This is a genomic window from Photobacterium marinum (genome assembly GCF_000331515.1).
Lineage (GTDB): Bacteria > Pseudomonadota > Gammaproteobacteria > Enterobacterales > Vibrionaceae > Photobacterium > Photobacterium marinum.
Window position 1 is genome coordinate 1 of sequence record NZ_AMZO01000033.1, and the last position, 57671, is coordinate 57671.

Below are 57671 nucleotides of genomic sequence, written 5' to 3' on the forward strand. Positions count from 1 at the left end.
TACCAACGTTAACGTGCGGTTTCGTACGTTCAAATTTTTCTTTAGACACGATCGTGTTCCTTCCTAGTTAAGATACGCCCCCTACTAGGTCGGGGGCGCGTCCGAAGCCTGTATTCTATGCGTCAACGAAGCTTGACGCAATAATCAAATTAAGTGCGCTCAGCAATAATTCGATCGGCAACATTCTTAGGAACTTCAGCATATTCGCTGAACTCCATCGAATAAGATGCGCGACCTTGAGTTGCTGAACGTAGATCTGTTGCGTAACCGAACATTTCAGACAGTGGTACCTTAGCACGAACGATCTTAAGACCAGCTGGTCCTTCGTCCATACCTTCGATCATGCCGCGGCGACGGTTAAGGTCACCAACAACATCACCCATCCAGTCTTCTGGCGTGGTTACTTCAACTTTCATCATTGGCTCAAGAATAATTGGGTCTGCTTCTAGCGCCCCCTTCTTGAATGCCATTGAACCTGCGATCTTAAATGCCATCTCGTTAGAGTCGACGTCATGGTAAGAACCGTCAAACAGCGTTGCTTTGACATCCAGAACCGGATAACCGGCCAGAACACCATTGTTCATCTGCTCTTCGATACCTTTGGCTACCGCACCGATATATTCTTTCGGTACTACACCACCTACGATTTCGTCAACGAATACAAAACCTTCGTCCTGCTCCGCCGGCTCAATCTTAAGCCATACGTGACCATACTGACCGCGGCCACCAGACTGACGTACGAACTTACCTTCAACTTCCGTTTTACCACGAATGGTTTCACGGTATGCAACCTGAGGTTTACCCACGTTACAGTCAACGCTGAATTCACGCTTCATACGGTCTACGATGATGTCCAGGTGAAGCTCACCCATACCAGAAATCAGCGTCTGGCCGGTTTCATCATCTGTTTCCACGCGGAATGACGGGTCTTCTGCAGCCAGTTTACCTAGCGCAATGCCCATTTTTTCCTGGTCAGCTTTCGAGCGAGGCTCAACAGCGATCTGGATTACTGGCTCAGGGAATTCCATACGTTCCAGAATCACTCGATGGTCTTGATCACACAGGGTATCACCTGTGGTCACATTCTTAAGACCGATTGCCGCTGCGATATCACCCGCACGAACTTCCTTAACTTCTTCACGCTTGTTCGAGTGCATCTGTACGATACGACCGAAACGCTCGCGTTTTTCTTTTACTGAGTTGTAGACGGTATCACCGGAATTTACAACACCAGAGTAAACACGCATGAAGGTCAGGCTACCAACGAATGGGTCGGTCGCGATCTTGAACGCAAGCGCTGAGAATGGTTCTTCATCGCTTGAGTGACGCTCAATCTCGTTACCTTTTTCATCTTCACCACGAATAGATTTAACTTCCGTTGGTGAAGGCAGGAATTCAATAACTGCATCAAGTACAGCCTGAACACCTTTGTTCTTAAATGCTGAACCACAAGTTGCCAGCACGATCTCATTTGCCAGCGTACGCTGACGAAGACCGGCTTTAATCTCTGCTTCAGACAAGTCACCTTCTTCAAGGTACTTATCCATTAGCTCTTCAGAAGCTTCAGCAGCAGATTCAACCAGGTTCTGACGCCATTCCTCAGCAAGTTCAACCATTTCAGCCGGAATGTCTTCATGGGTAAATGTCATACCCTGATCATCTTCACTCCAGTTGATAGCCTTCATCTTGATAAGGTCAACAACGCCTTTGAATTCATCTTCAGCACCAATATTCAGCTGAATAGGCACTGGGTTCGCGCCAAGACGGTTCTTGATTTGATCAATTACGCGCAGGAAGTCAGCTCCGGCACGGTCCATCTTGTTCACGAATACCATACGAGGTACTTCGTATTTATCAGCCTGACGCCACACAGTCTCAGACTGAGGCTCAACACCAGAAGAACCACAGAAAACAACAACTGCGCCATCAAGAACACGCAGAGAACGTTCTACTTCGATAGTGAAGTCTACGTGCCCAGGGGTGTCAATGATGTTGATGCGGTGCTCTGGAAACTGTGCTTCCATACCACGCCAGAATGTCGTAGTTGCAGCAGAAGTGATGGTGATACCACGTTCCTGCTCCTGCTCCATCCAGTCCATGGTAGCAGCGCCGTCGTGAACCTCACCGATTTTGTGAGACAGGCCTGTATAAAACAGAATACGCTCGGTAGTCGTTGTTTTACCGGCGTCAACGTGAGCACAGATACCGATGTTACGGTAGCGCTCGATAGGCGTTTTACGAGCCACGGCTGTATCCTCTTACTAAGGTTAACCTTAGAGTATGGTTTAGGCGCGACAGGCCTAGCCTGTCGCGCCCAGACGGTATTACCAGCGGTAATGTGCGAACGCTTTGTTCGCGTCTGCCATACGGTGAACGTCTTCACGTTTCTTAACAGCAGAACCTTTGTTGTCAGCCGCGTCTAGCATTTCTGCAGCAAGACGCTGAGCCATAGATTTTTCACCACGCTTACGCGCAGCTTCAACCAACCAACGCATAGCTAGTGCGTTACGACGTACTGGACGTACTTCTACAGGCACCTGGTAAGTTGAACCACCCACACGGCGAGATTTAACCTCTACCGCTGGACGAACGTTTTCAAGAGCTTTTTCAAAGATAGCTAGGTGTTCTTCACCAGAACGCTCAGCCATTGCATCTAGTGCAGTGTAAACGATTTTTTCTGCAGTAGATTTCTTACCGTCAACCATTAGGATGTTAACGAATTTTGCCAGCAATTCAGATTTGAACTTTGGATCTGGAAGGATCTTACGCTGACCGATTACGCGACGACGTGGCATGGATATTCTCCGTTGTCTTCTTCAGGTTATCCAAAACTTTTCAGTTTCTTCAAAATTTAAATAATTTAGTGTTTGGCCTTACTTAACGGAAATCCATTAAGACTTAGGACGCTTCACACCGTACTTAGAACGACCTTGTTTACGGTCATTAACGCCTGCACAGTCAAGTGCACCACGAACAGTGTGGTAACGAACACCTGGAAGGTCTTTAACACGACCACCACGGATTAGAACAACTGAGTGCTCCTGAAGGTTGTGACCTTCACCGCCGATGTATGAAGTTACTTCGAAACCGTTAGTTAGACGAACACGGCACACTTTACGTAGTGCTGAGTTAGGTTTCTTAGGAGTAGTAGTGTATACACGAGTACATACACCACGCTTCTGTGGGCACGCTTCTAGTGCAGGCACGTTGCTTTTTACAACTTGCTTAGCACGTGGCTTGCGTACCAGCTGGTTAATAGTTGCCATTAAATAGCTCCTGAAATATTACTTTCGTAAATGTGAAAAATCCGCCTCCCAACAACAGGAGGACGCGAAATTTTAGGCATCGCACTTATGGGTGTCAAGATCTATACAACGATCAATGAGATGATCATTTCTTAAACAATAAGAAAATGTCGCACTATCCTCAGGGATGAAGCAGATTTCAGGCCCATTTCATCTGAGTTTCGTGCTTAACGGTGAGCGAGGCAAAGCCATTAAAATCAACAACTTCCAATGAGTTATCGGTTTTTCCGGCGATGCCTCTTGCAGCCAGATCAGCCTCAAGTAAATAAATTTTTACACCCGATTGTTTTAGTGTTTCAGCCCAGGCATTTTTTTCAATACCGGCAATGACAGCATCCTGAATCAACAAGATTTCGTCACCCTGGCCTATATAGCGTAGACAACGCTGCAGGGCTTGGGTCTGAAATGGTGAGGTAGTGATAGTATGAAGCATAACCTTCGACCTCAATAACTTAGAATGCGCTGGCACTGGTGCAAGCGGGCAGAAATAGCCTCAGGATCCAGTACTTCGGTATCAATCAACAGTTCACTGGCATCAATACCCCGTTCGCTGAGTGACTGGCTGCAGACATAGATATTCTCGACATCATACAAATCCAGCATCTTGAAGGTAGCAATGTAATCACGGCACAGAATCTGTTCCGGCTGCTGAGATTTCAGTAACTGGCATACACCGTCACCAATGAAAAACACACTGATATCTTCGCTGTAAGCCGATGTCGCCAGTACGGCATCCAGCCCTTCACGGCCGCAGCTTGAACCGTGCGGCGCGTTGTTAAAAACAAAACCTAGCGATTTCATTGAAAATTCTCTTGGAAGGGATTTTAAAACTGAATCACGCGATCGGCGGTCAGCATGGCTTCAGCCAGACCACCTAAACCGGCTTGCTCAAACCCTGCAGCCAGGTTATCTCCCGGCAAGGCATTCTGCTCGGCTTCCTGCTTGCTGACAATGCCACGACGCAGAGCCGCAGCCACACAGGTCTGCAGCTCAACCTCATTTTCTGTCGCCAACTGCTGCCAGGCCGCAACCAGATCAAACTCATCAGATGCAGGCGCAGCCAATGCCGAACCATTATAAACACCGTCCTGGTAGAAAAAGACCCGCGACAGTTTGTGGCCCTGACCAATCACGGCCTGAGCAAACTGATAGGCCTGCCGGGCTGCTTGTGTACCATATGCTGGCCCGTCAACGACCAGCACATAATTCAGGCTCATTTATCGCAATCCTCAGTTTTACGCTGACGGATGTAGAGATAAACGGTGTGCTTGGAAATATTCAGGCGATCCGCAACACGGTTGATGGCATCTTTGATATCGAAAATACCTTTGTCATACAGTTCCATCACGATCTGGCGGTTCTTGGCATTGTTCGATACGTTCTTGTCGGCGTTAATCTCTTCGATGGTACGCTCAACGGTCTGATCCACCAGCTCATCAACATCACTGGCAAAGTTAACGCTTGATGCTGCCTGCTTGGCTTCATCAGTTGGCATGAAAGACTGCAGGATCTGTGCAAACGGGGCATCCAGATTAATATTGATACACAGCAGGCCGATGATACGGTCTTCACTGTTGCGAATAGCAATAGTGATCGACTTCATCAGCGCCCCACCCTTGGCGCGGGTGAAGTATGCACGAGAAAAGTTACGCTCAGAACCTTCAATATCCCGAAGCATACGCAGTGCCAGATCAGTGATCGGGGAACCGACTTTACGGCCGGTGTTTTCACCGTTGGCAATTTTGATTGCTGAAGTATTCAGGTCTGCCAGTGAGTGCAATACGATTTCACAAAACGGGCCGATCAGCGCAGCCAGGCCGTCAACAACCGCTTCGTAAGAACGCAGGATAACGTAATCATGCTCGCTGAATGCACGCGGCTCGATTATGTCACTTTCAACCATCACCTCAGAACTATAGTTATCTGTAGATACCACTTTCACATCTTCCTTGCTAAAGCCATTTTATTTAGTTTCACCGCTTCTCTCACCAAACTGATACCTGTACAGCAAAGGGAACGCGCGAAAATAAATAGAACGGGTAAAATTTCAAATCTTTCTAGCAAGTTTATCAGATTATTGATAGCTCCCTAAAATTTTATATGAACTTGGTCTATATCCAACGTTAGCCCAGATCAAACAAATATAAAAAAACCCGGCCAAAGCCGGGTTTCATCTGCATTCAGTAAAGTTTAAGGCCAAATATCGGCGCTAATCCTGTGACTTACTGGGTTTTCTGTGTTTCTGCCTGTTTTTCTGGTTTTACGATGTCCAGAAGTTCAACTTCAAATACCAAAGTAGAGTTAGCAGGAATGCTTGGGTTCGCCTGTGAACCGTATGCCAGCTCAGGTGGAATAACAAACTTGAACTTAGAACCAACAGGCATTAGCTGTACACCTTCAGTCCAGCCAGGGATAACCTGGTTAAGCGGGAAAGTCGCAGGCTGGTTGCGCTTGTATGAGCTGTCAAACTCAGTACCGTCAGTCAGCGTACCTTTGTAGTGAACGCGAACAGTATCGGTTGCAGCAGGCTTGTCACCTTCGCCCTGAGTTTCAACCTGGTATAGCAAGCCAGATTCTGTTTTCACCACACCGTCTTGTTTCTCAAATTTAGCACGGTACTCTTCACCGGCCTTAATGTTCTTTTCGGCTTCTTCCTGAGCTTTCTTCTGTACGATCTCAGAAACACGCTTGTCCAGTTCCTGCAGGGTCTGCTGAGTTTCTTCCGGAGTCAGGCGGCTTTGATCAGCAAATACGTCACGTACACCAGCCAGAACATGTTCACGGTCCAGGTTCAGGCCCAACTCTTTCTGCTGATCCAGGTTAGCTGCCAGGTACTGTGCCAACGATGCACCAATCGCGTAAGCGGCTTTTTCATCTTCTGAGGCAAATGCTGCAGGTGCAGCTTCAGTTGCCACCTGCTCTACTTTTGCAGGCTCTGCTGGTTTTGTATCAGCTGCTTTTTCATCTTGGCAGCCTACCGCTAGCAGGATTGTCGCAGCCAAAACAGACATCTTCAGAACAGGTTTCATGTATTTCTCCATCATTCGCTGAGGGAATGCCTCATTTTTTATAATCGGCTTTTCACTTTTTGAATCAAAAGCTCTAGTGTGAAAAGCACTCGATATCAATATACTAATACCAACTGTATTAAAAAACTGCCAAATACTCACTGTTATTCAGTTATTTAATACCATTGACGCTCTATTTCCGTGTATTTAGCAGAACAAATCGGAACAGACCTTAATGCACAAAAAAATACAATGGCTTAGCATTATTTTGGCACTGTTTACCCTAACAGGCTGTTTTTTTTCGGGTTCAGAAGTCAAACGCTGGGAGCTTGCCCCGGAAGGCGCTACCAGTTTCAGCCTGAGCCGAGATGGCCGCTTTGCCCTGCTATACTCGACACAACAAGGTATCGTGCTCTGGGACTTACAGCAAAACAAAAGGTTAGCTGATTTCGGTTCTCAAGATCCATATCACAATACCGTTATCGCCAGCAAAATTTCTGACAACAACCGCTATGCCATTACAGCAACAGCGCAGAATTTCGCTGTCTGGGATCTGGCCTGGGGCCAGTCTGAGGGATTATGGTCTATCTCTGACGGTATTATCCGTGATGTCGATATCGCCAGTAACGGTCAGCATGTCCTGCTGGCACTGTCTAACGGTAAGGCCCTGTATGTCGACTTGGGCAGCGGAAGACGACTGGAGTTCCTTGCTCACCGAGAAAAAGTTAATTCTGTCGCCCTGTCGGCCAATGGCCAGTTTGCCCTCTCCGGCGGCAACGACCATTTTGCCTACCTGTGGGATACCCGCAATGGCCAGATCCTTTACCAGTTCGAACATACCACCCGGATCAGCCGGGTTGCCCTCCAGCGCAACGGAAAGCTGGCCCTGACCGCCGACGGTGGCAACGATGTTTTTATCTGGGATTTGCAAAGCGGAGAGAAGCTAGCGTCACTGGCCGTGCGCCTGCGCCAGCAAAACCTTTCCACCGCCCGCTTCTCCAATGACGGCAAAACCGTTGTCACCGGTACACCGTCGCGACGGCTCGAACTGTGGGACTCGGCAAGTGGCGATAATCTCGGACGCTGGGAAGTTGCAGCCAAACAAGATTCTCGACCACCGGCTGCAGTGGTGTATGATGTCGCCATCAGCCCGGACGGCCATGTCATCTCCGGTAGCTCTGCCGGTATAGCTCAGGCCTGGACGACCGATTAACACGGGACACTTTCACCTTATGACCGAAATTGAAAAACTACAGGCTCAAATTGACGAGCTAGAAATGAAACAGGCCTTTCAGGATCAGACCATTGAAGAACTGAACCAGGCCCTGACTGCGCAGCAGTTCCTGATCGACAAATTACAGACGCAGATGAAATTCATGGTTGGTAAGGTCAAGGGGATGGAACCATCAAACCTGGCCAGCGAGTCTGAAGAAACACCGCCACCGCATTATTAATGTGAGTATCAAGGCTTGAGTGTTCGAGTAGCAAGAAACAAAAACGGGAAGCCTGAGCTTCCCGTTTTTTATACTTCACTATTAATTAGTGAGAGCAGCCGCAACCGCCGTGGCCTTCGCCACCACAGCAACCGCCTTCTTCTTCATGGCCGTGCTCGTGGTCATCACAACCGCCGCCACCGCAGCAACCGCCAGCACGGTGGATATGACCGTGAGCGATTTCTTCTTCTGTTGCTTCACGCAGAGCAACAACTTCTGCGCTGAAAGTCAGTGACTGGCCAGCCAGCATGTGGTTGCCGTCAACAACAACGTGGTCGCCATCAACTTCAGTTACTTCTACAGGGATTGGGCCCTGATCTGTATCAGCAAGGAAACGCATACCAACAGTGATTTCGTCAACGCCCTGGAATACATCTGCAGGAACACGCTGAACCATTTCTTCACGGTGCTCGCCGTATGCTTCTTCAGGAGCAACAGTCACTTCGAATTTGTCGCCAGCTTCACGACCTTCTAGTGCTTTCTCCAGGCCAACAATCAGGTTGTTGTGACCGTGAAGGTAGTCAAGAGGTGCGTCAGCTGTTGACTGGTCAACAACCACGCCTTCTTCAGTTTTTACCTGGTAGGCAAGGCTTACTACGATGTCTTTAGCGACTTTCATGTTTACTCCGATATTGAGACAGTACCGTTTTAGCGAAGGTGCGGAACCATTCGCTCTCCCGGTACCCTTGTTAATATTTCTGCATGATAACGGATAATGGTCGTCTGATGCCAATATCCGCTCGTTATTCTGGCTTGAAGATGCCAATCACCTGTTCTTTGGTTGGCGGCGAAAGCTGTTCGCTTTCATCCACCGACTTCGGCACCCGACGGTCGGTGTAATCACAGACCACACACTCAACCCTTTCGATCTCATTTTCCTGCCACCAGCGCAATGTATCCTGTTCACTGCACTGCGGACACACCGCTCCGGCAATAAAGCGTTTTTTTGCCATCTGGTTCATCCTTTTTCAGTTCGGAGGTTACTCATTACAACCTTCCCGCGGTTAATCCCACCCATTGTGCCGCTCACGCTCACCACGCATTTCGCGATCAAAAATCTCTTCCAGTTCCTTCCGAGCTTCCTTGGCTCTGGAGGCAAGGTGAACATCTTCAATATGCTGCGGCAACAGATCCCGCAAAGCCGTGGTATCGAGCTTGCGAAAATGGGCTTCGGCCCGTTTGGCTTTGTACGGGTGCATGCCCAGAGATATAAGGGTTTTACGACCTAAATCAAGCGCAGAAGAAAATGTTTCCCGGGAAAAGTGCTCGACATCACGACTCAGTAGCTGGTGAGCCTCAACCCGGCTGCGGGCCCGGGCCAGAATTTTCAGCTTAGGAAAGTACTGCTGACACAGGGCGACCACCTCCATCACCTCATCCGGCTCATCGGTACAGATAATAATGGCCTCGGCTTTGTCGGCACCGGCAGCCCGCAACATATCGAGTTGGGTTGCATCACCGTAATAAACTTTATAGCCGAACTTTCGCAGGAACTGGATCTGGCTCGGGTCACGCTCCAGGACCGTCACCCGGATTTTATTGGCGAACAGCAAGCGCCCAACCACCTGGCCGAAACGGCCGAAGCCGGCAATGATCACCCGCGGTTCGCGATCGACTACATCACTTTCCAGCTCAGGCTGATCGGCCCGGAAAGTGCGGGCATACCATTTTTCCTGTAGCCGGATAATCAGCGGAGTCGTCATCATCGAAAGACTGACCACCACCAGCAGAAAAGCAGACAGTTCCCCGCCCAGCAAACCTTCGCTCATTGCGGCAGTGAACAGCACAAAAGCGAACTCTCCGCCCTGACTTAAGATCGCCGCCATCTGGCTGCGGGATTTAGAGCGGATACCAAACGCACGAGCCAGGCCATAAAGCAGCAACCCTTTGATAGCCACCAGCCCTGTTACTGCCAACAAAATCTGCAGCGGATATTCCAACAGCAAACCAAGGTTGACCGCCATCCCCACCGCGATGAAAAACAGCCCGAGCAATAAACCTTTAAACGGCTCAATCGCAATTTCCAATTCATGACGGTATTCACTTTCTGCCAGCAAGACCCCAGCGAGGAAAGTCCCCAAAGCCATCGACAAGCCCAGCGACTGCATCCCTAACGCAATGCCGATAACCAGCAGCAGCGCGGCAACATTGAACAGTTCTCTTACGCCACTTAGCACCACCCAACGAAATAAAGGGCGCAACAGGAAGTGCCCGCCAACCAGTAAAGCGACAATCCCGCCAATCATCCAGGCAAAGTCGATCCAGCTCCCCCCGCCGCCACCGGCCAGCACTGGCAAGATAGCCAGCATCGGAATCACCGCTATATCCTGAAACAGCAATACAGCAAAGCCGGATTGGCCCGTTTCACTGCCATCCAGCCCCTGCTCTTCTATTACCCGCAAAGCAATCGCCGTCGACGACAGCGCCAACCCCATTCCGACCACCAGCGCATCGCGCCAGGTAATGTCCGGCATAAAACCACGGCAAGCCATCACTATGGCGGCAATAACCAGACTGGACAACAGGACCTGACTGCCACCCAACCCGAGTATCGGCCTGCGCATCTGCCATAGCTTCTTCGGATTCAATTCAAGGCCGATCAAAAACAGCAGCAACACCACACCGAATTCTGAAAAGTGGAGAATCGCGTCTACATCAGATATCAGGCGCAGCCCCCACGGACCAATCACAATACCGGCAAGCAGATACCCGAGTACGGAGCCCAGCCCCAGACGCTGAGCCAGCGGTACCGCCACCACGGCGGCGGCCAGAAAAACCACACTGACAGAAAGGACATCACTGGCCATAGGCGTTCTCCTTTCCTTCGCTGTCATCTTCTTGCGCCTTTTGTTCATGAACAAAAGGCGTCTGTAACCACTGATGGTATGCCTTCGCATGTGCTGAAAGCTCACCAGCCGGAATGCGTCGTGCCCAATGCAGCACCAGCGGCTCCAGCCACTCCATCTGACACAGGGCCGCCGACAACTCAAACGGTTTAAGGATCTCGGCAAGGCTACAACGGTTATAACCATCCGGGGTATAGGCTTCTGCCGCTCCGCCAGTGGTGATCACCGAACGCCAGTACTTGCCCTTGGTTGCCATCCCTTCACCATGAGCAAAACCTTTGCTGAGCACTTCATCAATCCACTCTTTAAGCAGCGCCGGGCAAGAATACATATATAAAGGATGTTGGAAGACAATGATGTCATGCTGGCAAACCAGCTCACGCTCATAGTTAACATCAATAAAAAAATCAGGATAGGCGGCATACAAATCATGCACGGTGACATTGTCCAGCGCTTCAATCCCTTTCAGCATTTCACAATTTGCCACCGAGGATTCAGGGTCCGGGTGGGCATAAATCAGCAAAACTCTTGGCTGTCCTTTTTTGGTCATAGTGTTCCTTACTGCATCCCTCAGGCTCTCCATACAGGACAGCTTTATCATCACTCCAGTGCACATAATACATAATTGTGATGACAGCAGATCCTTCTTCGCAAAATTCACAGTCACTATGATTAAATCTAGCTGGTGAATAACGAGCGGGTTAGCAGTCAGGGGCTGTTTGTTATAGACTGCCGCTCAATTTCATATCAGTTTTACTATGCGGAGCGGGGCTGCCCCGACACTGTCGATGATTACCTTTTCGGACATTCAACTCTTACGCGGCGGTAAAGTTCTTCTTAACAACGCCACAGCAACCATCCATCCCGGAGACAAAGTCGGTCTGGTCGGCAAGAACGGCTGCGGTAAATCCACCCTGTTCGCCATGCTAAAAGGCGAGCTGAGCGTCGATGCCGGTAACTGCCAGCTGCCGGCAAACTGGGAGCTGGCCTGGGTAGCTCAGGAAACACCAGCACTGGAGCGCAGCGCCATTGAATACGTTATCGACGGTGACCGCGAATACCGCCAGCTGGAACGCGATCTGGCTGCTGCAGAAGAAGCTAATAACGGCAACAAAGTTGCTGAACTTCACGGCAAGCTGGAAACTATCGGCGGCTACAGCATCCGTGCCCGCGCTGCGGAACTGCTGGACGGCCTTGGCTTTTCCCAGGAGCAGATGCAATGGAACCTGACCCAGTTCTCCGGTGGCTGGCGAATGCGCCTGAACCTGGCTCAAGCACTGCTGTGCCGTTCCGATCTGCTACTACTCGACGAACCGACCAACCACTTGGATCTGGATGCCGTCATGTGGCTGGAAAAATGGCTGCAGAACTACCGCGGCACCCTGGTGCTGATTTCCCACGACCGTGACTTCCTGGACCCGGTCGTAAACCGCATCATCCATATTGAAAACCAGACGATGAACAGCTACACAGGTAACTATTCATCGTTTGAAACCCAGCGCGCTGAAAAGCTGGTATTGCAACAAGCTATGTACCAGAAACAGCAGAAGCAGATGACACACATGCAGTCATACATCGACCGCTTCCGCTACAAGGCCAGCAAAGCCCGTCAGGCCCAGAGCCGGATTAAAGCGCTGGAGAAAATGGAAAAAGTGCTGCCGGCCCAGTTCGATAACCCGTTCAGCTTTGAGTTCCGCGAGCCAAGCGCCCTGCCAAACCCTATCCTGATGATGGATCAGGTGGAAGCCGGTTACGGTGATAACCTGATCCTAGAAAAAATCCGCCTGAATCTGGTACCGGGCAGCCGTATCGGCCTGCTGGGCCGCAACGGTGCCGGTAAATCGACTCTTATCAAACTCCTGTCCGGTGAGCTGCCAGCCAAAGCCGGCGATCTGACCTACTCACAAGGTGTAAAGATCGGCTACTTTGCCCAGCACCAGCTGGAAACCCTGTACATGGATGACACCCCGGTACAGCACATGGCCCGCATTGCTCCGCAGGCAACCGAACAGCAGCTGCGTGATTACCTCGGCAGCTTCGGTTTCAACGGCGACAAGGCCCTGGAAAAAGTCGGCCCGTTCTCCGGCGGGGAAAAAGCCCGTCTGGTTCTGGCACTTATCGTCTGGCAGCGCCCGAACCTGTTGCTGCTCGATGAACCGACCAACCACCTGGATCTGGACATGCGTCAAGCCCTAACACTAGCCCTGCAGTCTTACGACGGTGCCATGGTGATTGTCAGTCACGACCGTTACCTGCTGCGTGCTACCACTGATGACCTTTACCTGGTTCACGACCGCCAAGTAGAACCGTTCAACGGCGATCTGAATGACTACCACAAGTGGCTGACGGAACAGCAACGCAATGAACGCCGGGAGCAACAGGCCGAAAAACCGGACACAGGCAAAGACAACAGCGCGGCATCCCGCAAAGAGCAAAAACGTCTGGAAGCGGAGTTCCGTAAGAAAACCGCCCCAATCCGCAAGCAAATCGACAAACTGGACAAGCAGATGGAAAAACTCGGTACCGAAATTACCGATGCCGAAACCCAACTGTCAGATCCGGCGATTTACGAAGCTGAAAATAAAGTCCGCCTGAACGATCAACTCAAGCGCCAGGGCGATGCCAAAGCAGCACTCGAAGAGATTGAAATGGAGTGGATGGAACTGCAGGAAGAGCTTGAAGCAATGGAAACTGAATTCAATGCCTGATGGCATAGTTTTGACTCCGGAAGATTTCTGGCAATTCAGCCTGGGCCATTACGCCCAGGCTGGTGTCGAACCAGCCTGTCTGAGCCTGCAAAATGACTTCGGGGGCAACGTCAATCTTGCCCTCTTACTGCACTGGCTAGACTGTCAGCAATTATCGCTGAGCAATCAACTTATCCAGAACTTGATCGACACAGCCAGCCACAGTGACAGCCTGCTCCGCCAATATCGAACCATGCGCAAAAACCTCAAACCCCAGCTCGACCACGACGGCTACCAGCAACTACTCCGGTTTGAACTGACACTGGAAAAACAGCAACAAAGCGAACTCATAACAAAACTCAACACCAGCACTTCACCGTTCCTGCCATCAACTCACACACCGAACAGTTGCAACCTTGAGCGCTACTGCCACCAGGTCGGGGCCGATATACTGCTGCTCCCGCTTCAGGCCAACACCCCCTGAACATAAAACACAAAGTACTCTTTCCCCTCTCCCCCTAAACCGCTAACCGCCCCTTTACGTAATTACGCAATAAAGATGCTTAATTGGTATCATTGCCAAACAGGAAGAAAATAGACCAAACTGTTTCGGCAACGGTTATCTGTTCCAAAAACCGGCTTTTTCAGGCAAGACATAACTGAAGGACATCCCGACCATGACACCTTTCGAGCCCGCCAGCGGACTACGTAATGCCCACCTACAAACCCTGCTGCCGCGGTTTATTCGCCGCAATCCTTTGTTTACTCCGATAGAGCAACGGCTGGAAACACCGGATGGCGACTTCCTTGATTTGGCATGGACGGCCCCCATCGATAGCTATCCGGCCGACCGTCCTGTCCTGGTGTTATTTCATGGTCTGGAGGGCAGCTTCCGCAGTCCTTACGCCAACGGCCTGCTTCATGCTGCCAGCCAGCAAGGTTGGCTTGGTGTAATGATGCACTTTCGGGGCTGCAGCGGCGAAATCAACCGCCTTGCACGCGGCTATCACTCCGGTGAAACCACAGATGCGACCTTCTTCCTCAACTGGCTGCGAAAACAACTGCCAGATAACCCGTTCTGGGCAGTTGGTGTCTCGCTCGGCGGCAATATGCTGGTCAACTACCTGGCAGAGCATCAGTCTCAGTCTGAAGTCCAGGCTGCTCAGGTGATTTCGCCACCGCTTAGTCTGTCTTCCTGCTCAGAAAGGATCCAGCAGGGGTTTTCCCGGGTTTATCAGCAATATCTGCTGAACTCCATGAAGAAGAACCTCAGCAAAAAAATCGCTGTGCTACCCGAAGCGATGCCGCTGGAAGCGGGTCAGGTGGAACACATACGTACCCTGTGGCAGTTCGATGAGCTGGTGACAGCGCCGCTACATGGTTTTAAAGATGCCGACGACTACTACCGACGCTGCAGTGGGATCAGCAAATTGCAACGGATCACCACACCACTGCGTATCATCCATGCCGCTGACGACCCGTTTATGACCGAGGCAGTGATCCCGACCGAACCGCTGCCTGATAACATCGACTACCACCTTAGCGATAACGGCGGCCATGTCGGCTTTGTCACCGGCAGTTGGCGAAACCCGGAGCTGTGGCTGGAAAAAACAGTACCGGAGTGGTTTCTTAAAAAAGCGGGAAGCTAATTAAATTTCGAATTTAGAAGATTAAATCCAACACCAATAAACTGTGGAGGACTGGGGCTACAGTTCTCCTAAACAATTAACGAAATTGCCAATATAATCATCCTATCAGCAGTCAACGATTAGAGCCCTGTAATGATTATTCCCTGGCAAGAGATTGATCCGGAAACCCTGGATAACCTCATTGAGTATTTTGTGCTTCGCGAAGGCACCGATTACGGTGAGAATGAAATGAGCCTGTCCGATAAAGTACGCCATGTTCGCCAGCAACTGGCTTCCGGCGAAGCGGTGGTGGTTTTTTCTGAGCTGCATGAATCGATCGATATCAAGCTGCGCCACGAATTCAGCGGTTAATCCACTTTTTATCCACTGTATCATTTTCGCTATCCCTGTCCGGTTCCGCTTGACCTTTCCTTAACAGCCTGTTAATAACTCTGAGAGTTAATGTTAACGACAGGGTTTGTCATGTCTGCAAAACATCCGATTATTGCAGTAACAGGGTCTTCAGGAGCCGGCACCTCCACCACCTCTGAAGCTTTCCGCAAAATGTTCAATATGATGGGCATCAATGCCGCCTGGCTGGAAGGTGACAGTTTCCACCGCTATACCCGGCCGGAGATGGATGTTGAGATCCGCAAAGCTAAAGATCAAGGACGGCATATCAGCTATTTTGGCCCTCAAGCCAATGATTTTGCCCAACTCGAGAGTTTCTTCCGCCAGTACGGTGATGACGGCAGCGGTAAATTTCGCCGTTACCTACACACTTTCGACGAAGCAGTGCCTTATAATCAGATGCCGGGCACCTTTACCCCGTGGCAGGATCTGCCAGAAAATACCAACGTACTGTTTTATGAAGGATTACATGGCGGTGTGGTGGACGGAGATATCAACGTCGCCCAGCACGTCGATCTGCTGATCGGCATGGTGCCAATCGTCAACCTGGAGTGGATCCAGAAGATCGTCCGAGATACCCGGGATCGCGGCCATTCCCGTGAAGCGGTAATGGGATCCATCGTTCGCTCAATGGACGATTACATCAACTATATTACGCCACAGTTTTCACGTACCCATATTAACTTCCAGCGGGTACCGACCGTCGATACCTCCAACCCGTTCACCGCCAAGGCCATTCCTAGCCTGGATGAAAGCTTTGTGGTGATCCGCTTCCGCGGTATCAAGAACGTCGACTTTCCCTACCTGCTGGCGATGATCCAGGGCTCTTTCATGTCTCGCCATAACACCCTGGTAGTGCCGGGCGGCAAAATGAGCTTTGCGATGGAGCTGATCATGCGACCGCTGATCCAGCAACTGATTGATACCGGTAAAATAAGCTGACTCAAAAGGCAATTATCTATATCGAGTAACGAGAAAAGAGTATCTCGTTACTCGTTAAAAGATTGAAGATCAATCAGTTACGCCTTAATGACCTCATAAGAATGGGTCATCTCAACCCCTTCACCCAGCATCAGGCACACTGAGCAGTATTTCTGCAGTGAGTCAGCAACAGTTTTGGCAACGACCGCTTCATCCAGATCATGTCCGGTCACCACAAAGTGCAGGTTTGCGGAGGTAAACAGACGCGGTGCCTGTTCGCGGCGGACGGAAGAAATTTGTGCTTCACAGGCGGTAATTTTCTGTCCGGCAGACTTCAGGCCGTCGACCACATCCACAGAGCTGCAACCACCGGCAGCCATCAAAACCATTTCCATCGGACTTGGTGCTTTTTCACCACCATTGCCATCCATTACGATGCTATGTCCTGAATTTGACTGCCCCAAAAAGGTCATTTCCTCGACCCATTTCACTCTCGATTGCATGACTTTCTCCTTACTAAAATCAGGCGGTTTTGGCACATGATTACACAGTTGTGATCATGTGCACACTTATGACTACAAAATGGCCTTTTCAGATAGATCAATATCAAGAAATACAGGCCGAAAAAAGATAAACTCTGAAACTAATTATTCAAGTGAGCTTGCAGCCCAGCGGCTGACTGAATATCCTAAAGGCAAACAATTTTATTGTTAGGCCCAGCTTCAATTTTTAGGGATGTCGTTGTTGGGCAACAAACGCAGAGGAAGTTAGTAATATGGTTCCAGGTAAACCTCAAACAGATCCAACTCTAGAGTGGTTTCTTTCCCATTGCCACATTCACAAGTACCCTTCAAAGAGCACTTTGATCCACGCAGGTGAGAAAGCTGAAACTCTCTACTACATCGTCAAAGGTTCTGTTGCCGTATTGATCAAGGATGAAGAAGGCAAGGAGATGATCCTGTCTTACCTAAACCAAGGTGACTTCATCGGTGAGCTTGGTCTGTTTGAAGAAGGTCAGGAACGTACCGCTTGGGTTCGTGCCAAAACACCTTGTGAAGTAGCAGAAATCTCATTCAAGAAATTCCGCCAGCTGATTCAGGTTAACCCTGACATCCTGATGCGTCTGTCAGCTCAGATGGCGAGCCGCCTGCAGGTAACCAGCCAGAAAGTTGGCGACCTTGCATTCCTGGATGTAACCGGTCGTATCGCACAGACACTGCTGAACCTGGCAAAACAGCCAGATGCAATGACTCACCCAGACGGTATGCAAATCAAGATTACTCGTCAGGAAATCGGTCAGATTGTTGGCTGTTCACGTGAAACGGTTGGCCGTATCCTGAAGATGCTTGAAGAGCAGAACCTGATCTCGGCACACGGTAAAACTATCGTTGTCTACGGTACGCGCTAAGCGAACCATCCAGACATGAATGACAAAAAGCCGCTTGATGCGGCTTTTTTTGTTGCTGCGATCATACCACCGGGGAATCATTCCAATTTTATCAGGCATAATTTGCTACCGCGCTCACTGACTCACCTCTTGCGCTCCCCTTTATTAATGCTACATTGTGCATATCTTTCAGGTATAACCTGCTCCGGTTCCGGGATGGAAGGAGACCATCAGGACCGAGTGGGACGACAGGACACAGGATATGGATATCGAACGCTTTGCCCCCAACGCGGGTTCAACAATTCCCTCAGTTATTGCCACCCTACCCCCGACCGTAGAGCTGACCGGTTTCAGTGATCAGCGCCACTATCTGGAACAGCATGCCATCTTCACCAGGCAGCATCGGCGAACCACTACGAACGGCGAATTTGACTGTCCTTCACTCGACAGCCACTGTGGCCACTAACTAGAGCTTAAAACAGAAAAAGGCCCCACTGTCTCGTAACCGTGGGGCTTGTCATACTCTCTAAGCTGCCTTTGTCATTAGTAATCGACCAAAGGCGGCTGGCTATTGGTGCTTTCAAAAATTTTATCGGCCGATGCCGCCACAAACCCCTGGTACAGTTCACCGTCTTCCATCGGGTAACGCTTGGCAAACTCATAAAAACCGCCGGGGATGGTATGAACACCATCAAGGAATTGTACCGGCACCTTATCCGCCATGGTGGAGGACTGTTCCAGCATATCCTGCGGGCTGCCTTTAACTTCGCCCCCCGACTCATTGATCACAAAACCGTTATGAAGCAGCAGGTGGTTCACTTCATGGACCTCTGTGAACTGCTCCAACTGGTTGATGCTGACTGTAAAATGATTGGCCCCGAAACCATGAGCTGCCACCCAGCCAGCATATTCACTTTCTGCAGACAAAAGCTCATAGGTTTTAAAATCCAAATCCCACAGGCGGCCACCATAGAGGAAAGCCGGATCATGCATCGCTGCCTCCGGCACCTGGTTCACCAAATCGCGAATAGTTTCCTGCAACAAGGAAGAAAACTGCCCGACCATCAACTCACTGATAAACACTTTTGGTGCCAGCGGATTCGGGTGCTCAAAGTGTTCGGCATAGAGCTTCTTGGCTTCAAAATGGTATTTCCCACAAGGTTTGTAGCCGATAGCAATAAAAGGAGCCGCCAGCCGGTCGAAACCGACCTGCGGCAGATTGAAGGTACGCAGGGCAATATGGTCATTAAGCAGCGGCTCATCTTCTTCGAGCAGATCATGAACCTGTGCGGCCGATGGACAGAGCCGCTCGGTGTAATCCTTCCACAATGCATCAAACAGTTGCTCGACTCTTTCCATGATGACGCTCCCCTTCTGTTATTACAAAGTAATACCCGGTGACAGCTGTGACGGCAGCTCGGTTTGCTCCCCTTCCATTGATGCCATCGGATAAGCGCAATAATCTGCCGCGTAGTACGCACTCGGCCTCAGGTTACCTGACGCCCCCGGACCACCGAACGGCGCATCACCACTGGCACCGGTCAGCTGGCGGTTACGATTCACAATACCGGCACGGATATGATCAATAAAGTACCGCCATTCATCATCATCCGTTGATACCAACCCTGCTGACAGACCATAACGGGTATCATTTGCCAATGTGACAGCCTGTTCTAAATCCCGGTAGCGGACGACCTGCAACAACGGGCCAAAGTACTCTTCATCCGGCAGTTCTGCTACCTGGCTAACTTCGACAATCGCCGGGGTGACAATCGCCCCCTGGCCACGTTTAGCTTCCAGTAAGATTTTTCCGCCAAGGTTCACCAGCTTGTCCTGAGCCAGGATAATGTTATCGGCGGCAACCTCGGATATCTGTGGTCCCATAAACGGCTGCGGCTCGGCAAACGGACCGTCAATTCTCAGCTCGGCGGTTGCTTCCACCAGCCGTTGCAACAGCGCATCTCCTTCATCACCTTGTGGCAGGTAAAGGCGACGGGCACAGGTACAGCGCTGACCTGCACTGATAAACGCTGATTGAATAATAGTGTAGACAGTCGCGTCCAACCCGCCATAGTGTTCCGAAATCACCATCGGGTTGTTACCTCCCATCTCCAGAGCCAGCATCTTACCCGGATGACCGGCAAACTGACGATGGAGGATATGGCCGGTATTGGCACTGCCGGTAAAGAGCAGTCCATCAATGCCAGCCGAACCTGCCAGTGCCTCACCGGTTGCCCGGCCGCCCTGAACAAGGTTAATCACCCCGTCAGGCAATCCCGCTTCCTGCCACAGTTTCATCATCTCTTCCGCCACTTTCGGCGTCAGCTCTGACGGCTTGAAAACTACGGTATTGCCAGCTAACAAAGCTGGTACGATATGGCCGTTTGGCAGATGCCCCGGGAAGTTATAAGGCCCGAATACCGCCATGACTCCCAGCGGACGATGACGCAACACAGCCTGGGTACTTCCGGCCACCTCTTTCTGCCGGAAACCGGTCCGTTCCTCATACGCCCGCAATGAGATACCTATTTTGCCAACCATCGCCGCCGCTTCAGTCCGGGTTTCCCACAGCGGCTTGCCGGTTTCTTCTGCGATAGTGCGTGCTACCTCTTCGCCGTTAAGCTTTACCAGCTCAGCAAAACGCTCAACAACTGCCTGACGATCGGCAAAGCTCTTCTTGCGCCAGCCAACCAATGCCTGTCGGGCACTGGCTACCGCCTGCTCAACCTGCTCGGCAGTCGCCCCCTGGCCATGCCAAATCACCTCCCCGCTAAACGGGTTGTGTGACTGCATAGCTTCACCTTTACCCGGCAACCAGTTACCTGCAATCCACTGTGTCATCTTGTTCTCCCCGTCTTACGATTACGCGATCAAGCGAACCTGATCGCCGTTCTTAACCTGCAAAGCCTCTGCCACCTCGGCACTAACGACTACTACCTGCTCATCGTTTTCAAAACGGACTTTGGCGGCCACAGCGCGGAAGTTGTCAAAAGAGACGTTGCTGACCAAGCAATCCCGTCCGTTACCCGGCTCACCAATCGACACGGTACAGCTCTGGGAATGACGCACCGACTCAATATTTCGCACATCACACTCAACCGTCGGACCGGCATCAAAGATGTCGACATAACCACGGCAGGTAAACCCTTCCTGCTCCAGCAAACGTAATGCCGGGCGGGTTTTCTCATGCACCTCACCGATAACCGCCTGGGCTTCGTCACTCAGCAAGTTGACGTAAATCGGCAACTTCGGCATCAAATCAGCGATAAAGCCTTTCTTACCAATCCCGGTCAGATAATCAGCCAGGGTGAAATCAATCGAGAAGAAATGCTCTTTCAGCCATTGCCAGAACGGCGAGTTCCCTTCTTCATCCGAGACGCCGCGCATTTCCGCGATAACCGTTTTATCAAAGCGCTCAGAATGTTCGGCCATCATCAAAAAGCGACACTTAGACAACAGGCGGCCATTCGAACCGTGACGCCACTCCGGACGCAGGAATAAGGTACAAAGCTCACTGACCCCGGTGTAATCATTACCGAACGTCAGCACCTTCACCACATTATGGACATTGAGGCGGCGTGATGAATGCACCACGGTACTCAAGTGATAAGTATAAAAAGGGGTATCCAACCCGATTGCGGCCTCTATTGCTGTGGTGCCGGCCACTTCACCGGTTTCTGTATCTTCAGCCACCATCAGGTAGCCTTCAGGCCCCGGTTTGGTTACCTCTTTGGCAAAACTCTCAATTGAATGCGCGATCTTGTTATTCAGGATCTCTTCATTCACCGGCAGTGAAGTAAAACCATGACCTGACTCTTCGGCACATTGCAGCAGTGCCGGCAGATCGGCTTCAGTAATAGGACGTATAACCAGCATCGTACTCCCTCCTGATGCAGGTAGCGGGCAATGCCGCTAGCTAATCGTGATTAAACAATGGTTCTCCTGCCCGGATGTGTAGTGGGCAGGCTTTATCAGGCAGCCCGGCTCCTGCCAGCCGCCCGATAGTCCCTGTAGAATGTAGTAATGTCTGTAATTAAGACTGGTGCAGTTTGGCGATAGCACGCTCAAGACGGGCCATGCCTTCATCAATATCAGCTTTATCAATCACCAGTGACGGCGTGAAACGCACCACATTTGGCCCGGCAACCAATACCATCAGCCCTTCCTCACCGGCAGCCAGCAGAATGTCACGGGCACGCCCCTGCCACTGATCATTGAGTGCGGCTCCTAAAAGCAAACCTTTACCGCGCACTTCAGAAAAAGTCGGGTACTTATCATTGATGCTCTCAAGCGCTTCGCGGAACCACAGTTCACGCTGTGCAACCCCTTCCAGCACTTCAGGTTTGGTCACCTCATCGACCACTGCTTCGGCGACAGCGCAAGCCAGCGGGTTACCGCCATAAGTTGAACCGTGAGTACCCACTTTTAGATGCTTGGCTAGCTCAGAAGTTGTCAGCATGGCACCTATTGGGAAACCACCACCCAGAGATTTAGCGGTGCTGAGGATATCCGGAGTGACGCCAAGCCCCTGGTAGGCATAGAAGTTACCGGTACGACCGTTACCCGTCTGCACCTCATCAAAAATCAGCAGGGCATTGTGCTTGTCACACAGCTCACGGACGCCCTGAATAAATTCACTTGTTGGTGAAATAATCCCGCCTTCCCCCTGAAGCGGCTCCATCATCACAGCACAGGTATGCTCTGACATGTGCTCCGCCAATCCTTCAAGATCGTTGTAAGCCAGATGGGTGACATCGCCCGGCTTCGGCCCAAAGCCGTCAGAATAAGCCGCCTGACCACCGACGGTAACAGTAAAGAATGTCCGGCCGTGGAAACCCTGCTGGAAGGAGATGATTTCTGATTTTTCCGGACCGAATTTATCCGCAGCATATCGACGGGCCAGCTTTAAGGCCGCCTCATTAGCTTCAGCGCCGGAGTTGGCAAAAAAGACTTTCTCGGCAAAGCAATGTTCTGTCAGCTTCTTCGCCAGACGCAGCGCCGGTTCGTTGGTCATGACATTACTCAAGTGCCACAATTTGCCCGCCTGCGCCTTAAGTGCACCAACCATTGCGGGATGACAATGCCCCAGACAGCTCACTGCAATACCGCCAGCAAAATCGATATATTCGCGGTCATCCTGATCCCACACTCGAGAACCCTGACCTTTAACCGGAATGATTTGCATTGGTGAATAACAAGGCACCATCACCTCATCAAACAACTGACGTCCTACTTTGTGCTCCATCGTCATCATCGTATCCTTCTGTGATTTTTACCTTAAGCATAGTATTTACATTTTATTAACCAATTCCAATAGCAGAATATTTTTTTATCTCAACTTTTGGTTGGCTTATTCGCTAAAACAAACATACTTATGCACACTTAAGGAAAAATTATTAACCCCCTCTGGGAAAAAGGTCTCTTTCCACATAGGAAAGTGTGTTTGTCTCCAACCTAAACACGCATAAAATTTCCACAGAAAAAATGCAGGCAAAAATAAACAGAATGTTAAGAAAGGTGAGGGAGATCGCGCAAATCTTCGGGCTTTTGCCTTACAAGCCGCATTTATCGGTACGGATTTACGCCATAAAGCAGATAGAGAAACCACTAATTAGTGGCTTAGAGTAGGATAAAATACTGAAGATATAAGATCAGGCCGCCTTTCGGCGAAGAAAGTTAGCCAGAAGCTGATGGCCCTGTTCGGTCAGAATGCTCTCGGGATGGAACTGAACCCCTTCAATTGGCAAAGACTTATGGGCAATACCCATGATCTCGTCAAATTCACCGTCCAGCTCTGTCCAAGCGGTAACCTCAAAACAGTCCGGCAGGGTATCCGCTTTGACGACCAGCGAGTGATAGCGGGTGACGGTCAGCGGGTTATTCAATCCAGCAAATACGCTGCGGTCAGTATGTACTACAGGTGATGTCTTGCCGTGCATCACCTGACGGGCTCGTACCACTTCAGCCCCGAAAACTTGGGCTATCGACTGGTGTCCGAGGCACACACCCAGGATCGGCAGCTTACCGGCAAAATGCTCAATCGCCCGAAGGGAAATCCCGGCTTCACTCGGCGTACACGGCCCAGGGGAAATCACCAGGTGAGACGGTGCCAGCGCTTCAATGCCTGCAAGATCGATTTCGTCGTTACGCACAACTTTCACCTGCGCACCCAACTCACAAAAATACTGGTACAGGTTATAAGTAAAAGAGTCGTAGTTATCGATGATCAGCAGCATTAGATACGTCAGCTCCCTGAGTGGATTGGCGGTCTATTTTGCTACAGGGAAACAGAAAGGCAAGTCATGAAGAAAAAAACCGGCCAAAAGGCCGGTTTCAAAGCAAAATCGCAGGGAAAAAGCCATTAAGGACGGGCTACAAAACCCACCGCTTCGTAAGCTTTCTTCAGCGTTACCGCAGCACGGGCAGACGCTTTTTCTGCACCGGCTTTCATTACTGAATCCATGTAAGCACGGTCTTCGCGAATACGCTTGTATTCAGCCTGTACCGGCTCCAGCATCGCAACGATAGCTTCACCCACGTCTTTCTTGAACGGGCCGTACATCTCTACACCTTTGTACTGGGCTTCAATCTCTTCAAACGACTTACCGGTCGCGGCAGAGTACAGACCCATCAGGTTAGAAATACCGGCTTTGTTTTCCAGATCGTGTGCAATGCGTGGCGGATTTTCCGGATCCGTCTGCGCCTTGTTGATCTTCTTGATGATCGACTTCGGCTCTTCCAGCAGGGTAATTACGTTCTTGCGGTTGGCATCTGACTTGGACATTTTCTTGGTAGCGTCCTGCAGGCTCATTACACGCGCGCCCACTTGCGGAATATAAGGCTCCGGCACCTGGAAGATTTCTTCGTCGTTGCCGTAAATGTTGTTGAAACGGATAGCGATATCGCGAGCCAGCTCCAGATGCTGCTTCTGATCACTACCAACCGGCACTTGGTGAGCACCGTACAGCAGGATATCTGCCGCCATCAGTACCGGGTAGTCGAACAGACCGACGTTAACGTCGTTTGCGTGGCGCTGCGACTTGTCTTTGAACTGGGTCATACGGCTCAGCTCACCCATTTGGGTGTAGCAGTTCAGCAACCAGCCAAGCTGGGCATGCTCAGGCACGTGCGACTGAACGAACAGTGTGCTCTTCTTAGGGTCAACACCAACAGCAAGACAAACCGCCAGCGCATCCAGCGTTGCTTCACGCAATGCTTGAGGATCCTGGCGTACAGTGATGGCGTGTAGATCGACAACACAGTACTGGCAATCATAATCATCCTGCATCTGTTCCCACTGACGCAGCGCACCCAGATAGTTACCGATACTTAATTCGCCAGAAGGCTGCACGCCACTCAATACAATGGGTTTAGTCATGATGAGATTTTCCTATGTCACTCAAATAAGCAGCGGCTTTCGCCGCTGACTAAAATTCAAAACTTGCTGTCAGCCAATTGGGGCTGAACGTACTAGCTGCCTAGTTTAACCACATCTGCCAGCAGGCTGAAGTGATCCAGCACAATATCGGGATCACTAGCACTGATTGGCTGGCCATAGTTGTAGCCATAGGTCAGTCCGACAACATAACATGTTGCCGCTTTACCCGCCAAGATATCATTGCGCGAATCACCGACCATCAGTATCTCTGAAGCCGCCAGCTGATGTTTTTCCATCAACCAGTGCAAGGCAAATGGATCCGGCTTTTTCAGCAGGAAAGTGTCACCACCGATCACATCGACAAAATAGTCGGCAATACCATGTTGCTCGAGCAAATGCGGGACAAACTGAGACGGCTTGTTGGTCACAATAGCCATCGGTACATTAGCCTGATGGAATGCTGCCAGGGTTTCTTTTACCCCCGGGTACAACTTGCTCTGTTTATGGCCGCCTTCTTCATAAAAGCGGTTAAACAGTTGGCGGGCCTCTTGATGCAGAGCCGGATCCAAATCCGGGTCGATATCCTGGCTGCGACTCAATGCCCGGCTGATCAGAATATCAGCACCATTACCAATCCAAGTCGTCACCTGCTCAACCGTTACCGGCGGAAAACCCAGGGCCTGAACGGCCTTGTCAGTTGCATCAGCCAGATCAGGAACGCTGTCGATCAGCGTTCCATCAAGGTCGAAAGCAATGAAACGAATACCTTCGAGATGTGCCATTAACGCGTTACCTTAGCCAGCTCTGCACGCATTTCATCAATAACAGCTTTGTAATCCGGCTGGCTGAAAATAGCAGAACCGGCAACAAACATATCAGCTCCCGCTTCAGCGATTTCACGAATGTTGTCGACTTTCACGCCACCATCGATTTCCAGGCGGATCTTACGACCAGAAGCATCAATGCGCTTACGCACTTCGCGCAGCTTATCCATAGTTGACGGAATGAATGACTGACCACCGAAGCCAGGGTTAACTGACATCAGCAGGATCAGATCTACTTTATCCATGATGTAGTCAAGGTAATGCAGCGGCGTTGCCGGGTTAAATACTACACCCGCCTGACAGCCGTGTTCTTTAATCAGCTGCAGAGTGCGGTCAAGGTGGTCGGTTGCCTCGGCATGCACCGTGATCATAGTGGCGCCGGCCTTGGCAAAGTCAGGGATAATACGGTCAACAGGCTTGACCATAAGGTGCACATCAATCGGAGCGGTAATACCGTAGTCACGCAGTGCCTTGCACACCGGGGCCCCAAAAGTCAGGTTCGGCACATAGTGATTGTCCATCACATCAAAGTGCACGACATCGGCACCTGCAGCCAGTACTTTCTCGACATCTTCACCAAGACGGGCAAAGTCTGCAGACAGGATAGATGGAGCGATCAAAAAGTCCTTCATGTTCAGCCTCTATACGGTACATACGAAAACGTTATCGAAATCGACGCAATTCTACCCGATCCGGCTAATGTTGTCTTATATCACACCAAATAATTACCAGAGCAATCAGTAAGGAAGAAATAGAGAAGCCAAGTGCAAGGTACAAGGTACAAGGTGCCAAAAATATTGAGAAGATAACCGTAATCAACGAGAGAAGGAGCAGAATGCGCGAAACATCAGAGCAAGAACAGAAACCGACTGGCAAGAAAAAGAACCTTGCGCTCAGTGTAGCCGCAGCTTTGTTTGGTGTGCAGTCAGAACAAAACCGCCAACAGGATTTCAGCGAAAAAAGCCCATGGCCATTTATTGCAGCCGGTATTGTCGCTATTGCAATCTTTATCGGGCTGCTGCTTGCCATTGTTATGGCCGTGACGGCAACCCGCTAATAACAGGTCCAGTTACTTCAAGAAGAGTAAATCAGGAAGAGGTTGGCTTGAACAACGCCAGCAGTTCATCCACCTTATTACGACCACCGCCATTACGGCTGATTGTGCGCTTAACCTTCACCACCGACAACTCCGCACCATGGTACAGGCGACGGGTCAACGTAGTGTCATGGTTCGAGATCAGTACCGGAATATCACGCTCTGCCGCAGCTTTCTCAGCTACATCAGCCAGTGCAGCCTGATCATCCAAGCTAAAACCGTTACCAGCATAAGAGGTAAAGTTTGCCGTGGTCGACAACGGTGCATATGGAGGATCGCAATAAATCACGCAACCTTTACGAGCTCGGGAAAAAGTCTGTTGGTAACCTTCACAAACAAAAGTGGCACGCTTGGCTTTTTCAGAAAACGCGTACATTTCCTCTTCCGGGAAATACGGCTTTTTATAAGAGCCGAACGGCACATTGAAACCACCCTTTTTGTTATAACGACACAAGCCGTTAAAACCATGACGGTTCATATATAGGAAATACAACGAACGCTGATACGGATCTCGCGATTGATTGAACTCATCGCGGATTTCCAGGTAGGCCCCTTTTTGGTTGAACTCCGGAGTAAACAACGCCCTGGCATCTTTAACAAATTGCTCAGGCTTTTCCTTGAGGATATTGTACAGGTTAATCAGATCCGGGTTGATATCAGCCAGCAGATACTGCTCAAAGTCCGTATTCAAAAATACCGAACCAGCCCCGACAAACGGCTCAACCAATTTCCGTGCAGGTGGCAAATGACGCTCGATTTCCTCGACCAGAGAGTACTTCCCCCCAGCCCATTTAAGGAATGCTCGTTGCTTTTTCATTCAGCTACCCACCACCAATACCGATATTGTTACGAAAGGTGGCGGATTGTACCTCATTTCACACCCGGTCTGATACCAATTCACGTAAATATCTGCTAACTGGTGCGATTATTTCACCCGATCAATTTCACGGTGGATTTGCGCATAAGATTTCACCCATGGCTGCACAGCTTGAAGCCTTTGCGGCAATCGGGTTTCTGCCTTACGTGCTGAAATCATATCCGGGTAATCACCGGTGATAATAATGAACCAAGGTTCACCGTTACGGCGGGTTTCATAAATGGTCGCGATCCGAGAAATGTCATATTCGGCAATAAACTGATTCGCCGCCGACATCGACTTCAATGCCGCCAGCTGCAACGCATAATGGCGGCGATCCACAGTTTTCAGCTCAGCACCCGGCACAGAACGGCGGGCACTTGGCTGCGGTGCAACAACAGCTACCGGAGCAGCCTCTTCCGGCTGAACCTGAGAAACAGAAGGTCTTGCATCCAAAGCAGTTTCCGAAACCGGAGCGGTTTGCTCTTCCAGCATATCGGTAACAGCCGCTTCAACATCAGGCCGCATCGCCAGAGCCTGCTCTCCGGTACCACCCTGCTCCTGTTCGGAGATCATGGCATCAACCACATCGGAAGGCACTACCACTCGCTTGCTCTCTTCGCTGTTGCGCCCGACCGTCAGTCCTTCAGTCACCACCTGAGGTGGCAACGAGTCAGTATTATCCACCATTTGCTCTTCAACCACTTCCGTTTCCGGTTGTGATTGTGGTGCTTCTTCAGCAGCGAGCAACTCCTGTTGGTCAAAACGCCCACTCGACATTACCGGTTCCGGCAGGGTTTCATAGTCCTGTGGTTCACTCTGCTCAGTAACAGAAGCCGGCTCATCACCCGGAATAAACATAAATGCCACACCAGCAGCCACCAGTGCCAGTAATGCCACCAGCAGCAACATCGGGGAAATTTTGCGTGAAGAAGAACCTGCCATATTCGTTTGCTCCGTTTGCTGAAGCTGCATCAGGGCACCCGGTGTCGGTGCCGTTGCTGCCGCTTTTTCTTTAAGAGATCGCCTTCCTGGTGCGTCCAGCCTGTCTCTGGCAAAAACCACTTCGACAAAGGTTTGTACTTCTTGTTCCGTTAAATCGGTAATTTCCAGTTCAATCGGTGCCTGCCCCTGACCATGAGATACCCGGCTCAAGTATTTATCCAACTTGCCGCTTTGGCTAAACAATAGCACATTGACCTGCCACCCCGGGCGGGCCTGTGCGCTCTGTACCAACGCCCAAAGCTCGGCAATCAGAGACGGACTGAGTAACTGTGCATCATCGATAACAATCAACAGGTTAGCACCACTGTCGACAAACAGCCGATCAACACTCTGCTGCAGCGGATCCTGCTCATTGAAGACGGCTTGAAAAGCCAATTGCTTAAGAATAATAGAACGATGCTGGCTGTCATTCTGGGCCGGATGACACATTAACAACGCCTGGTTACTATTACCGGCCCATAGCTCAAGATAACGCTGAGCCAGCCAGGTCTTACCGGTGCCTTCACGGCCGGTAATTTGAATAAGGTTGGAACTAAAACGAGTAAGAAATTGAATACGGGAAAGAAGTTGAATCTGGCTGTCCAGATCCAGCATGGCGACCTGAATGTCACTCGTCATGGTAATTCACAGCTTCAAGCATGAATCACACGGCGCAGGATATCATTAGGTACGTCGGCAACCACTTCAGCACTGCCTATCGAGGTTGGCAGTATCAGCCTGAGCTGGCCGGACAATACTTTCTTGTCCCGCATCATGTGTTTCATAAAACAATCAAAATCCATCGATGCCGGTGCTTCAACCGGCAGGTTGGCCCTTTCCAGCAGGCGAATAATTCGCTGGACATCGCCTTCTGACAGCAAGCCGTGAAGGCAAGCCGTCTGCGCAGCCTGAACGGTACCCGCAGCTACCGCTTCACCGTGCAACCAATTACCATAGCCCATCTCGGCTTCAATGGCATGACCAAAGGTATGGCCTAGATTCAACAGGGCGCGTACGCCAGATTCTTTCTCATCCGCGGCAACAACATCTGCCTTAATTTGGCAGCATCGACCAATCGCATAAGAAAGAGCCTCATTATCCAATGCCTGCAGCTTTTCGATGTTTTGCTCCAGCCAGGCAAAGAAGTCGGCATCAGCAATAATGCCGTATTTGATCACCTCAGCCATACCGGCAGCAAACTCGCGCTCAGGCAGAGTTTTCAGGCAGTAGTTATCAATGACCACAGCCTTGGGCTGGTAAAATGCCCCAATCATGTTCTTGCCCAACGGGTGGTTCACGGCAGTCTTACCACCAACGGAAGAGTCCACCTGTGAGAGCAAGGTTGTCGGTACCTGGATAAAATCAACGCCGCGCTGGTAGCTTGCCGCAGCAAACCCCACCACATCGCCGATCACACCGCCACCAAGCGCCACGATCACCACATCACGACCGTAATTGCCCTCGAGCAAAAATGTCATGACACGGTTGAAAGTTTCCAGTGTCTTATACTGTTCGCCGTCAGGCAACGACAGCAGTGCAACATCACATTGGAGAGAGCGGATGGTCGCCATTACCTGCTCGGCATACAATGGCGCCACCGTTTCGTTACTGACCACGACGACACGTCGTCCGGTTTGGATGGCAGAGGAAAATAACGCCGGGTCATTAAATAACTCGGCGCCGATTGAGATTGGGTAGCTTCTGTCACCTAAATTTACGTTGATCCGTTCCATGGTCAGCATCTCTATGTGATTAACGCTCTTCAAGCATCTTAATGATTTGGTTAGCCACTACTTTAGCACTCTGATCGTCAGTGCGTACTACATAGTCGGCAACTTCTTCATACAGAGGATTACGTTCTTCTGCAAGCGCTTCCAGCACGTCACGTGGCTCTTCGGGAGTCTGAAGCAGAGGACGCTTCTTATCACGCTGAGTTCGAGCCAGCTGCTTTTCGATAGTTGTCTCAAGGTAAACCACAATACCACGAGCAGACAGGCGGTTACGGTTCTCCTTGCTTTTCACAGAACCGCCACCTGTAGCAAGAACGATACCTTGCTCCTGAGTCAGGTCATTAATCACCTTCTCCTCACGAACACGAAAACCATCTTCACCTTCGACATCGAATACCCAGCTGATGTCAGCTCCGGTACGTTCTTCGATCACTGTGTCAGAATCGAAGAATTCCATATGTAGTTGCTGTGCCAGATGTCGACCAATAGTACTTTTGCCGGCACCCATTGGGCCGACCAGGAAAATATTTCGTTTTTCAGCCATTTTTAGCAAATTTACGCGCGGTTAATAAAACGACACCGCCCGCAGGCTATCTGTAAAATAAGCCCGAGGCGCCAACTTCCTCACTTTTATTCGTGATTAAGACCGAAAATTATCTCAGGACTCGGTGTCATTTGGCAATAGCTAGTAAGGCTCGTTGCCAATTTATTACTCGCCGGAACTAGACTATACACTCTACCATCTGTTCGCAGGCAGTAATAAAACACAGAAAATAAACCAATTAATGCAATGAGTTAGGCACATAATGAGGCATAAATAAAAGCAACCAAACATCACGACGCCCTCACCAAACCTACTGCATCACGATCTTCGGTGTAACAAAAATCAGCAGCTCACGCTTCTTTAACTCCTTCAATTTATGTCGAAACAGAGCTCCCAATACCGGTAAATCCCCCAGTAACGGCACTTTTTCCACTTTATTTTTGAGCTCATTCTGAAAAATACCGCCCAGTACTACTGTTTCACCGTTTTCAACCAGCACCTGAGTACCGATACGCTGAGTTTTGATGGAAACAGCCTCCCCCGTCCCCGTTGTCACCGTATCGCCTTTGCTGTCCTGGGTTACCACCAGATCCAACACTAGATTATCATCCGGGGTGATCTGCGGTGTCACCATCAAACTCAATACCGCTTTCTTAAATCCAACAGAGACCGCACCACTTGATGATGCTTCCAGATAAGGTATTTCAGTTCCCTGCTCAATATATGCCGTCTGCTTGTTGGTCGTCATCAGGCGGGGACTAGAGATAATTTCGGCTTTATCTTCCGCCTGCAATGCTGACAACTCCAAATCAAGCAAAATATCGCCCAACTTAGCGACCTGAAAAGCTAAGCTGGACGCTCCGGGCTGGGTGGCCGCCAGGTTCACATTGAGAAAATCGGATACATCGGATGTTTTATCCAATACCCCGATGGAATTAAGGTTACTTTCAATCGATCCCCCCACCGTCGTATTGCCACTGCTGCTGAGAATCCCCCAACGAACCCCCATTTCTTCCACATCCTTATCATCTACCGAGACAATCCTAGCTTCTATCTGTACTTGCTTGACCGGAATATCCAGCACCTCAACAATATGTCGGATATTGGCCAAACTTTCAGGCAAGTCATTAAGAATCAGAGAGTTTGTTCGAGCGTCCACATGCAATGATCCCCGGGCAGAAAGCATACTGATACCCCCCTCACTACCCAGCAGCAAATCAGCCAAATCCGTGGCTTTAGCATAATTAACCTGAATGATCGCCGACTGTAGCGGCGTCAGCTCTTCCTCTTTGCGTTTCGCTTCCAGCGCAAACTGTTCATTCAATGCCAATTCCTGCTTTGGCGCAACCAGCACCACCGAATCCTGCACCCGCTTATCTAAGCCTTTAACCTGAAGCATAATATCCAGCACCTGTGGCCAAGGCACATCATCAAGGCGAAGCGTCACATTTCCCTGTACCGAGTCTGACACCACCAGATTGAAGTCGTTATATTCAGCAATTAACTGTAAAACATTACGTACCGGCACATCCTGAAAATTAATGGATATCGGCTTGCCGTTGTAAGCAATACTCGCTGCCTTTTTCTGTTCTGTATTTTCCGGAGCACCTTCAACCACGACACTCAACAGTGAACCATCCAAGGTATAGTCATAGAGAAAAGCCTCCGACATAGTAAGAACCAGCCGGGAGCCTTTTTCGATACGAAATGTTTCCACCGAAGTGACGGCCGTAGCAAAATCAGCCACATTAAGAACATAAACCATGTCATCACTAAGTCCGGCCCCGACGATATCGATGTACAGCTTTTTTCCTGAACGACGGATATCAACCAAAGACTGCGCCTTAGCCAACTCTACCCCGAGCGCACCCTGACCTTTACCGTTACGTTTAAAATCAATATTGGTGATCTGATTGTCCGTCACCACGGCAGCCCGGACCGGAAACGTACCAAAGAACACCAGCAGACAAATCACGCACACCCAAAAAGCCAACGTAGTCATGGTTGCCGGATGCTTCCTTTTCATCTTTATATTTATCCTTTTCTATACTGCAGAATCTGAGGACATCAAAGACAGGGTTACGGCACGTTTCAGCCAACACCCCGTGCCATCAGGTAATACTTCTTCTATCTCAATACCTTTTGGACTGACCCGGAGGACTTTTCCACGATTAAGACCAATGTAATGCCCTTCGTGAATTTTGAGCAGCTTGCCTTCAGGGGTATAAATCAGCGCCCAGCACTGCTCCCCCCCCCCTAGCGTTCCTTTCATCCTCAGCTGTTCCAACGGATAACGTTCCAACTCCATCCACTTCCTGTTGAGATTTGGCTGCCAACAGTTTTTATTTTCTTCATTACTATTTTCTGCCAGCTCTGGCCGGGGGCGAAGGAACGGCACCCTGCTGCTGGTCATCACAAACTCATCGGCAACAAACTCGTACTGTTCATCTAACGGCTCAACCCTGGCACTGGCTTCATCGTGAACATTGGCAATAATCTCTGGCATTGGCTCTTCATTTGCCTGACACCCAAGTAGCACTGCACCGGCCAGCATTATTACGCCATATCTATGCATACTACTGCTCCTTAACTTCCGGAGCCTTAAAGCGATAGGTTTTTGCTAAGACCTTTAATGACAACGTTCCCTGCTGCCCGGTCAATCGCAGCTCAAAATCATTCAGCGTTACAATACGTGACAAGTTAGCGACCGATGCGACAAACTCACCAATATATTCATACTCACCAGTCAGCTCAATATTCATCGGTAGTTCGTAATAAAGGGAATGGCCAACCCGAGGCGCCCACTCTATACGCTGGAAAACCAGCCCATTACGAACCCCGATATCATTAACCGCTGCCAGCAAATTGGCCAACTCAGACTCTTCTGGCAATTGTTTTATAACTTTTTGGTAGCGGCTTCTTAGTGCAGCTACTTGCTCCTTTACTTCTGGCATCGCCGCTATTTGGTTGGCTCGATAAACTAGCTGACTATGAAGCTCACTTTCTCTATTCTTTAGTTGTCCTAACTCATCTTGCAGCGGAATTAGCCAATACCAGCCCACAACCATAATCAGCACTAATGCCAACAGCAACGCCATTACACACTGCGGCAACAACGGCCATTCAGCAATCTCATCTAACTCTAAATTCTGCCAGTCACTCACTAGGTTCCCCTTTAGCCAACACAGTCATAGCCTGACCTGTTTCCCTTGGGGAAGTCATAACAAAGGAGGCTTTAAACTTTATCTGGTCCTGATTTTTTTTTCCTTTAGTAGCAATAATGGAGTGCATGATGACATCCTTGAACCACACAGACCCTTCCGCATTTGACAACATGGCAGCCAAGCGACCATTCGATTCACCAACTCCATTCACCGCAATCCGATCAACAGTCATCACGACATCATCCAAATAGACCCCTTGCGGAACCAAGCTGGGCAGCATACTCAACAGATGCGTAACACGATTGCGCTCCTGCTGAATTTCAGCTATCACCCCAAGCCGCTGATTAAGAGCTTCCCGCCGTTGATCTAACTCCGGCAATAATTTCAGCTCTCTCTCCAGGCGAAAAATCTCTTGTTGTAGTTGCTGATTACGTGCCTGCTGTACCAATTTCTGATGCTCGGTATAACTCGCACTGCCCCATAACAACAACACTGCGCCAGCAACAGCACCGCCAAGCAAGGAAAAAAAACGCCGACGATGCAGCCTGCGTTTCTCTTCACGCCAGGGAAGCAGATTAATTCTCTCGATCATGCAGCCATCCCTCGTAGAGCAAGCCCTGTGGCCACCGCGTACTGACTGTAAAAACTGTTTTCTGCTATCTCACCTAACTTCTTACTGCAAGGTAAATGACGGAACGGATTCATCCACTGCACCTCAATATTCAAAAGCCGCTCCAACAGCTCATCAACGACAACATGCTGGCCACCGCCAGATAACCAAATTCCTTTTATCTGAGAACGTGAGTGAGTTGAGTTATAAAGCTGCAACTGTCGCCTGAGTTGCTCAGCAAGCTGCTGAGTGAACTGTGCGGCTTCAGCCTGACTTGAAGTAAACACAGATATAGCATCCGTATCGCCACCAACAGTCTTATCGATATAGCGGGTACCAAAAGCAAGCTCCCGATGATAGGCTGCAGCTCCTGGCGGTTTAACACAAAATTCAGTACAGCATTTGCCGATATCAACAATGCCCCACTGCTCATGCAATACGCTATGTTCGATGGTATGAGCCGCAATCCACAGCAAAGCGTGAGTCTGCAACTCGACAACTCTAGGTTTGAGCCCGGCCTTTCTGATGGCAGCAATCCGACTATCAATAGTATCCCGTCGTGCAGCAATGATCTGATAGGGAACTATCGCTGTAGATGCCATGGCATCAAGTGTTAACGGGTAAAAATCAAACCAAAGCTCCTCTACCGGAAATGGTGCCGAAGCACTGAGTGCCTGAGTAACAGCAAACTCCGCCTCCTCATCACTCAAATTAGTATCGATTTGAATAACCTTGTTAATCACTGCACTGTCAGGCAATGCCAATACCACCCTACTAGCGCCAAATGGCAGGCTCTTTTTTAATTGACGTATAACTGACAATAACGCTGGCGTATTCACGCTATGCTGGTCATTAATCACCGAAGCAGGTAAGACCGCCTCGGTAAAGGCAACCAGTTCTAATCGTTCTTTTTTTTGACTCAGCACGACCGCTTTAACACTATGGTGGCCAATATCAATTCCTATGTTCAGCGGATGACGAAGCATGCCGTGTTCTGCTCCCTGAAAACGAAAAAGCCCTTTTCTTCCAATAAACACCAATCTTTGGCGTTAATTTTGTTCGAGTTATCTTTATACTATTGGGCGAGACGTATTGAACGGTCGAATGTTGGTGTAACGGGAAATCTCAAGTGAAGTTCATAAAGCGATTATTAATACTTGCAATGATTTGCATAATCCTTGGAGTCGGTACAATTTTTGGGTTTTATCTTTATGTGAAGCCTGAACTACCGGATGTTGCAACATTGAAAAATGTCGAGCTGCAAACGCCGATGCAGGTCTACAGCGCCGACGGCAAACTGATTTCACAGTTTGGTGAAAAGCGCCGTATTCCGCTGTCGCTCAATGACATCCCGCCGCAGATGATTAACGCCATCATTGCAACGGAAGACAGCCGTTACTACGACCATCCGGGCATCGACCCTATCGGTATTGCCCGAGCCGCCTTCGTAGTTGCCGTTTCAGGCTCTGCCAAGCAGGGGGCAAGTACCATTACCCAGCAGCTGGCGCGTAACTTCTTTCTCTCCAACGAGAAAAAGATCATGCGTAAAGTTAAAGAGATTTTCATCGCCATCCATATCGAACAGCTGCTGAGCAAAGATGAGATTCTGGAACTCTACCTCAACAAAATTTATCTGGGTTACCGCGCCTATGGTGTCGGTGCCGCCGCCCAGGTGTACTTTGGTAAAGAAGTTAACCAACTGACCTTAAGTGAAATTGCCATCATCGCCGGCCTGCCGAAAGCGCCGTCGACCATGAACCCGATTTACTCCCTCGACCGTGCCACCACCCGCCGTAACGTGGTGCTGAGCCGTATGTTCGACGAAGGTTACATTACCCAATCTGAACTTATTCAGGCGAAATCAGAGCCGATTATCGCCCGCTACCATGGTGCCGAAATCGAACTGAATGCCCCGTACTTTGCAGAGCGCGCCCGGGCATGGCTGGTCGAACGTTACGGGGAAGATGCCTACACCTCAGGCATGCGCATTTACACCACCGTTGATCCGAAACTACAGCGCGCCGCCCAACAAGCAGCTATCAACAACCTGCTGGCCTACGACCAGCGCCATGGTTTCCGCGGTGCCGTCGCCACCCTGTGGCAACCTGAGCAAATGGCCTGGAATCAGGACAAAATCATCAGCCACCTGAAAAAACAGCCAAGCTACGGTGACCTACTGCCAGCCGTTGTCATCGCAGTCAACGATAAAACAGCGGATATGATCACCAAAGACGGCGAGCAACAGACTATCAACTGGGATGGTATGAAGTGGGCCCGCCGCTTTATGACAGACAAACGTCAGGGGCCGGTACCGAAAGCAGCCGCCGATATCCTGGCACCTGGTCAGCAAATCTGGGTTCAGCAAAAAGAGCAGAGCTGGGTACTGAGCCAGGTACCAGATGCCAACACGGCTTTCGTTGCTGTTTCACCGCAAAACGGTGCGGTCAAAGCCATGGTGGGTGGTTTCAACTTCGTACACAGTAAGTTTAACCGTGCTACTCAGTCGATTCGCCAGGTAGGTTCAAGCATCAAGCCATTTATCTACTCTGCAGCACTGGATAACGGCATGACTCTGGGCACCCTGATCAACGATGCACCGATCAACCGCTGGGATCAGAGCATGGGAACAGCATGGCGTCCAAAGAACTCACCACCAACTTATAACGGCCCGACCCGTCTTCGCCTTGGCCTGGCCCAGTCGAAGAACGTGATGGCGGTGCGTGTACTGCAAAGTGTCGGCCTGGACCAGACTATCAGCTACCTGACCCGCTTTGGCTTCAAACGGAAAGATCTGCCTCGTGCTGAAGCAATTGCCCTGGGGGCAGGAAGCCTGACCCCGCTGGAAATGGCGCAGGGCTTTGCCGTCTTTGCCAACGGCGGCTACTTTGTTGAACCGTACTTCATCGAACGAGTCGAAGATGCCTACGGCAACCTGGTTTACCAGGCTCACCCGAACATCGCCTGCAATGCCGACTGCCAGCTGGAACAACAGCAAGCCGGCCACGTAGTCGCAGCCAGCCGTGCGGTACTGAATGACATCGCCATCAGCGAACAGGAACTGGGGGCTGGCGGCAGTGCGATTGAAAAAGACAACCAGACGGAGCACTTTGCACCTCAGGTGATCTCTGAGCAAAACGCATTCCTGGTTCGTGAAATGATGACCAGTAATATCTGGGGCGGTGGTGACTGGCGCCATGGCACCGGTTGGAACGGTACTGGCTGGCGTGGTCAGGTACTGAAACGTCGCGATATCGGTGGTAAAACCGGTACCACTAACGATTCAAAAGATGCCTGGTATTCAGGTTTCGGCCCGAACATTGTCGCAACCGCCTGGGTGGGCTTTGATAATCACAGCCGTGCTCTGGGCCGGACAGGTTGGAACAATAACCTGGACAAGAACCAGACCAGTGGTGCTGAAGCCGGTGCCAAGACAGCCCAGCCAGCCTGGATTTCCTTTATGAAACAGGCACTGGAAGATGTTCCGGTACAGCGCAAGCAACTACCTGCTGATATCGTGAAAGTGCGCATCGACCGTGAAACCGGCAAGCTCAGCAACCATAACGACTACACGTCAATGTTTGAGTATTACGAGAAAGGCACAGAGCCGACAGAATTAGTCGGTGAAGGCGGCTCGGAGACAATCTTCGACGCTGACAGCTCAAACGAACTGTTCTAACGCCTTCAAATACCTGCACAAAAAGAGCGCCAATCGGCGCTCTTTTTTATACATGCTTATTGCTCTATTTATTCAGGCTTATTCCAGTGCCAGTCGTTCAGCCAAATGGTCGTGGATTGTTTGGGCTATTTTTTCATAGCGAGCCCGTAGTGGAGAGCCCGGACGATAAGCGAGAGTGATCAACCGGGTAGGTACCGGCTCACACGCCTTGATATAGCTGATACCATCCCGGCTTTTCTCACCCGGTGTTGCCAGCTTAGGCAGCAAGGTGATGCCACTACCAGCTGCCACCATATTACGCAGCGTCTCTAGGCTGGTCGCCTTGAAGCTGCCATCTTCACGGGCTCCAGCTGCAAAACAAAATCCCATAGCCTGATCTCGCAAGCAGTGACCATCACCTAGCATAAGCAGGGTTTCACCGTTAAGCGCCTCCATTGCCAGCTCTTCCTGTCCGGCCCAGGGGTGTTCGTCCGGTACGGCTAGCACCATCGGCTCATGATAAAGCGGGATCTCCTTAAACTGCTCAGTTTCTTTTACCGCCGCAAGAATAATGCAGTCCAGCTTACCGGTTTCCAGCTGCTCAACTAACTGATGGGTCTGGGCCTCGTGAAGGAACAATTCCAGCTTCGGGAAAGCTTCCTTGAGTAAGGGAATAATGTGCGGCAGCAAGTAAGGGCCGACCGTCGGAATAAAACCGATATGCAGCGGCCCGGCCATCGCCTCCCCCTGCTGGCTGGCAAGCTCGGTAAAGACTTTTATCTCCATCAGCACTTTTTGCGCCTGGGCTACCAGGCTCAGCCCGGCATCGGTAAATAGCACCCGGCGACTGCTACGTTCCAGCAGGGCCACACCCAGCTCATCTTCCAGTTTGCGGATCTGGCCGCTCAGTGTCGGCTGGCTGACAAAACACGCCTCTGCAGCTTTTCTGAAATGCTGATGCTCAGACAGCGCTACCAAATATTCAAGATCCCGGATATTCATGCTCACCTGTTTTTAATAGGTTTAAACTATCAATACTATAGTTTCAAACGATTAGAGCTATCAAGCCGAAAACGACATAATCATCACATCAAAAGGGAGCTGTGAAGAGTAAGCTCCGGTTGACAGAAACAACCCATTAAATATCAACAAGGTTATTAAAGGAAAAGATTATGTTCGCATCTAAAGAAGGCCAGGCAATCCCACAAGTTACTTTCCACACTCGCCAGGGCGACCAGTGGGTAGACATCACAACCGACGAGCTGTTTGCCAACAAGACTGTTGTGGTATTCAGCCTGCCGGGCGCGTTCACCCCAACCTGTTCATCAAGCCACCTGCCTCGTTACAACGAGTTGGCATCAGTATTTGCTGAACACGGTGTGGATGACATCCTGTGTGTCTCTGTTAACGACACCTTCGTAATGAATGCATGGAAAGCAGATCAGGAAGCTGAAAACATCACCTTCATCCCAGACGGTAACGGTGAGTTCTCTAAAGGCATGGGCATGCTGACAGACAAAGAAGAGCTAGGCTTCGGTCCTCGTTCATGGCGCTACAGCATGCTGGTGAAAAATGGCGTTATCGAGAAGATGTTCATCGAAAACGAAGAACCAGGCGACCCGTTCAAAGTGTCTGATGCCGATACTATGCTTCAGTACATCGCACCAGAGCACAAACTACAGGAATCAATCACTGTATTCACCAAACCTGGTTGTCCATTCTGTGCCAAAGCAAAACAGAACCTGATTGACAAAGGCCTGCAGTTTGAAGAAGTGATTCTGGGCAAAGATGCAACAACTGTCAGCCTGCGTGCAGTATCTGGCCGCAGCACCGTACCTCAGGTATTCATCGGTGGTAAGCACATCGGTGGTAGCGAAGAACTGGAAGCATACCTAGGCTAATCCACATAACTAAAAAACGGCGGGGCAACATAGCCCCGCCAAATTAACCGGATACACAGCCCTTAAAAAAAGACCTGATTGGAGAGAGTGAAATGAGAACCCTGAATGTTGATGTTGCCGTTATCGGCGGCGGTACTGCCGGACTTGGCGCTTATCGTGCAGCCAAAGCCCATACCGACAGCGTTGTGATGATTGAAGGCGGCCCATACGGCACCACTTGTGCCCGCGTCGGTTGTATGCCGTCCAAACTGTTAATCGCGGCAGCAGAAAGCGTTCACCAGATCGAAAAGGCACCGGGATTTGGTGTCCACCCGCAAGGCGAAATCGTGATTAACGGCCGTGAAGTGATGGACCGAGTTAAACGCGAGCGTGACCGCTTTGTCGGCTTTGTTCTGGAAGGGGTAGATGAAATTCCGGCTGCAGACAAAATTGTCGGTTATGCAAAATTCCTCGACAACAATACCCTGATGGTTGATGACCATACCCAAATCACCGCTAACCGCATTGTGATTGCAACCGGCTCCCGCCCGGCTTATCCGGCGGTATGGAATGAACTCGGCGATCGCCTGATCATCAACGATGACGTTTTTAACTGGGATGATCTGCCGGAATCTGTCGCAGTCTTCGGCCCTGGCGTTATTGGCCTGGAACTAGGTCAGGCACTGAAACGACTGGGCGTGAAAGTGGTAATGTTCGGTATCGGAGGCCAAGTTGGCCCGCTCACCGACCCGGAAGTGATGGCTTATGCCGACAAGACCTTTAATGAAGAGTTCTATCTCGATGCCGACGTTAAAGTCGAAAGCATGAAGCGCCAGGGCGACAAAGTTGAAATCCAGTATCTGGGTAAAGACGGTGAGCTGAAAACTATCAATGTCGATTACGTACTGGCAGCCACCGGCCGTCGCCCGAATGTCGATAAACTGGCTATTGAAAATACCGCTGTCGAGCTGGATGCACGCGGTGTCCCGGTTGCTGATCACTTTACCCTGCAAACATCGGTTGATTCGATTTTCATTGCCGGTGATGCCAGCAACCAGCTGCCACTGCTACACGAAGCAGCCGATCAGGGTCGTATTGCCGGAGACAATGCAGGACGCTTCCCGGATATCCGAGCCGGCCTGCGCCGCTCAAAAATCTCAGCGGTCTTCTCTGATCCGCAACTGGCGATGGTCGGTGAAAGCTACAAGGAAATCACCGAGCGCCTGAGAACCTGCGGCTGCTTTGAAATCGGTGAAGTTTCATTTGAAAACCAGGGCCGCTCACGAGTGATGCTGCGTAACAAAGGCTTGCTGCGTGTCTACGGTGAGCACGGTACCGGCCGCTTCCTGGGAGCTGAAATGATGGGACCGAATGCCGAACACCTGGCGCACCTGCTGGCTTGGGCACACCAAAGCAAGATGACGGTAGCCGAAATGCTGGATATGCCTTTCTACCATCCGGTTATTGAAGAAGGTGTCCGCACTGCATTGCGCGATCTGAATGCCAAACTGCATCTGGGCCCGGAAATGATCAAACACTGTCTTGATTGTGGCCCGGGCTGCTAAGCCAAGCGCTTTGGTCAGAAGGTTCAAAAGACAAAGACACGATTATCACTCTCCTGCACTACCGATTATGCCCTCCTCCCGGAGGGCTTTTTTCGTTACAATCATCAACAGCCAATATTCATCGGCAACAAGGAACCGCAATGGGCTGTCGCAACTGCAAAGCAACCAACCTGATCAGACAAAAACTCGGCCGCTGCCGTCAGTGCATGATCCAGCTGACAGTGCTGAGCCTGTGTAGCTGGGGAGCCTGGTTCTACTTCTATTTACCCACCCCGAAAGTGGTTGAGTCCATTACTTTGCTCTTTGCTGCCTCCTGCTTCAGCCTGTTACTGTTAGCCCACTTCGTCGTTGCTCTTGCACTCAGGATGAAGAAAAAAAACCGCCAGCAGCAAACTGCGCCATAAGCAGCCCTTCACATCATCTCACTTTCAATTGCTTAATGATGAAAAAAGCCGATGCCCCGCGTCTGCGAGTCACCGGCCTGATATTGTTCAACTTTGTTGCAACGTTCAGATTGCGCCAGCTCCGTCAGGCTACATTCACGACACGAATTTGCTGTTCCTGATCCAGTCGCACTTCCAGCGCCACTTCATCACAAGCATGCTGACGCGGGCAGCGCTCACAGTCTTTCATTACTTTCTCCGGCAACAGCGACTTTGATGTCGGCGTGAAGCCCTGCTTCATAAAGAATTCCGGAACACGGGTCAGCACAAAGACTGTTTTGATCGCCATCTGATCCGCTTTTTCAATCAGGTGATCGACAATCGCCTTGCCCTGCCCCTGATGCTGCCAGCCGGCCTCGACCCCCAGCGAGCGGATTTCGGCCAGGCCGGAATCATAAACATAAAGCGATGCACAGCCAGTCACAGTGCCATGGTGTTCAGCAACGGCAAACGAGCCGATATCACGCACCAGTTCATTACGCATCCGAGGTAGGTTCTCGCCCAATCCGGCCCAGTAAGCCACCATGCCTTCAATTGCATCAAGATCCGTCAAACGGGCACCACGCACCTTAACACCCGGAGAGTACCGTTTCTCCAGCCGCTTCTCCGCCTGGCCAATCGCATAATCGACCTGATTCGGAGCAACACCACCCAAGGCACAACGTTTCTCAAGACAGGAATCAATCGTCAGGATGGCATAAACATCCTCATCAATTACCGGCGAAAACGCCTTCATCTCCTCAAGAGACAACTCTTCCAACGCGCAGCCTTTATCAATGGCTGCCACCACAGCAACACCTACAATATGGTGTGCTTCACGGAACGGTATCCCCTTGGCAACCAGGTAATCTGCCAGTTCAGTAGCATTCGAGTAGCCCTGCATCGCCGCTTCCAGCGTCCGGTCCTTATTGACCTTGATACCGTCAAAGCACAGCGCCGCCATTTCCATGCAGTCATTCCAGCTGTCCAGAGCATCGAACAGCCCTTCCTTGTCTTCCTGCATATCTTTGTTATATGCCAGAGGCAGAGCTTTAACCGTCATCATCATCCCGGTCATGGCACCGTATACCCGGCCACATTTACCTCGGATCAACTCCAGCGCATCCGGGTTTTTCTTCTGCGGCATCAGTGATGAGCCAGATGTCACGGTATCGGCCAGTTCGATGAAATTCGACTCACCGGAGTTGTAGAAGATCAGATCTTCTGCCATCCGTGACAGGTGCAGCATCGAAATTGAAGCCGTCGACAACAGCTCCATCACATGATCCCGATCCGAAACCGAATCCAGACTGTTACGGGTGGCACGGTGGAAACCCAAGCTGTGAGCCAGCATTTCCCGGTCAATTGGGTACGCAGTTCCGGCCAGCGCACCGGAGCCGAGCGGACAGGTATCCAAACGGTGCAGTGCATCCTGAAGGCGCGAGTAGTCACGCTCGAACATTTCAACATACGCCAGGCACCAATGGGCAAACGTCACCGGCTGGGCACGCTGCAAATGGGTATAACCCGGCAGTACCGTTCCCTGATGATCTCGGGCTACCGTTACCAACTGGTTTTGCAGTTTATCCAGCATCAGCAATAGCTGCTGGCCCTGCTGGCGGCACCATAATTTCAGGTCAGTCGCCACCTGATCGTTACGGGAACGACCGGTATGCAGCTTCTTACCCAGATCCCCGACTTTGCTGATCAGCTGCTGTTCAACCCAACTGTGGATATCCTCGGCATCGGACTGGAGAATTTGCTGCGGGTCTTCCATTACCGCCAGCTTGAGCTCATTCAGTGCCAGCTCCAGCTTCTGCTGCTCCTCCTCCGTCAGGACACCAACCTGACGCAATGCCTTTGACCAGGCAATAGAACCAACGATGTCTTGCTCCGCCAGGCGGTAATCAAAACGCAGGGAATCGTTGAACTGCTTAAACCGGGTGTCAGCTGCCTGACTGAATCGTCCGCCCCATAATGCCATGGCACTTCTCCTATACTTCGCTACTCAACTTGCTCATTAGTGTTTTATTGCTTTTTCTTCTGTTCGTTTAACGCACGAATACGACTGGCTAGCGAGTACAGGCGGATAAATCCTTCTGCGTGGCTGTGGTCATAAACCTCATCTTCACCGAAGGTCGCAAACTCTTCCGAATACAGGCTGTTGAGCGAGCGTTTCTGAACCACAGTAACTTGACCTTTATACAGTTTCACTACAACTTCACCGCTCACATCCTGAGCAAGCTCATCGGCCGCAGCCAGCAAAGACTTACACAGCGGTGTGAACCAGCGACCGTCATAAATCAGGTGTGAGGCTTTCAGGCCAATGCTCTGACGGAACTCGTAAGATTCTTTATCAAGCACCAGCTGTTCAACCGCACGCAACGCTTCCATCATGATGGTGCCACCCGGGGTTTCGTAACAACCACGGGATTTCATACCGACCAGACGGTTCTCAACAATATCGATACGGCCGACACCGTGTTCTGCACCTTTCTCATTCAAGTAAGTCAGGGCATTGAACGGAGACATGACTTCACCGTCGACGGCAACCACTTCGCCTTTTTCCACAATAAGCGATACGGTTTCCGGCTTTTCAGGTGCCTGTTCCGGATCTTTGGTCCATACCCAGCACAGCTCGTTCGGCTGGTTCCAAGTATCTTCCAGTACACCGCCTTCTGTTGAAATGTGCCAGGCATTGGCATCACGCGAGTAGATTTTTTCCAGTGAAGCCGTACACGGAATATCACGCTCAGCAAGGTAATCCAGCAAAGCTTCACGGCTGCGCAGATCCCACTCACGCCACGGAGCAATGACAGTAAGCTGGGGAGCCAGTGCTGCGTAAGCACTTTCAAAACGCACCTGATCGTTCCCTTTACCGGTACAGCCATGACACAGAGCATCGGCACCCACTTCCAGTGCACACTCAACCTGAGCCTTGGCGATGATAGGACGAGCCATCGAGGTACCGAGCAGGTACTTACCTTCATAAACCGCACCGGTCTTAAGGCTCGGGTAAATATAATCCGCTACCATCTCTTCTTTCAGATCAGCGATGTAACAGGCAGATGCCCCTGATGCCAGCGCTTTCTCCTCAATGCCTTCCAGCTCAGCGTCGCCCTGACCGACATCGGCAACAAAGGCAACTACCTCACAGTCATAATTTTCCTTCAGCCAGGGAATGATGGCTGATGTGTCCAAACCGCCGGAATAGGCCAATACGACTTTACTTACCTTGCTCATAATGCTCTCCTCACTGCCTTTTCGACGGTCATCCCGTACAGGCGAAATTCATTGCAAAAATGGTTAATTAATCTTTATGGTTCCGGCAGCGCGATTCAGCCCGCCGGATAAAATTTAAACTGAGAATCAAACCGAAAACCGGGTACCGATACTCTGACCTTCAAACAGGTTCGCCAGCTTGTCCGGGTAACGCCAGGTTGCCACTTCAATAGGACGGCCAAGGGCTTTGGCGGCCTCAAACGCGGCACGAACCTTGACTACCATGCCGTCGGTAATCACCGCCTGGGTGATCAGCGTTTCCGCTTCCTGCTCAGTCAGGCTGGCAATCAGGTGTCCTTTACCGTCAAGTACCCCGCTGACATCCGACAGCAACACCAGCTCAGCATCCAGGGTCGCCGCAACAGCCACCGCTGCCTGATCGGCATTGACGTTCATCAGCTCGCCGTTACTGTCGAGGCCAATGGAACTGATGATTGGCAAATAACCCGCAGCCATGATCTGGCTGACCAGGGCACTGTTTCCGGGCGTTGCCTTACCCACCGCGCCCAGCTCCGGATCCAGCTCAGAAACCTGACACAGACCGCCGTCAGCCAGGCTAAGGCCAACCGCTGCAACACCGGATTTGATCGCCTGCCCCTGCAAAACCTTATTTGCCGTCCCAGCCAGCGCCCCGGCAACCAAAGGGATCTGCTCTTTCGGTGTTACTCTGAGCCCTTCTTTTTTTACAGTCTCAAACTGCAGCTGTGTCATCAGCTCATCAACCAGGGAACCGCCGCCGTGAACCAGCAGCAATGGACGCTGGGCCTTGACCTGATACTCGCCAATCGCGCTGAAAAGCTTCTCAAGCGTGTCAGTGCACGACAGCACAGCACCACCTAACTTAATAACCAAAGGAACCTGACTCATGGTGTTATCTCCTAAACCAACGCCGTCAGCGCCGGGAATTCATTTCGAATATTTATGCACTGTATCGCTTGCGACGATGCACCTTTCAGTAAGTTATCAATCGCTGATGTTAAAATGATGTGCTGATCTTGTAGTAGCCAGCCAATATCGCAAAAGCAAGTATTAACAACATTTTGGATACTTGCCGCCTGCCCGCCGAGTAATCTGACGGCATTTGGCTCATCCTGGTGCTGATAGGCCTTGGCCATAGCGGCAGCGACTTGCTCCTCACCAACACCGGGCAACAGTTTGGCTGTAATCGTGGCCAGGATGCCGCGTTTGAAGTTGCCGAGATGGGGAGTGAAGATCACCTCACAGTCCAGGTGAGAAGCTATCTCTGGCTGGTGCCTGTGATTAAAAATCCCGTAGGCCTGCAGGCTGACTTCGCAGAAGCTGTTGGTCAGTGTGGCTTTACGCCCGGCGCCGGATACCCCGCTGACCGCGTTGATCACCGGCCACTGCGCCTTGTCGATAAGTCCGGCTTCCAGCAGTGGCTTCAGTGCCAACTGTGAAGCTGTCGGATAACAGCCGGGCACCGCAACCAACTGAGCATTCTTGATCGCATCGCTGTTCCACTCAGCCAGCCCGTAAACCGCCTGCTCAAGCCAGTGGGTATGCTGATGCTCAAAGCCGTAGTAATCACTGTAAAAACTGTCGCCTTGAACCCGGAATGCCCCAGATAAATCAAACACCTGACAACCCGCGGCAAGAAAAGCCGGGGCCAGATCATGGCTAACCTCATGGGCAGTCGCGAGCAACACGATATCGGCACTCTCGACCACCGCAGCCACATCAACCAGTGGCTGAAGCGGCAGATCAATAATGCCTTTCAGCTGGCCATGCAGCTCACTGATAGGTTTATTGGCATCCAGGCTCTGTGCCGAAACATACAGCCCGGCAAGATGAAGGTGGGGATGCAGGTGCACCATTTTTGCCAGCTCTGCGCCGGTGTAACCGCTGGCACCGATAATCAGGGTGTTCAACATAGTTAGTTCCGTCTTGTGATTTGCTAATTGTTAGCGAGTTAGTGGTAAAACTTGCTGTTTGTGAATGTGCTGCAGGTGCAGCAGAAGATGGGGCGCACAGTGGCACCAGGCGAATGAGACTTAGCGTCGTCGGAGGGAATTCAGATTGTGAATGCTCGCCTGGTTCATGTTAATGACTTCCTACAATTACCGTCTTTCATCTATGCTTTGGACTGACTGTATCATTTCGCATTCGAGAGCAAAATAAAATTAAATTTCTATTCACCCTGAGTGCATTATTATGTTTACCGTCTGTTTTATACCCTGTCAACAGCAAATGTGAAAAAAGTTGCTAAACGGAGTAAGCAAAGAAAGGAATGAGAAAGGTGTAACAAGCGAAAAAAGCAGGGGAAAGGCGCGTAGACACTGGCTTTTCGTGTCTTTGGTGACTCGTTTTTACGAAACTTTGTTACAGTTTGGTTCTTATATCATGACAAAAATCAATGTAGATTCGATTTCTTATCGGTAAATGTAATCAAAGTTGACCTGAAAGTGGGATCACGGATAGATTGTCACTAACATATAGTGAATTGGATGTAACAAAATTACGAGATGGAAGCGATATGAACGAAAGGTACAGCGCGTTAAGAAGCAATGTCAGTATGCTCGGCCACCTGCTGGGTAATACCATCAAAGATGCGCATGGCGAACCACTGCTGGAAAAAGTGGAAGCCATACGCAAACTATCTAAATCTGCCCGCGCAGGAAATCAGGATGATCGCCAGAAGCTGATTGATGAACTGCAGAACCTGCCTGACGATCAGCTGCTACCTGTTGCTCGTGCTTTCAGCCAGTTCCTAAACCTCACCAATATTGCCGAGCAGTACCACACGGTGTCCCGTCACTGTGAAGAGCATATCTGCAAACCGGATGCAGTCGATGCGCTGTTTGGCAAACTCAAAGACAGCGACATCAGCCAGTTAGATTCAATCCAGGCTGTCCGTGATCTGAAAATCGACCTGGTTCTGACAGCGCACCCGACGGAAATTGCCCGTCGCACCATGATCCACAAGCTGGTACAAATCAATAAGTGCCTGTCCAAACTGGAACTGAGCGAACTGTCTAACCGTGAGCGCCACCGCACTGAACAACGTCTGGAACAGCTGATTGCCCAGGCCTGGCATTCTGACGTGATCCGTAAACAACGCCCGACCCCGCTTGATGAAGCTAAATGGGGTTATGCCGTGGTTGAAAACTCATTGTGGCAAGCTGTACCGGAATTCATGCGTCAGTTTGATGAAAAGCTGACGGATCACCTTGGTGAAGGCCTGCCGATTGATGCTGCTCCGGTTAAGTTCTCATCCTGGATGGGCGGTGACCGTGACGGCAACCCGTTTGTGACGTCTAATGTCACCCGAGAAGTACTGCTTCTGTCACGCTGGAAAGCGGCAGACCTGTACTTGGCTGATATCCAGGAGCTGGTCAGCGAGCTATCGATGGTTGAGTGTAATGCTCAGGTCCGCGAACTGGCCGGTCACGAGCACGAACCTTACCGTGCCATTCTGAAAGATCTGCGCACCAAGCTGACCAATACCCGTGATGTGCTGGATGCGAAAATCAAAGGACTGGCGGTACCGAATTTCGGCATTATCGATCACGAAGATCAACTGTGGAACCCGCTCCACGCCTGTTACCAGTCACTGCATGAGTCAGGTATGGGCATCATTGCTGACGGCCTGCTGCTGGACGTACTGCGCCGCATCAAATGTTTCGGCATCCACCTGGTACGCCTGGATATCCGTCAGGAAAGCACCCGTCACTCAGATGCTATTTCCGAGATGACCCGATACCTTGGTCTGGGTGACTATGACCACTGGAGCGAGCAAGATAAAGTTGCCTTCCTGGTTCGCGAGCTGGCCTCCAAACGCCCGCTGTTGCCACGCGACTGGGAACCGTCACCGGAAGTCAAAGAAGTTATCGAAACCTGCCAGGCGATTGCCGAGCAACCACGCGAGGCCCTGGGTGCTTATGTTATCTCCATGGCCCGTACCGCTTCGGATGTGCTAGCCGTCCACCTGCTACTTAAGGAAGCCGGCTGTACCTTCCGCATGGATGTCTGCCCGCTGTTTGAAACCCTGGAAGACCTTAACAATGCCGAGTCGGTAATTCGCCAACTGATGAACATCGACTGGTATCGCGGTTTCATCCAGAACTTCCAGATGGTGATGATCGGCTACTCTGACTCCGCCAAAGACGCCGGTGTCATGGCCGCAGGCTGGGCACAATACGCCGCAATGGAATCCCTGGTTGATGTCTGTGAAGAAGCTGGCGTAAAACTGACCCTGTTCCACGGTCGCGGCGGCTCTATCGGCCGTGGTGGTGCACCGGCTCATGCCGCCCTGCTCTCTCAGCCGCCACGCAGCCTCAAAGGCGGTATGCGCGTAACGGAGCAAGGTGAGATGATCCGATTCAAGCTTGGCCTGCCGGAAGTGGCAGTCAACAGCCTGAACCTGTATGCCAGCGCCATCCTGGAAGCCAACCTGCTACCGCCACCGGCACCGAAGCAGAGCTGGCGTGAACTGATGGATGTACTATCTGAGGTTTCCTGCGAGGCCTACCGCAACGTGGTACGCGGCAACGAAGAATTTGTTCCTTACTTCCGTGCGGCAACACCTGAACTTGAACTGGGCAAACTGCCGCTGGGTTCGCGTCCGGCTAAACGTAATCCGAAAGGTGGTGTAGAAAGCCTGCGTGCTATCCCGTGGATTTTCGCCTGGAGCCAGAACCGCCTGCTGCTGCCAGCATGGCTGGGTGCCGGCGAAGCTATCCAGTATTCCGTCGATAAAGGCCACGCCAAACAGCTGGAAGAAATGTGCCGGGAATGGCCGTTCTTCTCTACCCGCCTGGGTATGCTGGAGATGGTTTACACCAAGACCAACATCGGTATCGCGCAGTACTATGACCAGCGCCTGACTGACAAGTCACTGTGGCCGCTGGGTCAGCAATTACGCGATCAGCTGCAAAAAGACATCAAAGCAGTCCTGAATGTAGAAAACAGCGACCACCTGATGGAGCAGGATCCATGGGGCGCGGAATCCATTCGCCTGCGTAGCATCTACGTTGAGCCACTGAACATGCTTCAGGCCGAGCTGCTGTACCGTACCCGCCAGCAGGAGCAACCTTCTCCGATGCTGGAAGAGGCTCTGATGGTCAGCATTGCCGGTATTGCTACCGGTATGCGCAACACCGGCTAACCGCTGACAACTAATACTTTCGGGGTATATAAAGAAGGCCACCCGTTGTTCGGGTGGCCTTTTTAGTATTATTTACGGTAAATTACACCGTTTGGACAACACAAATACACATCAAGAGGCATAACAGTAATTATTTTGCCTCCGGCTCAATATTGAGACGAAATGTAACTAGTCGCATAGTCTAAATTGGTTACAAGCACTGTGAATCAAAGTGAATCTCGCGATATTGCAGTGCGCCGTAAGCATTGAGATATAGACTAACATCACAAGATGAACAATTGACCGTTGTCCAAAATGATTATTATCACTTATTGGTGTCGATAAAGATCACATTGAAGTGTATGCTACGTGATCTCGATCAGGCACTGCAACAAGACGATTATAACAAACGCCATAAGAGCGAAAGGGTAACGTCCGTCTGATTGTTTTTTTATATTTGTAGTATTTTAACGGATAGAAGAGATGTCACTACCACACGTCATTTTGACCGTGCTGAGCAATCGCGATGCAACCGGTTACGATATAACAAAAGAATTTTCCCACAGTATCGGCTACTTCTGGAAAGCCAGCCACCAGCAGGTTTACCGTGAGCTGAACAAGATGGCTACCAACAACCAGGTAACCTGTAAGCTGGAGCCTCAGGAAGGCAAACCTGACCGTAAAGTATACTCAATCACAGATCTTGGCCGTCAGGCGCTGTTCGAGTGGTTCCAGGAGCCTGCTCGTAATCCAACCATCCGTGATGAGTTCTCAGCTAAACTGCTGGTTTGCGGTGTTTACAACTCTGAGCCAATGCAGCAGCAGCTTGAAGGGCTTATTGAAGAGTCACACACCCTGATGAACCACTACCACGAGCTGGAAAAAGTTCATTTCGCCGATTACAAAAACATGGACCGCCAGGCACGCCTTGACCGTCTGACACTGCGTCGCGGTATCCACAACCGCCAGGCGTGGATCGACTGGGCTGAAGAAGTGCTGGCTGAACTGAAAGACATGGATAGCGCAGACAGCAAGGTTGCCCTGAACGGCTAATTGCCTGTCGCATCTATATAAAGTAAAAAGCCGCTGAGTCAGCGGCTTTTTTAATATCTTGTTTCTAGGCTCTGTCCTTACTGAGCTTCTGCCTGGGCCCGAACGCCTAGCGTATGACAGATAGCGTAAGTCAGCTCAGCACGGTTCAATGTATAGAAGTGGAAATCCTTCACCCCTTCACGACTCAGCACCCGAACCATATCAATTGCATTGCTGGCACCGACCATCTGGCGGCTCAGCAAATCATCATCCAGCCCTTCATACTGCTTTTCCAGCCAGCCTGGAATTTTTACATTATTGGCTAAAGCAAAGCGCTTGGCCTGCTTCATATTGGACACAGGTAGAATCCCCGGTACGATTTCCACATCAATCCCGGTTGCCACACAACGGTCACGAAAACGCAGGTAGCTTTCAATATCAAAAAAGAACTGGGTTATTGCTCGGCAGGCACCGGCATCGACTTTACGCTTCAGGTTGATAAGGTCGGCCTGGGCACTTTTGGCTTCAGGGTGCACTTCAGGGTAAGCCGCAACGGAGATATCAAAGTCGGCTTCTTTACGCAGCAACTCCACCAGGTCGACGGCATACATATCCGGCTTCACGCCTTTTTCCGGCAAATCGCCGCGCAGGGCTACAATATCGCGAATACCGTTATTCCAGTAATCGCGGGCAATCGCACGCAATTCATCACGGGTAGCATCGATACAAGTCAGATGCGGCGCAGCCACCAGCCCGGTCTGCTCTTTGATATCTTTGATAATGGAGTGAGTACGGTCACGCTCTCCCGAGTTCGCCCCGTAGGTTACCGATACAAACTTAGGCTGTAGAGTTTTCAGGCGGTGAATCGAGTTCCATAGCGTTTTTTCCATCGCCTCACTACTTGGCGGAAAAAATTCAAATGAAACATTGATATCACCGTTGATATCAGCAAGGTTCTGGTTCAGCACATCAATATGGCTTGCGTGAGAATACCCCATAGTCTCTTCCTTCCTGTTCTGGCCCCTGGCCTGCTCCCTGAATCGTAACGCCTTGAATAACCATTTAGACGTCTATATGTCTACAGGATGTATTGTAACCAATTTGAAGTCAACAAAGTGATCATGAATATTTCTCAAGTTCAAATTGCATAATCTTCAACATAGTAAACCGACACGAAATAAGCAAAAGCCCGCAAGATGCGGGCTTTTTATTGCAAATAAGAACAAAGTTCCAACTGAGAAAAACAAGACAGATATTGATTCTAGCTTCTTTGTATTCAGAGCGATCATCAACCAATTTAAGTTACTGAAGCAAAGCCGCCAGCCGATTAATATCCGAAAGCAATGCGCCGGCAGTAACATCCCTGCCAGCACCGGGACCACGGATCACCAGCGGATTATCACGATACCAGCCGCTTTCAATGGCAAAGATATTGTCACACGGCAGCAAATTCGCCAGTGCATGCTCTTTAGGCAACGCTTCCACACCAACCGCAGCTTTCCCCTTACGATCCAACCGGGCAATATAGCGCAATACCTTGCCTTCCTTTTGTGCCTTAGCCAATCGCTCACCCAGCATGGCATCAAGCTCTCCGGTCTGTTCAAAAAAGGCATCCAGACTCAATGCTTCCAGCTCGTCCGGCACCAGGGATTCAACCCTGATCTGTTCCGGCTCCAGGTCCAAGCCAGATTCCCGAGCTAAAATCACCAGCTTGCGCATCACATCACTACCATCTAAATCCCGCCGCGGATCCGGCTCGGTCAGTCCCTGCTGCCAGGCTTGCTCCACCAAATAAGAAAACGGCGCTGAACCATCATATTGCTGGAACAGCCAGGAAAGAGTACCGGAGAAAATCCCGGACAAAGCGATAATCTCATCGCCACTCTCCTGTAAGTCCCGAACTGTATGGTTGACCGGCAACCCGGCACCCACAGTGGCATTGTAGAGCCAGTGACGGCTGCTTTTGGCAAAGGCGTCCTGTACCGCACGAAATTGTGTCCCCGGAGCCGAACCAGCCACCTTATTGGCCGAAATCAGATGCAACCCGCTTTCGGCAATTTGCGGATATTTTGCCGCCAACTGGGCACTGGCCGTCACATCCAGCACCACTAAATCATCGTAGGGATGAGTTGCCAGCATCTGCAGCAATTCACCTTCTCCATACTCGGTAGCCTCATCATCAAACGCAGTCAGTGCCCGCGACGGCTCCAGTCCGTCAAAATCAATCCAGTGACGATTGCTGTCTGCTACCCCGACCAGGGTAAAGCTCTTGCCATGACGTTTCTCCAGCGCCGACTTCTCTCGCTCAAACAATTCAAGCCAGCGGCTGCCGATATTCCCCTTACCACACAATACCAGACCGATACGTTTCTGAGCCTGGAACAAGCCCTGGTGGATTTGCCCGACCAAGGCATCAGTATCAGCCTTACGAAGAACCGCCACCAGGCTCAACCCGGAATCTGATTCTGTGACAAACTCCACCGGCTGAGTTTTCAATTGCTGATAAAAACCATAGCAATGCACCGCATTGTTCACCACTCCGGCACCAACGGCTGCGACAAGGGTAAATCCGTCACGCAGACGCAACTCTGCCGCGACACCAGCATCCTGCAACACGGCAAGCACACCGTTGACAACTTCTGCGGTATAGGCCAAACGTATCCGCCCCTGATCCGACTCAGCACTGAGTGCCAATGGCTGAAGCTGAGCGCGCTCTAACGTGCGGCCCAGTTCGGTCAGAATGACCTCAAAATCATGGGAACGGGCAACATCAAGTTCAATCAGGCAGACATCATCCAGTGAAGTGATAATTTTGGCTCCCCGACCTGAAGCCAGCACCCGTTCTACCCGGGTCGAGCCGGATTCCGGCTGCAAACTACAACGCAGAGTCAGATCAATGGCACTCTGTGCCACCGGCTGCAAAGTCCGACTGTGAAGCACCGGAGCTGCCAGCCGGGCTAACTCGTTCGCTTCATCGAGTCGCAGCAGCGGCAACAGGCAGGCATCCCCGACTTTACGCGGATCGGCACTGTACACCCCGGCCACATCACTCCAGATAGTCACCCAGCCCACTTCCGCCAGCGCACCGATAACGGTCGCCGAATAGTCCGAGCCGTTACGGCCCAAGAGTACGGTTTCCCCGGCCTGGTTACGGGCCATAAAACCGGTGATAACGATCCTGTGCAGGCTGTGCTGAGCCAACTGAGTTTTCAACAACGGCCAGGAGGCGGCACGATCCACTTCCGGCTGGGTGGCACATTCCGCCCGCAAAAACATTCTAGAATCGAGCCAGACAGCAGGCATGGACTGCACTTCCAGTACCGCCGACAACAACCGGGCCGACCAAAGCTCACCATGACCCAGTACATCTGCCACCACAGCTGCTGTTAAATCAGAATCCGTCAGAGATGCCAGCTGGGCCAACTCAAGATGCAGTTGGGTTGCCAGCTCATCGGCGACACAGCCACTGAGCAATGCCTCAATCAGACCTTGCTGGTACTGACGGATCTCCTGCAACACCTCATGGGCGTGACGGCCGTCTTTCCCCAGCAGCTCAGTCCAGGCGATCAATTGGTTAGTTGTCTTACCGGCAGCCGAGACGACAATCAGATCATCACTGCCGGAGTATTCCTGCAAAATTGCGGCGACCCGACGGTAACACTCAGGATCGACAAGGCTGCTGCCACCAAATTTATGTAGCTGTCGTTGTACTGGCTGGCTCATCCTTTTACCTCCGCCGCTTTAGTAAATGCCTGATCCAGATCGGCAATCAGATCATCAGGATCTTCAAGACCGACCGAAAGGCGCAGTAATGATGGTTTGATCCCGGCTTCTGCCTGAGCTTCATCTGACATTGCCCTGTGGGTCATACTGGCCGGATGGGCAATCAGACTTTCAGTTCCGCCCAGCGACTCAGCCAGCGAGAAAAACTTCAGCGTCTTAACAAATTCCGCCAGCTGTTGCTCGCTCCCGTCCAGCTCAAAACTCAGCATCGAGCCAAAGCCATGCTGCTGTTTTAATGCAATCTCGTGACCGGGATGTTCTGTCAGGCTTGGATGGTAAATCTGTCCCACCAACGGCTGGGTTTGCAGGTACGCCAGAATCCGGGCACTGTTTTCTTCATGCGTCTTCATCCTCGGAGCCAGAGTCCGTAGCCCGCGCAGGGTCAGGTAAGCATCAAACGCCGCCCCGGTCGCTCCGATACAATTCGCCCACCAAGCCAGCTCCTCGGCCTGTTCAGCCTCTTTGGCAATCAGCACACCGCCGACGACATCGGAATGACCATTGATATATTTGGTGGTGGAATGAACGACGAAATCAGCCCCGAGAGCAATCGGCTGCTGCAAGATGGGCGACAGGAAAGTGTTATCTACCGCGACCAGAGCCCCCACCTTTTTGACCTTCTCACAAAGTGCCGCTACATCAATCACCCTCAATAACGGATTAGACGGAGTTTCGACCCACACCAACTTAGGATTTCTGGCCAGCGCGGCGCTGAGCGCTTCAGGATCCCCCTGATCAACAAAGGTCACATTAAAGTCCCCTTTCCGTGCCCGGGAATCAAACAAACGGTACGTCCCGCCATAGCAGTCATGCGGGGCAACAATTAAATCATCCGGGCCGAGCAAAGCCGATACCAGCAAATTGATGGCAGATGTGCCACAATTGGTAACAATACCGCCGGCACCGCCCTCCAACTCAGATAACGCTTCTGCCAGCATATTTCGGGTTGGGTTGCCTGAGCGGGAATAATCGTATTGAGGAACTTCCCCCATTTGTGGGAAGCTGTAGGTTGAAGTGAGATATATCGGTGGAACCACCGCATTAAACTGGGTATCAGTACAGATCCCGGCGCGTACGGCAACGGTCGCTGGCTTCTTGTCACTCATAGTTACTTTCCTTGTCTGAGACTGGCCTTGCCTTGACTAACTTTTAAGCAACAACATTAGCCAGAATAATTTAAGACGTCAACACTTCTAGACGTCTATATGTCTTTGCTTATGGCGGTAAATCCCGCTAAAATTCCCCCATATATTCTTTTAACAAGTCCAACATCGCTGAGAAGGTAGAAAATGGCAGAGTGGAATGGCGAATACATTAGCCCATATGCGGAACACGGTAAGAAAAACGAACAAGTAAAGAAAATCACTGTTTCGATTCCATTGAAGGTTCTGAAAATCCTGACTGATGAACGTACACGCCGTCAGATCAATAACTTGCGTCACGCAACAAACAGTGAATTGCTGTGTGAAGCCTTCCTGCATGCCTACACTGGCCAACCATTACCGACTGATGAGGACATCCGTAAAGATCGTCCGGATGACCTGCCGGCTGAAGCCAAAACGAAAATGGAAGAGATGGGCATCAAGCCAGAAGACATCAACGAATAAGCGGCGTCTTCCTAACCACAAGAACAAAAAAACCAGCCCGATGGCTGGTTTTTTCATATCCGAAGTCTTATCGACAACAATATTAGATGTTTTCCATGTAACCCGCCGGCATTGCAATCTGCGCAACACCTGAGTCAACAGCAGCCTGAGCAACCGCTTTAGCAACGCGAGGAAGCAGGCGCGGATCCATTGGCTTAGGAATGATGTACTGAGAACCAAACTCAAGTTTGTCAGCACCAGCCGCTGCAACCACTTCCGCCGGTACCGGCTCTTTTGCCAATTCGCGGATAGCATTCACCGCCGCCAGTTTCATTTCATCGTTGATCTGGCTGGCACGAACATCCAGCGCACCACGGAAAATGAACGGGAAGCAGATAACGTTATTCACCTGGTTCGGGTAGTCTGAACGACCGGTACCCATGATCAGATCATCACGCACTTCGTGCGCCAGCTCAGGTTTGATTTCAGG

Annotated in this window: 56 protein-coding genes (1 of these 56 running past the window's edge); 17 read left to right on the forward strand and 39 right to left on the reverse strand. The window is 50.8% G+C overall.

All coding sequences use genetic code 11. The features are described from left to right. Nucleotides 1-149 precede the first annotated feature (149 nt). From fusA to fkpA, 8 genes are all read right to left on the reverse strand, one after another. Nucleotides 150-2246: an elongation factor G gene (fusA, locus tag C942_RS19020; protein WP_007469170.1), complete on the reverse strand. Its 2097-nt coding sequence runs from the start codon at nucleotides 2244-2246 to the stop codon at nucleotides 150-152. 78 nt (nucleotides 2247-2324) lie between these two features. Beyond that, nucleotides 2325-2795 (reverse strand): 30S ribosomal protein S7, encoded by a 471-nt coding sequence (rpsG, locus tag C942_RS19025; protein ID WP_007469171.1) that lies wholly within the window; start codon nucleotides 2793-2795, stop codon nucleotides 2325-2327. A 96-nt stretch (nucleotides 2796-2891) separates the two neighbouring features. After that, nucleotides 2892-3266 carry a 30S ribosomal protein S12 gene (rpsL, locus tag C942_RS19030; protein WP_004399892.1) on the reverse strand — a complete coding sequence of 125 codons (375 nt, stop codon included), beginning with the start codon at nucleotides 3264-3266 and terminating at the stop codon, nucleotides 2892-2894. A 178-nt stretch (nucleotides 3267-3444) separates the two neighbouring features. Beyond that, a complete protein-coding gene (gene tusB, locus C942_RS19035) occupies nucleotides 3445-3738 on the reverse strand; it encodes a sulfurtransferase complex subunit TusB (protein WP_007469225.1) in 294 nt (97 codons plus the stop codon). An 11-nt stretch (nucleotides 3739-3749) separates the two neighbouring features. Next, nucleotides 3750-4106, reverse strand: a complete 357-nt coding sequence (gene tusC, locus C942_RS19040; RefSeq protein WP_007469227.1) for a sulfurtransferase complex subunit TusC — start codon at nucleotides 4104-4106, stop codon at nucleotides 3750-3752. Nucleotides 4107-4129: 23 nt separating this feature from the next. Next, nucleotides 4130-4522, reverse strand: coding sequence for a sulfurtransferase complex subunit TusD (gene tusD, locus C942_RS19045; protein WP_007469230.1), 393 nt, complete (start codon nucleotides 4520-4522; stop codon nucleotides 4130-4132). Next, nucleotides 4519-5208 carry a helix-turn-helix transcriptional regulator gene (locus C942_RS19050; RefSeq protein WP_369808747.1) on the reverse strand — a complete coding sequence of 230 codons (690 nt, stop codon included), beginning with the start codon at nucleotides 5206-5208 and terminating at the stop codon, nucleotides 4519-4521. The genes tusD and C942_RS19050 overlap by 4 nt, the downstream gene beginning before the upstream one ends. Nucleotides 5209-5527: 319 nt before the next feature. Further along, nucleotides 5528-6334, reverse strand: coding sequence for an FKBP-type peptidyl-prolyl cis-trans isomerase (gene fkpA / locus C942_RS19055; protein ID WP_007469234.1), 807 nt, complete (start codon nucleotides 6332-6334; stop codon nucleotides 5528-5530). A 214-nt stretch (nucleotides 6335-6548) separates the two neighbouring features. Here fkpA and C942_RS19060 point away from each other — a divergent pair, with 214 nt between their 5' ends. Both C942_RS19060 and C942_RS19065 read left to right on the forward strand, forming a co-directional pair. After that, on the forward strand, nucleotides 6549-7526 hold the full coding sequence (locus C942_RS19060; protein WP_007469236.1) for a WD40 repeat domain-containing protein: 978 nt from the start codon (nucleotides 6549-6551) through the stop codon (nucleotides 7524-7526). 19 nt (nucleotides 7527-7545) lie between these two features. Further along, on the forward strand, nucleotides 7546-7767 hold the full coding sequence (locus C942_RS19065; RefSeq protein WP_007469238.1) for a SlyX family protein: 222 nt from the start codon (nucleotides 7546-7548) through the stop codon (nucleotides 7765-7767). Between the two features lie 85 nt (nucleotides 7768-7852). Here C942_RS19065 and slyD read toward each other — a convergent pair whose 3' ends face one another. From slyD to kefG, 4 genes are all read right to left on the reverse strand, one after another. Then, nucleotides 7853-8425, reverse strand: a complete 573-nt coding sequence (gene slyD / locus C942_RS19070) for a peptidylprolyl isomerase (RefSeq protein ID WP_007469240.1) — start codon at nucleotides 8423-8425, stop codon at nucleotides 7853-7855. 124 nt (nucleotides 8426-8549) lie between these two features. Continuing rightward, the gene (locus tag C942_RS19075) at nucleotides 8550-8759 is read right to left on the reverse strand and encodes a YheV family putative zinc ribbon protein (RefSeq protein ID WP_007469242.1); all 210 of its coding nucleotides are present in this window, start codon (nucleotides 8757-8759) and stop codon (nucleotides 8550-8552) included. Nucleotides 8760-8810: 51 nt separating this feature from the next. Next, complete coding sequence (gene kefB / locus C942_RS19080; RefSeq protein ID WP_007469244.1) at nucleotides 8811-10613, reverse strand: glutathione-regulated potassium-efflux system protein KefB; 1803 nt, start codon at nucleotides 10611-10613, stop codon at nucleotides 8811-8813. Next, entirely contained in the window at nucleotides 10603-11202 is a 600-nt protein-coding gene (gene kefG, locus C942_RS19085; protein ID WP_007469246.1) for a glutathione-regulated potassium-efflux system ancillary protein KefG, read from the reverse strand. The genes kefB and kefG overlap by 11 nt, the downstream gene beginning before the upstream one ends. A gap of 238 nt (nucleotides 11203-11440) precedes the next feature. Between kefG and C942_RS19090 the strand changes: the two genes are divergently transcribed. The 5 genes from C942_RS19090 (at nucleotide 11441) to C942_RS19110 (ending at nucleotide 16320) form a co-directional block, all read left to right on the forward strand. Continuing rightward, nucleotides 11441-13360, forward strand: a complete 1920-nt coding sequence (locus C942_RS19090; RefSeq protein WP_007469248.1) for an ABC transporter ATP-binding protein — start codon at nucleotides 11441-11443, stop codon at nucleotides 13358-13360. Continuing rightward, nucleotides 13329-13823, forward strand: coding sequence for a TIGR02444 family protein (locus C942_RS19095; protein WP_232428198.1), 495 nt, complete (start codon nucleotides 13329-13331; stop codon nucleotides 13821-13823). The genes C942_RS19090 and C942_RS19095 overlap by 32 nt, the downstream gene beginning before the upstream one ends. Before the next feature lie 193 nt (nucleotides 13824-14016). Continuing rightward, nucleotides 14017-14988, forward strand: a complete 972-nt coding sequence (locus tag C942_RS19100; RefSeq protein ID WP_007469252.1) for a hydrolase — start codon at nucleotides 14017-14019, stop codon at nucleotides 14986-14988. A gap of 132 nt (nucleotides 14989-15120) precedes the next feature. Beyond that, complete coding sequence (locus tag C942_RS19105) at nucleotides 15121-15339, forward strand: YheU family protein (RefSeq protein WP_007469254.1); 219 nt, start codon at nucleotides 15121-15123, stop codon at nucleotides 15337-15339. 111 nt (nucleotides 15340-15450) lie between these two features. After that, nucleotides 15451-16320, forward strand: coding sequence for a phosphoribulokinase (locus C942_RS19110; RefSeq protein WP_007469255.1), 870 nt, complete (start codon nucleotides 15451-15453; stop codon nucleotides 16318-16320). A gap of 77 nt (nucleotides 16321-16397) precedes the next feature. Here the strand turns inward: C942_RS19110 and C942_RS19115 are convergent, their stop codons facing one another. Beyond that, complete coding sequence (locus C942_RS19115) at nucleotides 16398-16802, reverse strand: OsmC family protein (RefSeq protein WP_007469257.1); 405 nt, start codon at nucleotides 16800-16802, stop codon at nucleotides 16398-16400. 272 nt (nucleotides 16803-17074) lie between these two features. On the opposite strand from C942_RS19115, the gene crp reads away from it, so the two are divergent. Together crp and C942_RS19125 are read left to right on the forward strand one after the other, a co-directional pair. Beyond that, complete coding sequence (crp, locus tag C942_RS19120) at nucleotides 17075-17707, forward strand: cAMP-activated global transcriptional regulator CRP (RefSeq protein ID WP_036801200.1); 633 nt, start codon at nucleotides 17075-17077, stop codon at nucleotides 17705-17707. Nucleotides 17708-17948: 241 nt separating this feature from the next. Beyond that, a complete protein-coding gene (locus C942_RS19125) occupies nucleotides 17949-18152 on the forward strand; it encodes a hypothetical protein (RefSeq protein WP_007469260.1) in 204 nt (67 codons plus the stop codon). A gap of 77 nt (nucleotides 18153-18229) precedes the next feature. Here the strand turns inward: C942_RS19125 and C942_RS19130 are convergent, their stop codons facing one another. The 8 genes from C942_RS19130 to rpe form a co-directional block, all read right to left on the reverse strand. Then, nucleotides 18230-19045: a DUF1338 domain-containing protein gene (locus C942_RS19130; RefSeq protein ID WP_007469263.1), complete on the reverse strand. Its 816-nt coding sequence runs from the start codon at nucleotides 19043-19045 to the stop codon at nucleotides 18230-18232. 21 nt (nucleotides 19046-19066) lie between these two features. Next, the gene (gene astD / locus C942_RS19135; RefSeq protein WP_007469265.1) at nucleotides 19067-20527 is read right to left on the reverse strand and encodes a succinylglutamate-semialdehyde dehydrogenase; all 1461 of its coding nucleotides are present in this window, start codon (nucleotides 20525-20527) and stop codon (nucleotides 19067-19069) included. Between the two features lie 21 nt (nucleotides 20528-20548). Continuing rightward, on the reverse strand, nucleotides 20549-21562 hold the full coding sequence (gene astA / locus C942_RS19140) for an arginine N-succinyltransferase (RefSeq protein WP_007469267.1): 1014 nt from the start codon (nucleotides 21560-21562) through the stop codon (nucleotides 20549-20551). Between the two features lie 157 nt (nucleotides 21563-21719). After that, complete coding sequence (locus tag C942_RS19145; RefSeq protein ID WP_007469269.1) at nucleotides 21720-22937, reverse strand: aspartate aminotransferase family protein; 1218 nt, start codon at nucleotides 22935-22937, stop codon at nucleotides 21720-21722. Between the two features lie 400 nt (nucleotides 22938-23337). Then, nucleotides 23338-23922, reverse strand: a complete 585-nt coding sequence (locus tag C942_RS19155) for an aminodeoxychorismate/anthranilate synthase component II (protein ID WP_007469271.1) — start codon at nucleotides 23920-23922, stop codon at nucleotides 23338-23340. Nucleotides 23923-24047: 125 nt separating this feature from the next. Continuing rightward, entirely contained in the window at nucleotides 24048-25064 is a 1017-nt protein-coding gene (gene trpS, locus C942_RS19160; RefSeq protein ID WP_007469273.1) for a tryptophan--tRNA ligase, read from the reverse strand. Between the two features lie 92 nt (nucleotides 25065-25156). Beyond that, nucleotides 25157-25846 carry a phosphoglycolate phosphatase gene (locus C942_RS19165; RefSeq protein WP_007469275.1) on the reverse strand — a complete coding sequence of 230 codons (690 nt, stop codon included), beginning with the start codon at nucleotides 25844-25846 and terminating at the stop codon, nucleotides 25157-25159. Beyond that, nucleotides 25846-26520 carry a ribulose-phosphate 3-epimerase gene (gene rpe, locus C942_RS19170; RefSeq protein WP_007469276.1) on the reverse strand — a complete coding sequence of 225 codons (675 nt, stop codon included), beginning with the start codon at nucleotides 26518-26520 and terminating at the stop codon, nucleotides 25846-25848. Before rpe ends, C942_RS19165 begins: the two co-directional genes overlap by 1 nt. Nucleotides 26521-26723: 203 nt before the next feature. Between rpe and C942_RS19175 the strand changes: the two genes are divergently transcribed. Next, nucleotides 26724-26945, forward strand: a complete 222-nt coding sequence (locus tag C942_RS19175) for a DUF2970 domain-containing protein (protein WP_007469278.1) — start codon at nucleotides 26724-26726, stop codon at nucleotides 26943-26945. A 31-nt stretch (nucleotides 26946-26976) separates the two neighbouring features. Here the strand turns inward: C942_RS19175 and dam are convergent, their stop codons facing one another. From dam to pilM, 9 genes are all read right to left on the reverse strand, one after another. Continuing rightward, entirely contained in the window at nucleotides 26977-27801 is an 825-nt protein-coding gene (gene dam, locus C942_RS19180; RefSeq protein WP_007469280.1) for an adenine-specific DNA-methyltransferase, read from the reverse strand. Nucleotides 27802-27909: 108 nt separating this feature from the next. Then, a complete protein-coding gene (locus C942_RS19185) occupies nucleotides 27910-29463 on the reverse strand; it encodes an SPOR domain-containing protein (RefSeq protein WP_007469282.1) in 1554 nt (517 codons plus the stop codon). Between the two features lie 14 nt (nucleotides 29464-29477). Next, a complete protein-coding gene (aroB, locus tag C942_RS19190) occupies nucleotides 29478-30557 on the reverse strand; it encodes a 3-dehydroquinate synthase (protein ID WP_007469284.1) in 1080 nt (359 codons plus the stop codon). 19 nt (nucleotides 30558-30576) lie between these two features. Beyond that, nucleotides 30577-31098 carry a shikimate kinase AroK gene (aroK, locus tag C942_RS19195; protein WP_007469286.1) on the reverse strand — a complete coding sequence of 174 codons (522 nt, stop codon included), beginning with the start codon at nucleotides 31096-31098 and terminating at the stop codon, nucleotides 30577-30579. Between the two features lie 310 nt (nucleotides 31099-31408). Beyond that, nucleotides 31409-33124: a type IV pilus secretin PilQ gene (locus C942_RS19200; RefSeq protein ID WP_007469287.1), complete on the reverse strand. Its 1716-nt coding sequence runs from the start codon at nucleotides 33122-33124 to the stop codon at nucleotides 31409-31411. An 18-nt stretch (nucleotides 33125-33142) separates the two neighbouring features. Next, nucleotides 33143-33673: a pilus assembly protein PilP gene (locus C942_RS19205; RefSeq protein ID WP_007469289.1), complete on the reverse strand. Its 531-nt coding sequence runs from the start codon at nucleotides 33671-33673 to the stop codon at nucleotides 33143-33145. A gap of 1 nt (nucleotide 33674) precedes the next feature. Further along, nucleotides 33675-34262, reverse strand: coding sequence for a type IV pilus inner membrane component PilO (locus C942_RS19210; protein WP_007469291.1), 588 nt, complete (start codon nucleotides 34260-34262; stop codon nucleotides 33675-33677). Next, nucleotides 34255-34854, reverse strand: coding sequence for a PilN domain-containing protein (locus tag C942_RS19215; RefSeq protein ID WP_007469293.1), 600 nt, complete (start codon nucleotides 34852-34854; stop codon nucleotides 34255-34257). Before C942_RS19215 ends, C942_RS19210 begins: the two co-directional genes overlap by 8 nt. Beyond that, nucleotides 34851-35858: a type IV pilus biogenesis protein PilM gene (gene pilM / locus C942_RS19220; protein ID WP_007469295.1), complete on the reverse strand. Its 1008-nt coding sequence runs from the start codon at nucleotides 35856-35858 to the stop codon at nucleotides 34851-34853. Before pilM ends, C942_RS19215 begins: the two co-directional genes overlap by 4 nt. A gap of 143 nt (nucleotides 35859-36001) precedes the next feature. Between pilM and C942_RS19225 the strand changes: the two genes are divergently transcribed. Continuing rightward, nucleotides 36002-38548, forward strand: coding sequence for a penicillin-binding protein 1A (locus C942_RS19225; protein WP_036801207.1), 2547 nt, complete (start codon nucleotides 36002-36004; stop codon nucleotides 38546-38548). A 78-nt stretch (nucleotides 38549-38626) separates the two neighbouring features. Here C942_RS19225 and oxyR read toward each other — a convergent pair whose 3' ends face one another. After that, nucleotides 38627-39529 carry a DNA-binding transcriptional regulator OxyR gene (gene oxyR / locus C942_RS19230; RefSeq protein WP_007469300.1) on the reverse strand — a complete coding sequence of 301 codons (903 nt, stop codon included), beginning with the start codon at nucleotides 39527-39529 and terminating at the stop codon, nucleotides 38627-38629. Between the two features lie 170 nt (nucleotides 39530-39699). Between oxyR and C942_RS19235 the strand changes: the two genes are divergently transcribed. From C942_RS19235 to C942_RS19245, 3 genes are all read left to right on the forward strand, one after another. Then, complete coding sequence (locus C942_RS19235) at nucleotides 39700-40428, forward strand: glutathione peroxidase (protein ID WP_007469301.1); 729 nt, start codon at nucleotides 39700-39702, stop codon at nucleotides 40426-40428. Between the two features lie 92 nt (nucleotides 40429-40520). Next, entirely contained in the window at nucleotides 40521-41972 is a 1452-nt protein-coding gene (locus tag C942_RS19240; protein WP_007469303.1) for a dihydrolipoyl dehydrogenase, read from the forward strand. A gap of 140 nt (nucleotides 41973-42112) precedes the next feature. Continuing rightward, a complete protein-coding gene (locus C942_RS19245) occupies nucleotides 42113-42376 on the forward strand; it encodes a DUF3624 domain-containing protein (RefSeq protein WP_007469305.1) in 264 nt (87 codons plus the stop codon). 124 nt (nucleotides 42377-42500) lie between these two features. On the opposite strand, the gene argH is transcribed toward C942_RS19245, so the two are convergent. The 4 genes from argH to argC form a co-directional block, all read right to left on the reverse strand. After that, complete coding sequence (argH, locus tag C942_RS19250; protein ID WP_007469307.1) at nucleotides 42501-44378, reverse strand: argininosuccinate lyase; 1878 nt, start codon at nucleotides 44376-44378, stop codon at nucleotides 42501-42503. 44 nt (nucleotides 44379-44422) lie between these two features. Next, nucleotides 44423-45637, reverse strand: a complete 1215-nt coding sequence (locus tag C942_RS19255; RefSeq protein WP_007469309.1) for an argininosuccinate synthase — start codon at nucleotides 45635-45637, stop codon at nucleotides 44423-44425. A 126-nt stretch (nucleotides 45638-45763) separates the two neighbouring features. Further along, complete coding sequence (argB, locus tag C942_RS19260) at nucleotides 45764-46543, reverse strand: acetylglutamate kinase (RefSeq protein WP_007469311.1); 780 nt, start codon at nucleotides 46541-46543, stop codon at nucleotides 45764-45766. An 11-nt stretch (nucleotides 46544-46554) separates the two neighbouring features. Continuing rightward, nucleotides 46555-47568: an N-acetyl-gamma-glutamyl-phosphate reductase gene (argC, locus tag C942_RS19265; protein WP_007469313.1), complete on the reverse strand. Its 1014-nt coding sequence runs from the start codon at nucleotides 47566-47568 to the stop codon at nucleotides 46555-46557. 602 nt (nucleotides 47569-48170) lie between these two features. Between argC and ppc the strand changes: the two genes are divergently transcribed. Both ppc and C942_RS19275 read left to right on the forward strand, forming a co-directional pair. Continuing rightward, nucleotides 48171-50801 carry a phosphoenolpyruvate carboxylase gene (gene ppc / locus C942_RS19270; RefSeq protein ID WP_007469315.1) on the forward strand — a complete coding sequence of 877 codons (2631 nt, stop codon included), beginning with the start codon at nucleotides 48171-48173 and terminating at the stop codon, nucleotides 50799-50801. 462 nt (nucleotides 50802-51263) lie between these two features. Then, nucleotides 51264-51833 (forward strand): PadR family transcriptional regulator, encoded by a 570-nt coding sequence (locus tag C942_RS19275; RefSeq protein WP_007469317.1) that lies wholly within the window; start codon nucleotides 51264-51266, stop codon nucleotides 51831-51833. A 77-nt stretch (nucleotides 51834-51910) separates the two neighbouring features. Here C942_RS19275 and metF read toward each other — a convergent pair whose 3' ends face one another. From metF to C942_RS19290, 3 genes are all read right to left on the reverse strand, one after another. Further along, nucleotides 51911-52810, reverse strand: coding sequence for a methylenetetrahydrofolate reductase (gene metF / locus C942_RS19280; protein ID WP_007469319.1), 900 nt, complete (start codon nucleotides 52808-52810; stop codon nucleotides 51911-51913). A 304-nt stretch (nucleotides 52811-53114) separates the two neighbouring features. Next, nucleotides 53115-55535 (reverse strand): bifunctional aspartate kinase/homoserine dehydrogenase II, encoded by a 2421-nt coding sequence (locus C942_RS19285; RefSeq protein ID WP_007469322.1) that lies wholly within the window; start codon nucleotides 55533-55535, stop codon nucleotides 53115-53117. After that, nucleotides 55532-56701: an O-succinylhomoserine (thiol)-lyase gene (locus tag C942_RS19290; RefSeq protein ID WP_007469324.1), complete on the reverse strand. Its 1170-nt coding sequence runs from the start codon at nucleotides 56699-56701 to the stop codon at nucleotides 55532-55534. Before C942_RS19290 ends, C942_RS19285 begins: the two co-directional genes overlap by 4 nt. A gap of 183 nt (nucleotides 56702-56884) precedes the next feature. Between C942_RS19290 and metJ the strand changes: the two genes are divergently transcribed. Further along, nucleotides 56885-57202, forward strand: a complete 318-nt coding sequence (gene metJ, locus C942_RS19295; protein WP_007469326.1) for a met regulon transcriptional regulator MetJ — start codon at nucleotides 56885-56887, stop codon at nucleotides 57200-57202. An 82-nt stretch (nucleotides 57203-57284) separates the two neighbouring features. Here the strand turns inward: metJ and C942_RS19300 are convergent, their stop codons facing one another. Continuing rightward, on the reverse strand, nucleotides 57285-57671 hold the final stretch of the coding sequence (locus tag C942_RS19300) for a malic enzyme-like NAD(P)-binding protein (protein ID WP_007469329.1). Its footprint extends 864 nt past the window's final position; the window shows 387 of its 1251 coding nt (coding positions 865-1251); the start codon falls outside the window, past its right edge; it ends in the stop codon at nucleotides 57285-57287.

Bases quoted from the DNA above. Each gene is read 5' to 3' on its own strand.
- C942_RS19155 (WP_007469271.1), bottom strand. From the start codon at position 23,922: ATGCTGCTGATCATCGATAACTACGACTCTTTTACTTATAACCTGTAC.
- astD (WP_007469265.1), bottom strand. From the start codon at position 20,527: ATGACACAGTGGATTGCAGGTAACTGGTTGCCGGGTAAAGGTGAAGCT.
- C942_RS19130 (WP_007469263.1), bottom strand. From the start codon at position 19,045: ATGGAAAGAGTCGAGCAACTGTTTGATGCATTGTGGAAGGATTACACC.
- dam (WP_007469280.1), bottom strand. From the start codon at position 27,801: ATGAAAAAGCAACGAGCATTCCTTAAATGGGCTGGGGGGAAGTACTCT.
- C942_RS19175 (WP_007469278.1), top strand. From the start codon at position 26,724: ATGCGCGAAACATCAGAGCAAGAACAGAAACCGACTGGCAAGAAAAAG.
- aroK (WP_007469286.1), bottom strand. From the start codon at position 31,098: ATGGCTGAAAAACGAAATATTTTCCTGGTCGGCCCAATGGGTGCCGGC.
- C942_RS19125 (WP_007469260.1), top strand. From the start codon at position 17,949: ATGGATATCGAACGCTTTGCCCCCAACGCGGGTTCAACAATTCCCTCA.
- fkpA (WP_007469234.1), bottom strand. From the start codon at position 6,334: ATGAAACCTGTTCTGAAGATGTCTGTTTTGGCTGCGACAATCCTGCTA.
- C942_RS19105 (WP_007469254.1), top strand. From the start codon at position 15,121: ATGATTATTCCCTGGCAAGAGATTGATCCGGAAACCCTGGATAACCTC.
- slyD (WP_007469240.1), bottom strand. From the start codon at position 8,425: ATGAAAGTCGCTAAAGACATCGTAGTAAGCCTTGCCTACCAGGTAAAA.
- rpe (WP_007469276.1), bottom strand. From the start codon at position 26,520: ATGAAGGACTTTTTGATCGCTCCATCTATCCTGTCTGCAGACTTTGCC.
- pilM (WP_007469295.1), bottom strand. From the start codon at position 35,858: ATGCTTCGTCATCCGCTGAACATAGGAATTGATATTGGCCACCATAGT.
- C942_RS19100 (WP_007469252.1), top strand. From the start codon at position 14,017: ATGACACCTTTCGAGCCCGCCAGCGGACTACGTAATGCCCACCTACAA.
- C942_RS19275 (WP_007469317.1), top strand. From the start codon at position 51,264: ATGTCACTACCACACGTCATTTTGACCGTGCTGAGCAATCGCGATGCA.
- crp (WP_036801200.1), top strand. From the start codon at position 17,075: ATGGTTCCAGGTAAACCTCAAACAGATCCAACTCTAGAGTGGTTTCTT.
- tusD (WP_007469230.1), bottom strand. From the start codon at position 4,522: ATGAGCCTGAATTATGTGCTGGTCGTTGACGGGCCAGCATATGGTACA.
- argC (WP_007469313.1), bottom strand. From the start codon at position 47,568: ATGTTGAACACCCTGATTATCGGTGCCAGCGGTTACACCGGCGCAGAG.
- C942_RS19285 (WP_007469322.1), bottom strand. From the start codon at position 55,535: ATGAGCCAGCCAGTACAACGACAGCTACATAAATTTGGTGGCAGCAGC.
- C942_RS19255 (WP_007469309.1), bottom strand. From the start codon at position 45,637: ATGAGCAAGGTAAGTAAAGTCGTATTGGCCTATTCCGGCGGTTTGGAC.
- C942_RS19090 (WP_007469248.1), top strand. From the start codon at position 11,441: ATGATTACCTTTTCGGACATTCAACTCTTACGCGGCGGTAAAGTTCTT.
- C942_RS19060 (WP_007469236.1), top strand. From the start codon at position 6,549: ATGCACAAAAAAATACAATGGCTTAGCATTATTTTGGCACTGTTTACC.
- C942_RS19165 (WP_007469275.1), bottom strand. From the start codon at position 25,846: ATGGCACATCTCGAAGGTATTCGTTTCATTGCTTTCGACCTTGATGGA.
- C942_RS19215 (WP_007469293.1), bottom strand. From the start codon at position 34,854: ATGATCGAGAGAATTAATCTGCTTCCCTGGCGTGAAGAGAAACGCAGG.
- kefB (WP_007469244.1), bottom strand. From the start codon at position 10,613: ATGGCCAGTGATGTCCTTTCTGTCAGTGTGGTTTTTCTGGCCGCCGCC.
- C942_RS19065 (WP_007469238.1), top strand. From the start codon at position 7,546: ATGACCGAAATTGAAAAACTACAGGCTCAAATTGACGAGCTAGAAATG.
- C942_RS19235 (WP_007469301.1), top strand. From the start codon at position 39,700: ATGTTCGCATCTAAAGAAGGCCAGGCAATCCCACAAGTTACTTTCCAC.
- aroB (WP_007469284.1), bottom strand. From the start codon at position 30,557: ATGGAACGGATCAACGTAAATTTAGGTGACAGAAGCTACCCAATCTCA.
- tusB (WP_007469225.1), bottom strand. From the start codon at position 3,738: ATGCTTCATACTATCACTACCTCACCATTTCAGACCCAAGCCCTGCAG.
- C942_RS19075 (WP_007469242.1), bottom strand. From the start codon at position 8,759: ATGGCAAAAAAACGCTTTATTGCCGGAGCGGTGTGTCCGCAGTGCAGT.
- rpsL (WP_004399892.1), bottom strand. From the start codon at position 3,266: ATGGCAACTATTAACCAGCTGGTACGCAAGCCACGTGCTAAGCAAGTT.
- oxyR (WP_007469300.1), bottom strand. From the start codon at position 39,529: ATGAATATCCGGGATCTTGAATATTTGGTAGCGCTGTCTGAGCATCAG.
- kefG (WP_007469246.1), bottom strand. From the start codon at position 11,202: ATGACCAAAAAAGGACAGCCAAGAGTTTTGCTGATTTATGCCCACCCG.
- metF (WP_007469319.1), bottom strand. From the start codon at position 52,810: ATGGGGTATTCTCACGCAAGCCATATTGATGTGCTGAACCAGAACCTT.
- astA (WP_007469267.1), bottom strand. From the start codon at position 21,562: ATGCTGGTTATACGTCCTATTACTGAAGCCGATCTGCCGGCACTGCTG.
- C942_RS19290 (WP_007469324.1), bottom strand. From the start codon at position 56,701: ATGAGTGACAAGAAGCCAGCGACCGTTGCCGTACGCGCCGGGATCTGT.
- C942_RS19115 (WP_007469257.1), bottom strand. From the start codon at position 16,802: ATGCAATCGAGAGTGAAATGGGTCGAGGAAATGACCTTTTTGGGGCAG.
- C942_RS19050 (WP_369808747.1), bottom strand. From the start codon at position 5,208: ATGGTTGAAAGTGACATAATCGAGCCGCGTGCATTCAGCGAGCATGAT.
- trpS (WP_007469273.1), bottom strand. From the start codon at position 25,064: ATGACTAAACCCATTGTATTGAGTGGCGTGCAGCCTTCTGGCGAATTA.
- C942_RS19110 (WP_007469255.1), top strand. From the start codon at position 15,451: ATGTCTGCAAAACATCCGATTATTGCAGTAACAGGGTCTTCAGGAGCC.
- rpsG (WP_007469171.1), bottom strand. From the start codon at position 2,795: ATGCCACGTCGTCGCGTAATCGGTCAGCGTAAGATCCTTCCAGATCCA.
- C942_RS19200 (WP_007469287.1), bottom strand. From the start codon at position 33,124: ATGAAAAGGAAGCATCCGGCAACCATGACTACGTTGGCTTTTTGGGTG.
- metJ (WP_007469326.1), top strand. From the start codon at position 56,885: ATGGCAGAGTGGAATGGCGAATACATTAGCCCATATGCGGAACACGGT.
- C942_RS19145 (WP_007469269.1), bottom strand. From the start codon at position 22,937: ATGACGATGGAGCACAAAGTAGGACGTCAGTTGTTTGATGAGGTGATG.
- C942_RS19205 (WP_007469289.1), bottom strand. From the start codon at position 33,673: ATGCATAGATATGGCGTAATAATGCTGGCCGGTGCAGTGCTACTTGGG.
- C942_RS19240 (WP_007469303.1), top strand. From the start codon at position 40,521: ATGAGAACCCTGAATGTTGATGTTGCCGTTATCGGCGGCGGTACTGCC.
- tusC (WP_007469227.1), bottom strand. From the start codon at position 4,106: ATGAAATCGCTAGGTTTTGTTTTTAACAACGCGCCGCACGGTTCAAGC.
- C942_RS19245 (WP_007469305.1), top strand. From the start codon at position 42,113: ATGGGCTGTCGCAACTGCAAAGCAACCAACCTGATCAGACAAAAACTC.
- argB (WP_007469311.1), bottom strand. From the start codon at position 46,543: ATGAGTCAGGTTCCTTTGGTTATTAAGTTAGGTGGTGCTGTGCTGTCG.
- ppc (WP_007469315.1), top strand. From the start codon at position 48,171: ATGAACGAAAGGTACAGCGCGTTAAGAAGCAATGTCAGTATGCTCGGC.
- C942_RS19185 (WP_007469282.1), bottom strand. From the start codon at position 29,463: ATGACGAGTGACATTCAGGTCGCCATGCTGGATCTGGACAGCCAGATT.
- argH (WP_007469307.1), bottom strand. From the start codon at position 44,378: ATGGCATTATGGGGCGGACGATTCAGTCAGGCAGCTGACACCCGGTTT.